This is a genomic window from Pseudomonas taiwanensis, from assembly GCF_013393345.1.
Classification (GTDB): Bacteria; Pseudomonadota; Gammaproteobacteria; order Pseudomonadales; family Pseudomonadaceae; genus Metapseudomonas; species Metapseudomonas resinovorans_C.
The window spans coordinates 1-57246 of the sequence record NZ_QJRF01000031.1; the positions used below are offsets into that span (position 1 = coordinate 1).

49 protein-coding genes and 2 pseudogenes (1 of these 51 only partly in view) are annotated in these 57246 nt (G+C 64.5%); 35 read left to right on the forward strand and 16 right to left on the reverse strand.

The window, feature by feature from the left end; all coding sequences use genetic code 11:
• From DM872_RS02730 to DM872_RS02755, 6 genes and pseudogenes are all read left to right on the forward strand, one after another.
• A partial coding sequence (locus tag DM872_RS02730; RefSeq protein WP_179058012.1) for an L-serine ammonia-lyase, iron-sulfur-dependent, subunit alpha occupies nucleotides 1-366 on the forward strand: 366 nt, incomplete at its 5' end.
• Between the two features lie 424 nt (nucleotides 367-790).
• A pseudogene (locus DM872_RS31045) lies at nucleotides 791-1138 on the forward strand (helix-turn-helix domain-containing protein); the annotation flags it as partial.
• A gap of 561 nt (nucleotides 1139-1699) precedes the next feature.
• Nucleotides 1700-2911: a M24 family metallopeptidase gene (locus DM872_RS02740; RefSeq protein ID WP_179058014.1), complete on the forward strand. Its 1212-nt coding sequence runs from the start codon at nucleotides 1700-1702 to the stop codon at nucleotides 2909-2911.
• Between the two features lie 294 nt (nucleotides 2912-3205).
• Nucleotides 3206-4549, forward strand: coding sequence for an MFS transporter (locus DM872_RS02745; protein ID WP_179058015.1), 1344 nt, complete (start codon nucleotides 3206-3208; stop codon nucleotides 4547-4549).
• Nucleotides 4550-4671: 122 nt separating this feature from the next.
• Nucleotides 4672-5454: a creatininase gene (locus tag DM872_RS02750; RefSeq protein ID WP_179058016.1), complete on the forward strand. Its 783-nt coding sequence runs from the start codon at nucleotides 4672-4674 to the stop codon at nucleotides 5452-5454.
• Nucleotides 5455-5542: 88 nt separating this feature from the next.
• A complete protein-coding gene (locus tag DM872_RS02755; RefSeq protein WP_179058017.1) occupies nucleotides 5543-6937 on the forward strand; it encodes a purine-cytosine permease family protein in 1395 nt (464 codons plus the stop codon).
• A 215-nt stretch (nucleotides 6938-7152) separates the two neighbouring features.
• Here the strand turns inward: DM872_RS02755 and DM872_RS02760 are convergent, their stop codons facing one another.
• Nucleotides 7153-8172: a GlxA family transcriptional regulator gene (locus tag DM872_RS02760; RefSeq protein WP_179058018.1), complete on the reverse strand. Its 1020-nt coding sequence runs from the start codon at nucleotides 8170-8172 to the stop codon at nucleotides 7153-7155.
• A gap of 380 nt (nucleotides 8173-8552) precedes the next feature.
• On the opposite strand from DM872_RS02760, the gene glyA reads away from it, so the two are divergent.
• From glyA to fdhA, 7 genes are all read left to right on the forward strand, one after another.
• On the forward strand, nucleotides 8553-9806 hold the full coding sequence (gene glyA, locus DM872_RS02765; protein WP_077520516.1) for a serine hydroxymethyltransferase: 1254 nt from the start codon (nucleotides 8553-8555) through the stop codon (nucleotides 9804-9806).
• Nucleotides 9807-9821: 15 nt separating this feature from the next.
• Entirely contained in the window at nucleotides 9822-11072 is a 1251-nt protein-coding gene (locus tag DM872_RS02770) for a sarcosine oxidase subunit beta (protein ID WP_077520519.1), read from the forward strand.
• A 133-nt stretch (nucleotides 11073-11205) separates the two neighbouring features.
• A complete protein-coding gene (locus tag DM872_RS02775; protein ID WP_069081714.1) occupies nucleotides 11206-11532 on the forward strand; it encodes a sarcosine oxidase subunit delta in 327 nt (108 codons plus the stop codon).
• Complete coding sequence (locus DM872_RS02780; RefSeq protein ID WP_179058019.1) at nucleotides 11529-14546, forward strand: sarcosine oxidase subunit alpha; 3018 nt, start codon at nucleotides 11529-11531, stop codon at nucleotides 14544-14546. The genes DM872_RS02775 and DM872_RS02780 overlap by 4 nt, the downstream gene beginning before the upstream one ends.
• Nucleotides 14539-15168: a sarcosine oxidase subunit gamma gene (locus tag DM872_RS02785; protein ID WP_179058020.1), complete on the forward strand. Its 630-nt coding sequence runs from the start codon at nucleotides 14539-14541 to the stop codon at nucleotides 15166-15168. Before DM872_RS02780 ends, DM872_RS02785 begins: the two co-directional genes overlap by 8 nt.
• A gap of 147 nt (nucleotides 15169-15315) precedes the next feature.
• Complete coding sequence (gene purU / locus DM872_RS02790; protein ID WP_179058021.1) at nucleotides 15316-16179, forward strand: formyltetrahydrofolate deformylase; 864 nt, start codon at nucleotides 15316-15318, stop codon at nucleotides 16177-16179.
• Between the two features lie 216 nt (nucleotides 16180-16395).
• A complete protein-coding gene (gene fdhA, locus DM872_RS02795; protein WP_108240792.1) occupies nucleotides 16396-17595 on the forward strand; it encodes a formaldehyde dehydrogenase, glutathione-independent in 1200 nt (399 codons plus the stop codon).
• A gap of 227 nt (nucleotides 17596-17822) precedes the next feature.
• Here the strand turns inward: fdhA and DM872_RS02800 are convergent, their stop codons facing one another.
• Entirely contained in the window at nucleotides 17823-19076 is a 1254-nt protein-coding gene (locus DM872_RS02800) for a flavohemoglobin expression-modulating QEGLA motif protein (RefSeq protein WP_179058022.1), read from the reverse strand.
• 257 nt (nucleotides 19077-19333) lie between these two features.
• On the opposite strand from DM872_RS02800, the gene DM872_RS02805 reads away from it, so the two are divergent.
• A complete protein-coding gene (locus DM872_RS02805; protein WP_179058023.1) occupies nucleotides 19334-20005 on the forward strand; it encodes a DUF2780 domain-containing protein in 672 nt (223 codons plus the stop codon).
• A 24-nt stretch (nucleotides 20006-20029) separates the two neighbouring features.
• Here the strand turns inward: DM872_RS02805 and DM872_RS02810 are convergent, their stop codons facing one another.
• Nucleotides 20030-20923, reverse strand: coding sequence for an acyltransferase (locus DM872_RS02810; RefSeq protein WP_179058024.1), 894 nt, complete (start codon nucleotides 20921-20923; stop codon nucleotides 20030-20032).
• 190 nt (nucleotides 20924-21113) lie between these two features.
• Between DM872_RS02810 and rloA2 the strand changes: the two genes are divergently transcribed.
• The 5 genes from rloA2 (at nucleotide 21114) to creD (ending at nucleotide 26003) form a co-directional block, all read left to right on the forward strand.
• Entirely contained in the window at nucleotides 21114-21626 is a 513-nt protein-coding gene (gene rloA2, locus DM872_RS02815) for a retropepsin-like aspartic peptidase RloA2 (RefSeq protein WP_179058025.1), read from the forward strand.
• Nucleotides 21627-21685: 59 nt separating this feature from the next.
• Nucleotides 21686-22372, forward strand: a complete 687-nt coding sequence (creB, locus tag DM872_RS02820) for a two-component system response regulator CreB (RefSeq protein WP_179058026.1) — start codon at nucleotides 21686-21688, stop codon at nucleotides 22370-22372.
• Complete coding sequence (gene creC / locus DM872_RS02825; protein ID WP_179058027.1) at nucleotides 22372-23802, forward strand: two-component system sensor histidine kinase CreC; 1431 nt, start codon at nucleotides 22372-22374, stop codon at nucleotides 23800-23802. Before creB ends, creC begins: the two co-directional genes overlap by 1 nt.
• 186 nt (nucleotides 23803-23988) lie before the next feature.
• Nucleotides 23989-24423 carry a CBS domain-containing protein gene (locus DM872_RS02830; RefSeq protein ID WP_179058028.1) on the forward strand — a complete coding sequence of 145 codons (435 nt, stop codon included), beginning with the start codon at nucleotides 23989-23991 and terminating at the stop codon, nucleotides 24421-24423.
• 230 nt (nucleotides 24424-24653) lie between these two features.
• A complete protein-coding gene (gene creD / locus DM872_RS02835) occupies nucleotides 24654-26003 on the forward strand; it encodes a cell envelope integrity protein CreD (protein WP_179058029.1) in 1350 nt (449 codons plus the stop codon).
• A gap of 304 nt (nucleotides 26004-26307) precedes the next feature.
• Here creD and DM872_RS02840 read toward each other — a convergent pair whose 3' ends face one another.
• From DM872_RS02840 to DM872_RS02855, 4 genes are all read right to left on the reverse strand, one after another.
• The gene (locus tag DM872_RS02840; RefSeq protein WP_179058030.1) at nucleotides 26308-26931 is read right to left on the reverse strand and encodes a glutathione S-transferase family protein; all 624 of its coding nucleotides are present in this window, start codon (nucleotides 26929-26931) and stop codon (nucleotides 26308-26310) included.
• Nucleotides 26932-27040: 109 nt separating this feature from the next.
• On the reverse strand, nucleotides 27041-27991 hold the full coding sequence (locus DM872_RS02845; RefSeq protein ID WP_179058031.1) for a Vgb family protein: 951 nt from the start codon (nucleotides 27989-27991) through the stop codon (nucleotides 27041-27043).
• Between the two features lie 86 nt (nucleotides 27992-28077).
• Nucleotides 28078-28782, reverse strand: a complete 705-nt coding sequence (locus DM872_RS02850; protein WP_179058032.1) for a 3'-5' exonuclease — start codon at nucleotides 28780-28782, stop codon at nucleotides 28078-28080.
• On the reverse strand, nucleotides 28779-30713 hold the full coding sequence (locus DM872_RS02855) for a putative nucleotidyltransferase substrate binding domain-containing protein (protein WP_179058033.1): 1935 nt from the start codon (nucleotides 30711-30713) through the stop codon (nucleotides 28779-28781). The genes DM872_RS02850 and DM872_RS02855 overlap by 4 nt, the downstream gene beginning before the upstream one ends.
• 253 nt (nucleotides 30714-30966) lie before the next feature.
• On the opposite strand from DM872_RS02855, the pseudogene DM872_RS02860 reads away from it, so the two are divergent.
• The 4 genes and pseudogenes from DM872_RS02860 to DM872_RS02875 all read left to right on the forward strand — a co-directional run.
• Nucleotides 30967-31398, forward strand: a pseudogene (locus tag DM872_RS02860) (response regulator); the annotation flags it as partial.
• 285 nt (nucleotides 31399-31683) lie between these two features.
• Nucleotides 31684-32115 carry a PaaI family thioesterase gene (locus DM872_RS02865; RefSeq protein ID WP_179058035.1) on the forward strand — a complete coding sequence of 144 codons (432 nt, stop codon included), beginning with the start codon at nucleotides 31684-31686 and terminating at the stop codon, nucleotides 32113-32115.
• The gene (locus DM872_RS02870; RefSeq protein ID WP_179058036.1) at nucleotides 32115-32522 is read left to right on the forward strand and encodes a PaaI family thioesterase; all 408 of its coding nucleotides are present in this window, start codon (nucleotides 32115-32117) and stop codon (nucleotides 32520-32522) included. The genes DM872_RS02865 and DM872_RS02870 overlap by 1 nt, the downstream gene beginning before the upstream one ends.
• 62 nt (nucleotides 32523-32584) lie before the next feature.
• The gene (locus tag DM872_RS02875) at nucleotides 32585-33157 is read left to right on the forward strand and encodes a TetR/AcrR family transcriptional regulator (protein ID WP_179058037.1); all 573 of its coding nucleotides are present in this window, start codon (nucleotides 32585-32587) and stop codon (nucleotides 33155-33157) included.
• A 47-nt stretch (nucleotides 33158-33204) separates the two neighbouring features.
• Here DM872_RS02875 and DM872_RS02880 read toward each other — a convergent pair whose 3' ends face one another.
• Nucleotides 33205-34725 (reverse strand): NCS1 family nucleobase:cation symporter-1, encoded by a 1521-nt coding sequence (locus tag DM872_RS02880; protein ID WP_179058038.1) that lies wholly within the window; start codon nucleotides 34723-34725, stop codon nucleotides 33205-33207.
• Between the two features lie 338 nt (nucleotides 34726-35063).
• Entirely contained in the window at nucleotides 35064-37241 is a 2178-nt protein-coding gene (locus tag DM872_RS02885; RefSeq protein ID WP_179058039.1) for a malate synthase G, read from the reverse strand.
• 319 nt (nucleotides 37242-37560) lie between these two features.
• Here DM872_RS02885 and DM872_RS02890 point away from each other — a divergent pair, with 319 nt between their 5' ends.
• Both DM872_RS02890 and DM872_RS02895 read left to right on the forward strand, forming a co-directional pair.
• On the forward strand, nucleotides 37561-38007 hold the full coding sequence (locus DM872_RS02890) for a GNAT family N-acetyltransferase (protein WP_179058040.1): 447 nt from the start codon (nucleotides 37561-37563) through the stop codon (nucleotides 38005-38007).
• Nucleotides 38008-38044: 37 nt separating this feature from the next.
• Nucleotides 38045-38563, forward strand: a complete 519-nt coding sequence (locus tag DM872_RS02895; protein ID WP_179058041.1) for a glycine cleavage system protein R — start codon at nucleotides 38045-38047, stop codon at nucleotides 38561-38563.
• A gap of 78 nt (nucleotides 38564-38641) precedes the next feature.
• On the opposite strand, the gene rarD is transcribed toward DM872_RS02895, so the two are convergent.
• The 5 genes from rarD to DM872_RS02920 form a co-directional block, all read right to left on the reverse strand.
• Nucleotides 38642-39529, reverse strand: coding sequence for an EamA family transporter RarD (rarD, locus tag DM872_RS02900; RefSeq protein WP_179058042.1), 888 nt, complete (start codon nucleotides 39527-39529; stop codon nucleotides 38642-38644).
• A gap of 264 nt (nucleotides 39530-39793) precedes the next feature.
• Nucleotides 39794-40768: a serine/threonine protein kinase gene (locus tag DM872_RS02905; RefSeq protein WP_179058043.1), complete on the reverse strand. Its 975-nt coding sequence runs from the start codon at nucleotides 40766-40768 to the stop codon at nucleotides 39794-39796.
• Nucleotides 40769-40850: 82 nt separating this feature from the next.
• A complete protein-coding gene (locus DM872_RS02910) occupies nucleotides 40851-41615 on the reverse strand; it encodes a TOBE domain-containing protein (protein WP_179058044.1) in 765 nt (254 codons plus the stop codon).
• Nucleotides 41616-41681: 66 nt separating this feature from the next.
• Entirely contained in the window at nucleotides 41682-42410 is a 729-nt protein-coding gene (locus DM872_RS02915) for a ComF family protein (RefSeq protein ID WP_179058045.1), read from the reverse strand.
• Nucleotides 42411-42434: 24 nt separating this feature from the next.
• Nucleotides 42435-42728 carry a hypothetical protein gene (locus tag DM872_RS02920; RefSeq protein ID WP_179058046.1) on the reverse strand — a complete coding sequence of 98 codons (294 nt, stop codon included), beginning with the start codon at nucleotides 42726-42728 and terminating at the stop codon, nucleotides 42435-42437.
• Between the two features lie 224 nt (nucleotides 42729-42952).
• Between DM872_RS02920 and bioB the strand changes: the two genes are divergently transcribed.
• The 10 genes from bioB to DM872_RS02970 all read left to right on the forward strand — a co-directional run bounded on the left by bioB (nucleotide 42953) and on the right by DM872_RS02970 (nucleotide 55258).
• Nucleotides 42953-44011, forward strand: a complete 1059-nt coding sequence (gene bioB / locus DM872_RS02925; protein ID WP_179058047.1) for a biotin synthase BioB — start codon at nucleotides 42953-42955, stop codon at nucleotides 44009-44011.
• 98 nt (nucleotides 44012-44109) lie between these two features.
• Nucleotides 44110-45291: an 8-amino-7-oxononanoate synthase gene (gene bioF, locus DM872_RS02930; protein WP_179058048.1), complete on the forward strand. Its 1182-nt coding sequence runs from the start codon at nucleotides 44110-44112 to the stop codon at nucleotides 45289-45291.
• Nucleotides 45284-46009, forward strand: coding sequence for an alpha/beta fold hydrolase (locus DM872_RS02935; RefSeq protein ID WP_179058049.1), 726 nt, complete (start codon nucleotides 45284-45286; stop codon nucleotides 46007-46009). The genes bioF and DM872_RS02935 overlap by 8 nt, the downstream gene beginning before the upstream one ends.
• Nucleotides 46002-46817, forward strand: coding sequence for a malonyl-ACP O-methyltransferase BioC (gene bioC, locus DM872_RS02940; protein WP_179058050.1), 816 nt, complete (start codon nucleotides 46002-46004; stop codon nucleotides 46815-46817). The genes DM872_RS02935 and bioC overlap by 8 nt, the downstream gene beginning before the upstream one ends.
• Before the next feature lies 1 nt (nucleotide 46818).
• Complete coding sequence (gene bioD, locus DM872_RS02945) at nucleotides 46819-47523, forward strand: dethiobiotin synthase (RefSeq protein ID WP_179058051.1); 705 nt, start codon at nucleotides 46819-46821, stop codon at nucleotides 47521-47523.
• A gap of 63 nt (nucleotides 47524-47586) precedes the next feature.
• A complete protein-coding gene (locus DM872_RS02950) occupies nucleotides 47587-47832 on the forward strand; it encodes a hypothetical protein (protein ID WP_077520631.1) in 246 nt (81 codons plus the stop codon).
• Nucleotides 47833-48113: 281 nt separating this feature from the next.
• Entirely contained in the window at nucleotides 48114-49919 is a 1806-nt protein-coding gene (locus tag DM872_RS02955) for a phenylacyl-CoA dehydrogenase (RefSeq protein ID WP_179058052.1), read from the forward strand.
• A 176-nt stretch (nucleotides 49920-50095) separates the two neighbouring features.
• Nucleotides 50096-51391, forward strand: coding sequence for a GGDEF domain-containing protein (locus tag DM872_RS02960; protein ID WP_179058053.1), 1296 nt, complete (start codon nucleotides 50096-50098; stop codon nucleotides 51389-51391).
• A gap of 108 nt (nucleotides 51392-51499) precedes the next feature.
• Complete coding sequence (locus DM872_RS02965; RefSeq protein WP_179058054.1) at nucleotides 51500-53293, forward strand: acyl-CoA dehydrogenase C-terminal domain-containing protein; 1794 nt, start codon at nucleotides 51500-51502, stop codon at nucleotides 53291-53293.
• A gap of 186 nt (nucleotides 53294-53479) precedes the next feature.
• Nucleotides 53480-55258 (forward strand): acyl-CoA dehydrogenase C-terminal domain-containing protein, encoded by a 1779-nt coding sequence (locus DM872_RS02970; RefSeq protein WP_179058055.1) that lies wholly within the window; start codon nucleotides 53480-53482, stop codon nucleotides 55256-55258.
• A gap of 335 nt (nucleotides 55259-55593) precedes the next feature.
• Here DM872_RS02970 and DM872_RS02975 read toward each other — a convergent pair whose 3' ends face one another.
• Together DM872_RS02975 and DM872_RS02980 are read right to left on the reverse strand one after the other, a co-directional pair.
• Nucleotides 55594-56241 carry an endonuclease I family protein gene (locus DM872_RS02975; protein WP_179058056.1) on the reverse strand — a complete coding sequence of 216 codons (648 nt, stop codon included), beginning with the start codon at nucleotides 56239-56241 and terminating at the stop codon, nucleotides 55594-55596.
• 377 nt (nucleotides 56242-56618) lie between these two features.
• A protein-coding gene (locus DM872_RS02980; protein WP_179058057.1) for a LysR family transcriptional regulator crosses the window boundary here: on the reverse strand, nucleotides 56619-57246 show its 3' portion. The gene runs 266 nt beyond the window's last position; the window shows 628 of its 894 coding nt (coding positions 267-894); the start codon falls outside the window, past its right edge; it ends in the stop codon at nucleotides 56619-56621.

Consider the following 57246-nt stretch of genomic DNA (forward strand, 5'->3'; position numbering starts at 1 on the left):
GGTGCCGAAGTCGGCTGCCAGGGCGAAGTGGGCTCGGCCTGCGCGATGGCCGCCGCTGGCCTGGCGGAAGTGCTGGGCGCGACCCCGGCGCAGCTGGAGAACGCCGCCGAGATCGGCCTGGAACACAACCTCGGGCTGACCTGCGACCCGGTGGGCGGGCTGGTGCAAGTGCCGTGCATCGAGCGCAACGCGATTGCCGCGGTGAAGGCGATCAACGCCGCGCAGATGGCCCTGCGCGGCGACGGCGAGCACTTCATCTCGCTGGACCAGGTGATCCGCACCATGCGCGACACCGGCGCCGACATGCACGACAAGTACAAGGAAACCTCACGCGGTGGCCTGGCCGTGAGTGCGGTGGAGTGCTGATGCCATGACCGCCTATCAAGCCCTGCCGCCGTCTGAACACTGCTTCCAATCCATCGGCTTCCTGCTGTTGGAGGATTTCAGCCTGATCGCCTTGGCCGGCTCTCTCGAGCCGCTGCGCCTGGCCAACCAGCAGCCCGGAGCGGGCCGTTATCGCTGGTGCATCCTGACGTTCGACGGCAACCCGGTGCGCGCCGGCAACGGCATGCAGCTGACGGCCGAAGGCAGCCTCGCCGAGGCAAGTGGGTTGGACGCCCTGATTCTCTGCGGCGGCGACGGCGCTCCGCTCGCTCACGCCGGATTGCTCGCGCAACTCCGCGACCTGGCCGCCCGCGGCGTGAAGCTGGGCGCGCTGGAGTCCGCCCGTGCACTGTTGGTCGAGGCCGGTCTGCTTCCGTGCAGCGAAAGCGTCCCGGCCTGGGCCAGCCGGATGACCCTGCGCGAAGCCCTGGCCAGCGCCCAGCCCAAGCTTCAGGAGGTGATCGCGCTGATGGAGGCGAACCTGGAGGAACCCCTCGACCTCGACGACCTGGCCAGCTTCGTCGAGCTGTCGCGTCGTCAGCTGGAAAGGCTGTTCCAGAAGTACCTGCGCTGCTCGCCATCGCGCCACTACCTGAAACTGCGCCTGCTGCGCGCCCGCCAGCTCCTGCGCCAGACCGCGCTGCCGGTGGTGCAGGTAGCCACTGGTTGCGGCTTCCTGTCCGCGCAGAACTTCTCCAAGTGCTACCGCGAGCACTTCGGCATCCCGCCCAGCAACGAACGGCTGGACAAGCCGCAGCTCTGCCGCGTCGCCATGCACTGATACCGAGTGACACCACCTTCGGGCCCGCCCGTGCCTGGCAGCATGGTTCGGGCCTGTTTTTTTGGTGGTGCGAGTACGGCGTTGGGCCTTTCCCTTGTGGGGGTGAATTCATTCGCTATGGGCAGCGCAGCTGCCCCGGCCGACCTCTTGGGCTGACCTGCGGCCTGCTTAGCGAATGAATTCGCCCCACGGTAAAAAGCGGTTTGCGCCTGCCGGCAAACCTGAGTCACCCCACCTTCCCTCACCCCAACCCTCTCCCAGAGGGAGAGGGGGCAGTCCGTGCGCGCTTGGCACGTCGCATCCAGCCTGAGTCACCCCTCTCCCTCCGGGAGAGGGGCCGGGGGTGAGGGTGCCCAATCCCCCGCTCGCAGTCATCAAAGACACCGCGGATCGCAACCAACCCACCCCAGCGGATCTGACCAATTACGGGTCGGATACGTACAAAAAATGGCGGGGACCTTCTGTTGCAATGCTTTCCAACGGCCCACCAGCCCGGTGAGTCGAGTCACTGGAAAACAACAAGGGTTCACCGCCATGCAAATGCCCAAGACGCTCCGCATCCGTAACGGCGACAAGGTCAAATCCACCTTCTCCGCCCAGGAATTCGCCAATCGCCATGCCAAGCTGCGCGCCCATCTGGCGGCGGAGAACATCGACGCTGCGATCTTCACCTCGTACCACAACATCAACTACTACTCCGACTTCCTCTACTGCTCCTTCGGCCGTCCCTACGCGCTGGTGGTGACCCAGGACGACGTCATCAGCATCAGCGCCAACATCGACGGCGGCCAGCCGTGGCGTCGCACCGTCGGCACCGACAACATCGTTTACACCGACTGGCAGCGCGATAACTACTTCGTCGCCATCCAGCAGGCCCTGCCCAAGGCCCGCCGCATCGGCATCGAACACGACCACCTGAACCTGCAGAACCGTGACAAGCTGGCTGCCCGCTACCCGGACGCCGAGCTGGTGGATGTGGCCGCTGCCTGCATGCGCATGCGCATGATCAAGTCCGCCGAAGAGCACGTGATGATCCGCCACGGCGCACGCATCGCCGACATTGGCGGCGCGGCAGTGGTGGAAGCCCTGCGTGACCAGGTGCAGGAATACGAAGTGGCGCTGCACGCCACCCAGGCCATGGTCCGCGCCATTGCCGACACCTTCGAAGACGTAGAGCTGATGGACACCTGGACCTGGTTCCAGTCCGGCATCAACACCGACGGCGCCCACAACCCGGTGACCACCCGCAAGGTGAACAAGGGCGACATCCTCAGCCTCAACTGCTTCCCGATGATCGCCGGCTACTACACCGCGCTGGAACGCACGCTGTTCCTCGACCATTGCTCGGACGACCACCTGCGCCTGTGGCAGGTCAACGTCGAGGTGCATGAAGCCGGCCTGAAGCTGATCAAGCCCGGCGCGCGCTGCAGCGACATCGCCCGCGAGCTGAACGAGATCTTCCTCAAGCACGACGTGCTGCAGTACCGCACCTTCGGCTACGGCCACTCCTTCGGCACCCTCAGTCACTACTACGGTCGCGAGGCCGGGCTGGAGCTGCGCGAGGACATCGACACGGTGCTGGAGCCGGGCATGGTGGTGTCCATGGAACCGATGATCATGCTGCCGGAAGGCCTGCCGGGCGCCGGCGGTTACCGCGAGCACGACATCCTCATCGTCAACGAGAACGGTGCCGAGAACATCACCAAGTTCCCCTACGGCCCGGAGAAAAACATCATCCGTAAATGATCCAGCCCACGCCCGCGCAGAGCCGACCTCCTGCGCGGGCCGTGGTTTCACGCATCACCACAACAAGAATCGACGCGCGGCATTCACGGGGCCAGAGCCCCGCGCACGCGCCGCCTTTTGACTACCCGCTGCCGAACTACACGACATAACAATAGAGGTACAGGCAATGGTCAGGTTTATTGCAGGAACGCTCCCCTGGGGAGCTGCCGACTCAGTGTTCTTCAACAACGGTCGGGGCGCTCCCGTCCATACTCCAGGCAACCAGGCGCAGCTCCCGTGTGAAGGGGGTGCCCAATGAGTACATCCAACCAGACCCTGGCCTACGGCCAGGCCGGCAGCCAGATGGCCAGCAGCGAGCGCAGCACCCTCCGCCGCGCGGCGACCGCCAGCTTCATCGGCAACTTCGTCGAGTGGTTCGACTACGCCGCCTACGGTTATCTGGCCGCGGTGATCGCGGTGGTGTTCTTCCCCGCCACCGACAAGACCACCGGTCTGCTGGCGGCCTTCGCGGTGTTCGCCATTTCCTTCATCATCCGCCCCATCGGGGGCATCGTCTGGGGTCATATCGGCGACCGTTACGGCCGGCGTAATGCCCTGTCCCTGTCCATCCTGATCATGTCCGGCGCCACCTTCTGCATCGCACTGCTGCCGACCTACGCCCAGGTGGGCATGTTGGCGCCGCTGCTGCTCCTGCTGATTCGCCTGGTACAGGGCTTCTCCGCCTCGGGCGAATACGCCGGCGCGGCGGCCTTCCTCGCCGAGTACGCCCCGGACAACAAGCGCGGCTTCTACACCTGCCTGGTCCCGGCGAGCACGGCGGCGGGGCTGTTGTTCGGTTCGCTGTTCGCGGCGCTGCTCTACTCGCAACTGGACACCGAGCAGCTGCACAGCTGGGGCTGGCGCATTCCGTTCCTGCTGGCAGCGCCACTGGGCCTGATCGGCCGCTACATCCGCCTGCACCTGCAGGACACGCCGAAGTTCCGTGAAATGGAGCAGGCGATGGAGCAGAAGGAAGCCGGGCACAAGGTGCCGATCCGCGAACTCATGGGTGTGCACCGCAGGAAGGTGCTGGTGGCGATCGGCGTTACCTGCCTCAACGCGGTGGCCTTCTACCTGATCCTCAGCTACATGCCGACCTACCTCTCCACCGAGATGGGCATGACCGAAACCGATTCCTTCCTGGCGTCCACCGTGTCACTGGCGACCTACATCGGTTTCATCTTCCTGATGGGCAAGCTCTCCGACCGCTTCGGCCGCAAGACCATGCTGATCGCCGCGTCCCTGCTGTTCCTCGGGCTCACGGTGCCGCTGTTCGGTCTGCTGGAGGGCAAGTCCTTCGCCTTCATCCTGCTGATCCAGATCGCCTTCGGCCTGATGCTGGCGATGAACGACGGCACCCTGCCGTGCTTCCTCGCCGAGGTCTTCCCGACGCGGGTGCGCTACAGCGGCTTCGCTTTCAGCTTCAACACCGCCAACGCCCTGTTCGGCGGCACCGCGCCCTTCATCGCCACCTGGTTCATCAGCCAGACCGGCGACAAGCTGGCGCCGGCCTGGATGCTGGTGGGTGCGGCCGCCGTGGCGCTGCTGGCGATGCTCTGCATCAGCGAGACGGCGCACAAGGCGCTGGCAGACGACTAACGGACAGACCCCGGCGATCCTGCCAACTTCGGGTCGGATTTGTACAAAAATCGTCCACGCGCTTCTGATGCAATGCTGCAAGCGGAAGTCCGTCTGGCGCCCTGAATTCCTGGAGTATTTCGATGAGCAAGAGTGTTTTCGTAGGTGAGCTGACCTGGAAGGAGTACGAAGCGCGCGTCGCAGGCGGCGATTGCGTGCTGATGCTGCCGGTCGGTGCCCTGGAGCAGCATGGCCATCACATGTGCATGAACGTCGACGTCCTGCTGCCCACGGCGGTGTGCCGGCAGGTCGCCGAACGCATTGGCGCGCTGGTGCTGCCGGGTCTGCAGTACGGCTACAAGTCCCAGCAGAAGTCCGGCGGCGGTAACCACTTCCCCGGTACCACCAGCCTGGACGGCGCCACCCTCACCGGCACGGTACAGGACATCATCCGCGAGCTGGCGCGCCACGGCGTGCGCCGTCTGGTGCTGATGAACGGCCACTACGAGAACTCGATGTTCATCGTCGAAGGCATCGACCTTGCCCTGCGTGAGCTGCGCTACGCCGGCATCCACGACTTCAAGGTGGTGGTGCTCTCCTACTGGGACTTCGTGAAGGACCCGGCGGTGATCCAGCAGCTCTATCCCGAGGGCTTCCTCGGCTGGGACATCGAGCACGGCGGTGTCTTCGAGACCTCCCTGATGCTCGCCCTGTACCCGGACCTGGTGGACCTGGAGCGCGTCGTCGATCACCCGCCCGCGACCTTCCCGCCCTACGACGTGTTCCCGGTCGATCCGGCGCGCACGCCAGCACCGGGCACCTTGTCGTCGGCGAAGACGGCCAGCCGGGAGAAGGGCGAGCTGATCCTGGAAGTCTGTGTCCAGGGCATCGCCGACGCCATCGAGCAGGAGTTCCCGAGCGCCTGACACGGCATTGCGTCAACCCGAACAGAACAAGCGACTTCAACAATTACAACAGCGGACCGCCACGCCGGTTCGCGAGGAAGTTTCAGCTATGTCGAATTCAGACGCACACAAAGAGTACGGGCTCAGCCAGATCAAGCCCGAGGAGCGCAGTTACGGGTTCGCCGATACGGTCTGGACCTGGTTTGGCTCCGGTATCAACACCGGTTCCTGGTTCTTCGGCGGCATGGCCGCCGCGCTGGGCATGGTCTTCGTCTTGCAATACAGCCTGCTCTGGCTGCCGTTGATGATGATCCCCTGGGCGGTGGTGGCGTATATCGGCTACCGCTATGGCGCCAGCACGGCGGTGGTATCGCGTCCGTCGTTGGGCACCAAGGGCTCGCGCCTGACCGGCGTCGCTCAGTTCCTGGTGCTGATCGGCTGGCCCAGCGTGAACAGCTTCATTGCGGCCATTTCCCTCAGCCATGTCTTCGGCGCGGCGTTTGGCTGGCCGACGTTCGGCCAGCCAGGGTCAACGGGACCGATGGTCCTGGGCATCCTGCTGACTGCGGTGGCCCAGGGCGTGATCACCTTCCTCGGGCATGAGGCGATCCGCTATCTGGAGCGCGTGGCAGGCATCCTTTTGCTGGTGCTGGGCGCCTGGGTGACCTACGTGGTGCTGTCGCAGTGGGAGCTGAAGCAGATCATGGAGTTCAAGGTGGCGGCGCCAACCCACAGCGTGGCCTTCTTCATCGACCTGGCCTTCGGCTTCTCCTGGACCTGGGCGCAGGTCGCGGATTTCTCGCGCTTTTCCAAGACCGGGACGGCGGCCAGTGTCGGCAGCTGGCTGGGGCTGAACATCGGCCAGGGCTGGTTCATGGTGATAGGCGCCGTCGGTGCCATCGGCGTGGCGTTGCAGAGCGGCTTCGTCGACCCGAACAACTCCGATCCCAGTTCCACGCTGGCAACCCTCGGCCTGGGCATGGTGTCGTTCCTGGTATTGATCTTCGCCACCGTGAGCACCAACGTGACCGTGCTCTACGGCTCGGGCATGGGCCTGCTCGGTGCCTTCAAGGGCCTCACGCCGAAGAAGGCGCTGGCGATCATCGTCGTGCTGCAACTGGTGCTGTGCTTCGTGCCCATGGCCTTCGACTCCTTCCTGCATTACTTCGAAGCCTTCCTCGGGGTGATCGGCGGCATCTTCATTCCGCTCTGGACCATCATCCTGGTGGATTACTTCTGCGTGCGCGGCAAGCGCCTGTCCGACCGCGACCTGTTCGCCGAAGCCGGCGGCGCCTACTACGGCAGCAATGGCTGGAATATGGCAGGCATCGCGTCGCTGGTAGTGGGCTTCGGCGTCTACTTCGTCCTGGCCCATGTGTTCAAGGATGTCGCCGAGCAGATCACTGCGAGCTTCCCGGCGATCCTGGTATCCGGCGTCGTTTACTGGCTGCTGGCGAAGAAGCCGGTGGTGGCGCTCAGCGGAGGTGTTGAGCGGGACGCCTGATTCAGCAGGTCGTGAAAAGAAAACGCCGCCCCCGAGAGGAGGGCGGCGTTTTTGTTTCCGGCGAGCGGGTTCCGTTTTCTTGTGGGGGCGAATTCATTCGCTATGGGCAGCGCAGCTGCCCCCGCAAGATTGATGGCAGGACTGCGTCCTGCTTAGCGAATGAATTCGCCCCCACAGAAGAGCGGTCCCACTGGAAAGCGATGTCGGTGGAGGCCTCAGACGTGCAACGGACTCTGCTTGCGCTCCCCGCGCGGCGAATGGCCGAAGAAGCGGCTGTAGCACTTGGAGAAGTGCGCCGGCGAGGCAAAGCCGCAGGCCAGGGCGATGTCGCGGACCTGGGACTCGCTGCGCAGCAGCAGGTCGCGGGCGCGGTTCAGGCGCAGTTCCAGGTAGTACTGGCTGGGAGTGCGGTCCAGGTACTTGTGGAACAGCCGTTCCAGCTGGCGCACCGATACCTCGTTGAGTTGCGCCAGTTCTTCCAGCTCCAGCGGCTCCTCCAGGTTGGCTTCCATGATCGCGACGATCTGGCTCAGCTTCGGCTGGGCGTGGCCGAGCTTCTGTCGCAGCGGAACGCGTTGCTGTTCGCGGGCGCCGCGCATGCGGTCGCAGAGCAGCAGTTCGGCGGCGCGGGTGGCGATTTCCACGCCGCCCGGCTCGCGGGCGATCAGTTGCAGGGTCATGTCCATGGATGCGGTGCCGCCGGAGCAGGTGTAGCGGTCGCGATCCAGTTCGAACAGCTGGTTGGAAATGACGATGCCGGGGAACTTGTCCTTGACCTGCTCGATGTCCTCCCAATGCACCGTGCAGCGATAGCCCTTGAGCAATTCGGCGCTGGCCAGCAGGTGGCTGCCGGTGCAGATGCCGCCCAGCGCCACGTCGTGCTGGGACAGCTTGCGCACCCAGTTGAGCAGGCGGCGGTCGTAGCGGGTCGGCATGGGGTTGGAGCCGACGACGAACAGGGCGTCCAGTGCGGGAGCGTCCTCGAAGCTGTGGTCGGGGACCACGCGCATGCCATTGCTGGCTTGCACCGGCTCGTGGTCGGCGGCGATCAGCAGGGTACGGAACAGGGTGCGCTTGGCGGCCAGGTTGGCCATGCGCAGGGTCTCGATCGCCGAAGCGAAGCCGATGGTGGTGAAGTTGGGGATCAGCAGGAAACCGAAGGTCTTCACTGCGTCAGGCCGGGACTGGGCCTGGATTTCGTCGACGGACGGCGGCGCAAGATTCGCAACAGCCATGGGTTCTTCCTCCACTGCATCGACTGTCGTTTTTGGGTATTGGCGGGTGAGGCAGGAGTCGAAGTGCAGTTCTGTCTTTTTATTGTTCTGAGGCGCGGGAGCGAGCCTGCGCCGGGGTCCAGCTTACACCCATTCCAGCCCTGCATCAGCGGCGTTCCTGCGCGATATCCGGGGGCTGGCGGAGAGGTCTTCGGTAATCGAACGGTTTTACTTCGCTGCCAGGGTAGGTTTGGGCATTTACACGTCGCAAACAGGCAAACGGGGTGTCGGACTAACTCGCACAATCGGCCGCAACAGGCTGGCACCGACCGTATTGCAGCGGTAGGCGCCAAGCCCCCAAAACAACAGAGACGACAGCGGGTTGTCGCAGGAGATCATCGATGTTCAGCAAGCAAGACCAGATCCAGGGTTACGACGACGAACTGTTCAGCGCGATTCAGGAAGAAGAGCAGCGTCAGGAAGACCACATCGAGCTGATCGCCTCGGAAAACTACACCAGCAAGCGCGTGATGGAAGCCCAGGGCAGCGGCCTGACCAACAAGTACGCCGAAGGCTACCCGGGCAAGCGCTACTACGGTGGCTGCGAGTTCGTCGACAAGGTCGAACAGCTGGCCATCGACCGTGCCAAGCAGCTGTTCGGCGCCGATTACGCCAACGTCCAGCCGCACTCCGGCTCGCAAGCCAACAGCGCCGTCTACCTGGCCCTGCTGAACGCCGGTGACACCATCCTCGGCATGAGCCTGGCCCACGGCGGCCACCTGACCCACGGCGCCAAGGTCTCCTCCTCCGGCAAGCTGTACAACGCCGTGCAGTACGGCCTGGACACCGCCACCGGCCTGATCGATTACGACGAAGTCGAGCGCCTGGCCGTCGAGCATAAGCCGAAGATGATCGTTGCCGGCTTCTCCGCCTACTCCAAGACCCTCGACTTCCCGCGCTTCCGCGCCATCGCCGACAAGGTGGGTGCGCTGCTGTTCGTCGACATGGCCCACGTCGCCGGCCTGGTTGCCGCTGGCCTGTACCCGAACCCGCTGCCCTACGCCGATGTGGTCACCACCACCACCCACAAGACCCTGCGCGGTCCGCGTGGCGGCCTGATCCTGGCCAAGTCCAACGAAGAGATCGAGAAGAAGCTGAACTCCGCTGTCTTCCCCGGCGCCCAGGGTGGCCCGCTGATGCACGTGATCGCCGCCAAGGCCGTGTGCTTCAAGGAAGCGCTGGAGCCCGGCTTCAAGGAGTACCAGGCCCAGGTGATCCAGAACGCCCAGGCCATGGCCAAGGTGTTCATCGACCGTGGCTACGACGTGGTCTCCGGCGGCACCGACAACCACCTGTTCCTGGTTAGCCTGATCAAGCAAGGCAAGACCGGCAAGGAAGCTGACGCCGCCCTTGGCCGCGCTGGCATCACCGTGAACAAGAACGCCGTACCGAACGACCCGCAGTCGCCCTTCGTGACTTCCGGCGTGCGCATCGGTACCCCGGCCATCACCAGCCGTGGCTTCAAGGAAGCCCAGAGCATCGAGCTGGCCGGCTGGATCTGCGACATCCTCGACCACCTCGGCGATGCCGACGTCGAAGCCCAGGTGGCCAAGCAGGTCGCCGGCCTCTGCGCCGACTTCCCTGTCTACCGCTAATCCAGGAGTCCGAACATGCAACGTTATTCCGGCTTCGGTCTGTTCAAGCACTCCCTGAGCCACCACGAAAACTGGCAACGCATGTGGCGCAACCCGACGCCGAAGCCGGTCTATGACGTGATCATCGTCGGCGGTGGCGGCCACGGCCTGGCCACTGCCTACTACCTGGCCAAGGAGTTCGGCGTGAAGAACGTCGCGGTGGTGGAGAAGGGCTGGCTGGGCGGCGGCAACACTGCGCGCAACACCACCATCGTCCGCTCCAACTACCTGTGGGACGAGGCGGCGCAGCTGTACGAACACGCCATGAAACTGTGGGAAGGCCTGTCCCAGGACCTGAACTACAACGTGATGTTCTCCCAGCGTGGCGTCTACAACCTCTGCCACACCCTGCAGGACATGCGTGACTCGGCTCGCCGGGTCAACGCCAACCGCCTCAACGGCGTCGACGGCGAACTGCTGGACGCCCGCCAGGTAGCCGAGGAGATTCCTTTCCTCGACTGCAGCAAGAGCACCCGTTACCCGATCATGGGTTCCACCGTTCAGCGTCGTGGGGGCGTGGCCCGCCATGACGCCGTGGCCTGGGGCTACGCCCGTGCCGCCGACGCCCTGGGTGTCGACCTGCTGCAGAACACCGAGGTGCTCGGTTTCCGCAAGCAGGATGGCGCGGTGATCGGTGTCGAAACCAATCGCGGCTTCATCGGCGCCAAGCGAGTCGGCGTGGTCACCGCTGGTAACTCCGGTCATATGGCCAAGCAGGCCGGCTTCCGTCTGCCGCTGGAATCCCACCCGCTGCAGGCCCTGGTGTCCGAGCCGATCAAGCCGATCATCCACAGCGTGATCATGTCCAACGCCGTGCATGGCTACATCAGCCAGTCGGACAAGGGCGACCTGGTCATCGGTGCCGGTATCGACGGCTACAACGGCTACGGCCAACGCGGCTCCTACGGGACCATCGAGCACACCCTGCAGGCCATCGTGGAGATGTTCCCGATCCTCTCCCGCGTGCGCATGAACCGTCAGTGGGGCGGCATCGTGGATACGACTCCGGACGCCTGCCCGATCATCTCCAAGACCCCGGTGAAGAACCTGTTCTTCAACTGCGGCTGGGGCACCGGCGGCTTCAAGGCCACCCCGGGCTCGGGCCATGTCTTCGCGGCGAGCCTGGCGCGCGGCGAAATGCACCCGCTGGCCAAGCCCTTCTCCATCGACCGTTTCCACACCGGCGCACTGATCGATGAACACGGGGCTGCCGCGGTAGCGCACTGATCAAGCTCCCTCTCCCTTGGGGAGAGGGCTGGGGTGAGGGGACCGGCTACCGCGCCAAGGCCGACATCCCTCACCCCCGGCCCCTCTCCCAAGGGGAGAGGGGAGATAAAGAGATTCACCGGAGACCACCACCATGCTGCACATCTTCTGCCCCTACTGCGGGGAGCTGCGCTCCGAAGAGGAATTCCACGCCAAGGGCCAGGCGCACATCCCGCGCCCCCTGGATCCGAACGCCTGCACCGACGAGGAGTGGGGCGACTACATCTTCTTCCGCGACAACCCGCGCGGCATCCACCACGAGCTGTGGGTGCACGCCGCTGGCTGCCGCAAGTACTTCAACGCCACGCGCCACACCGTGAGCTACGAAATCCTCGAAACCTACAAGATCGGTGAGAAGCCCACTGTCACCGAGGCCAACGTCGGCGAGAAGAAAGCCGCGACCGCAGGAGTAACGGCATGAGCCAGGTCAATCGCCTCCCCAAGGGTGGCCGCGTCGATCGCAGTCAACCGCTGACCTTCACCTTCAACGGCCAGAACTATCAGGGCTTCGCGGGTGACACCCTGGCTGCCGCCCTGCTGGCCAACGGCGTCGACATCGTCGGCCGCAGCTTCAAGTACTCCCGTCCGCGCGGCATCGTCGCCGCCGGTGCGGAAGAGCCCAACGCCGTGCTGCAGATCGGTTCCACCGAGAGCTCCCAGGTGCCGAACGTGCGCGCCACCCAGCAGGCCCTCTACGCAGGCCTGGTGGCGACCAGCACCAACGGCTGGCCGAACGTGAACAACGACGTCATGGGCATCCTCGGCAAGGTCGGCGGCTCCATGATGCCGCCCGGGTTCTACTACAAGACCTTCATGTACCCGCAGAACCTGTGGCTGACCTACGAGAAGTACATCCGCAAGGCCGCTGGCCTCGGTCGTGCCCCTCTGGAAGTCGACCCGGACATCTACGACCACATGAACCAGTACTGCGACGTGCTGGTGGTTGGCGCCGGCCCTGCCGGTATCGCCGCCGCCCTGGCCGCCGGCCGCAGTGGCGCCCGTGTGATCCTGGCTGACGAGCAGGAAGAATTCGGTGGCAGTCTGCTGGACACCCGCGAAACCCTGGACGGCAAGCCCGCTTCGGAGTGGGTGACCAAGGCCATCGCCGAACTGGCCAAGCTGCCGGAAGTGACCCTGCTGCCGCGCGCCACGGTGAACGGCTATCACGACCACAACTTCCTCACCATCCACCAGCGCCTGACTGACCACCTGGGCGAGGTCGCGCCCCATGGCCAGGCCCGTCACCGCGTCCACCGCGTCCGCGCCAAGCGCGTGGTGCTGGCCGCCGGCGCCCACGAGCGTCCGCTGGTGTATTCGAACAACGACGTGCCGGGCAACATGCTCGCCGGCGCCGTCTCCACCTACGTGAACCGCTATGGCGTGGCCCCGGGCCGCCAGCTGGTGCTGTCCACCAACAACGACTACGCCTACCGCGTCGCGCTGGACTGGCTGGATGCCGGCCAGAAAGTAGTGGCTGTGGCCGATGCCCGCAGCAACCCGCGCGGCGCCTGGGTCGAAGAAGCCCGCGCTCGTGGCGTGCGCATCCTCACCGGCAGCGCCGTGGTCGAGGCTCGTGGTAGCAAGCGCGTCACCGGTGCCCGCATCTGCGCCATCGACCTGAAGAGCCACAAGGTCACCAGCCCCGGTGAAGTGGTGGATTGCGACCTGATCGCCAGCTCCGGCGGCTACAGCCCGGTGGTACACCTGGCGTCGCACCTGGGCGGCAAGCCGACCTGGCGTGAAGACATCCTCGCCTTCGTGCCCGGTGAAGGCTTCCAGAAGCGCATCTGCGCCGGTGCCGTGAATGGCGTGTTCGGTCTGGGCGATGCCCTGGCGGACGGTTTCGAGGCCGGTGCCAAGGCTGCGGCCGAAGCCGGCTTCAAGCTGGTCGAAGGCACCGTACCGAAGACCGAGAAGCGCAAGGAAGAAGCGACCGTGGGCCTGTTCCAGGTGCCGCACGACAAGTCCACCTCCCGTGCGCCGAAGCAGTTCGTCGACCTGCAGAACGACGTCACCTCCGCCGGTATCGAACTGGCCACCCGTGAAGGCTTCGAGTCGGTCGAGCACGTCAAGCGCTACACCGCGCTGGGCTTCGGTACCGACCAGGGCAAGCTGGGCAACATCAACGGCCTGGCCATCGCCGCTCGCTCGATGGGTATCTCCATCGCCGAGATGGGCACCACCATGTTCCGCCCGAACTACACCCCGGTGACCTTCGGCGCTGTCGCCGGTCGTCACTGCGGCCACCTGTTCGAGCCCAAGCGTTACACCGCGATGCACCGCTGGCACCTGGAGCAGGGCGCCGAGTTCGAGGACGTCGGCCAGTGGAAGCGCCCGTGGTTCTTCCCCAAGCGCGGCGAAGACATGCACGCTGCGGTCGCCCGCGAGTGCAAGGCCGTGCGTGACAGCGTGGGCATCCTCGATGCGTCCACCCTCGGCAAGATCGACATCCAGGGCCCGGATGCCCGCGAGTTCCTCAACCGCGTGTACACCAACGCCTGGACCAAGCTGGACGTGGGCAAGGCCCGCTACGGCCTGATGTGCAAGGAAGACGGCATGGTCTTCGACGACGGCGTGACCGCCTGCGTCGCCGAGAACCACTTCATCATGACCACCACCACCGGCGGTGCCGCCCGGGTGATGGAATGGCTGGAGATCTACCACCAGACCGAATGGCCGGAGCTGAAGGTGTACTTCACCTCGGTCACCGACCACTGGGCCACCATGACCCTGTCCGGCCCCAACAGCCGCAAGCTGCTGGCCGAAGTCACCGACATCGACCTGGACAAGGACGCCTTCCCCTTCATGAGCTGGAAGGAAGGCCTGGTAGGTGGTGTGCCGGCTCGTGTGTTCCGCATCTCCTTCACCGGTGAGCTGAGCTACGAAGTGAACGTGCAGGCCGACTACGCCCTGGGCGTGTGGGAAAAAATCGTCGAGGCCGGCAAGAAGTACAACCTGACCCCGTACGGCACTGAAACCATGCACGTACTGCGGGCCGAGAAGGGCTTCATCATCGTCGGCCAGGACACCGATGGCTCGGTGACCCCGGACGACCTGAACATGGGCTGGTGCGTGGGTCGCAACAAGGCGTTCTCGTGGATCGGCTGGCGCGGCATGAACCGCGAAGACAGCCTGCGCGAAGACCGCAAGCAACTGGTAGGCCTCAAGCCCATCGACCCGAACAAGGTGCTGCCGGAAGGCGCCCAGCTGGTGTTCGATCCGAAGCAGTCCATCCCGATGAAGATGGTCGGCCACGTCACCTCCAGCTACATGAGTTCGACCATGGGTTATTCCTTCGCCATGGCCGTGGTCAAGGGTGGCCTCAAGCGTATGGGCGAGCGTGTCTTCGCGCCGCTGGCCGATGGCAGCGTGATCGAAGCCGAAATCTGCAGCTCCGTGTTCTATGACCCGAAAGGGGACCGCCAGAATGTCTAACGTGAACGTCTACAAACAGCGTCCTGATGCCGCCCACGCCGAATCGCCGCTGTTCCATGCCGGCCTCGACGAGCTGGCGCGCAAAGGCAAGAGCAGCGCAGGTGTGGTCCTGCGCGAGAAGAAGCTCCTCGGTCACCTGGTGATCCGTGGCGACGCCAAGGATCCGGCCTTCGCCGGTGGCGTGCACAGCGCCCTGGGCCTGGAGCTGCCGGTCGCGCTGACCCTGGTGGCCAGCGGCGACACCTCGCTGCAGTGGCTGGGCCCGGACGAGTGGCTGCTGATCGTGCCGAGTGGCCAGGAGTTCGAGACCGAACAGCGCCTGCGCAAGGCACTGGATGGCCAGCACATCTCCGTGGTCAACGTCAGCGGCGGCCAGACCATCCTCGAGCTCTCCGGACCCAAGGTCCGCGAGGTGCTGATGAAGTCGACCCCCTATGACGTGCACCCGAGCAACTTCCCGGTGGGCAAGGCCGTCGGCAGCACCTTCGCCAAGGCCTCGCTGGTGATTCGCCATACCGGCGAAGACACCTGGGAACTGCTGATCCGTCGCAGCTTCTCCGACTACTTCTGGCTCTGGCTGCAAGACGCCAGCGCGGAGTTCGGACTGGCGGTGAAGGCCTGATCGGCACGGGGCGTTCCGTAGGTTGGGCCAAGCGCAGCGCGGCCCAACGAGCGGAGCCCCGGATGGACTTCAGGGAGCGCTGCGCGCTCCTTGTTGGGCTTCGCAAGCTCAGCACCAACCTACGTCGTTGCGCCGTTGGAGATCGAGATGAGCCGCACCCCCGATACCTGGATTCTCACCGCCCAATGCCCGAGCGTGCTCGGCACCGTGGATGCGGTGACGCGCTTTCTCTTCGAGCAGCGTTGCTACGTCACCGAACACCATTCCTTCGATGACCGGCTGTCTTCGCGCTTCTTCATTCGTGTCGAATTCCGCCAGCCGGACGACTTCGACGAGCAAGCCTTCCGCGCTGGCCTCGATGAGCGCCTGGCGCCGTTCGACATGCAGCTGGAACTGACACCGCCGGGCTATCGCGCCAAGGTGGTGTTGATGGTCTCCAAGGCCGACCACTGCTTGAACGACCTGCTCTACCGCCAGCGCATCGGCCAACTGGCCATGGACGTGGTGGCAGTGGTGTCCAACCACCCGGACCTGGAACCGCTCGCCCGTTGGCACGGGATTCCCTATCACCACTTCCCCCTCGACCCGAACGACAAGCCGTCGCAGGAGCGCAAGGTGCTGCAGGTGATCGAGCAGTCCGGCGCCGAACTGGTGGTGCTCGCGCGCTACATGCAGGTGCTGTCGCCCGAGCTGTGCAAGAAGCTCGATGGCTGGGCGATCAATATCCACCACTCGCTGCTGCCCGGCTTCAAGGGCGCCAAGCCTTACCACCAGGCCTACCAGAAGGGCGTGAAGCTGGTGGGTGCCACGGCGCATTACATCAATAACGACCTCGACGAAGGCCCGATCATCGCCCAGGGCGTCGAAGCGGTGGATCACGCGCACTACCCCGAGGACCTGATCGCCAAGGGCCGCGACATCGAGTGCCTGACCCTGGCCAAGGCTGTCGGCTACCACATCGAACGCCGCGTGTTCCTCAACGCCAACCGCACGGTGGTGCTCAACGCATAAGGCTTTTCTCCCTCTCCCTTCAGGGAGAGGGCCGGGGAGAGGGTGCGTCCTCTTCTTGGTGGGCTGAAGCGGAACGCCGCCCGGCCCACCCTACTTGAGGAACTCGCCTCTGCCAGGTTTCACCGGCGGGTTCCGGCAACAGATGCAAGCTCCAGTGCAAGGCCGCGTGGCCGTCGGTCGCGCCTTTGTGTTCACAACAACAACGGAGAATTACGCATGTCTGGTAATCGTGGTGTCGTTTATCTCGGTTCGGGCAAGGTCGAAGTCCAGAAGATCGACTACCCCAAAATGCAGGACCCTCGCGGCAAGAAGATCGAACACGGGGTCATCCTCAAAGTCGTCTCCACCAACATCTGCGGCTCGGACCAGCACATGGTGCGCGGCCGTACGACCGCACAGGTCGGCCTGGTGCTCGGCCACGAGATCACCGGCGAGGTGATCGAGAAGGGTAGCGACGTGGAGAACCTGAAGATCGGCGACCTGGTTTCCGTGCCCTTCAACGTGGCCTGCGGCCGCTGCCGTTCCTGCAAGGAAATGCACACCGGCGTGTGCCTGACCGTCAACCCGGCCCGTGCCGGCGGCGCCTACGGCTATGTCGACATGGGCGACTGGACCGGCGGCCAGGCCGAATACGTGCTGGTTCCCTACGCCGACTTCAACCTGCTGAAGCTGCCGGATCGCGACAAGGCCATGGAGAAGATCCGTGACCTGACCTGCCTCTCCGACATCCTGCCCACCGGCTACCACGGCGCGGTCACTGCCGGAGTTGGTCCGGGCAGCACCGTATACGTTGCCGGCGCAGGTCCGGTTGGCCTCGCCGCTGCCGCCTCCGCCCGTCTGCTGGGCGCTGCCGTGGTCATCGTCGGCGACCTCAACCCCGCCCGCCTGGCCCACGCCAAGGCACAAGGCTTCGAGATCGCCGACCTGTCGCTGGACACCCCGCTGCACGAGCAGATCGCCGCGCTGCTGGGCGAGCCGGAAGTGGATTGCGCAGTGGATGCGGTGGGCTTCGAAGCTCGCGGCCACGGCCATGAAGGCGCCAAGCACGAAGCTCCGGCCACCGTGCTCAACTCGCTGATGCAGGTCACCCGCGTGGCCGGCAAGATCGGTATCCCCGGCCTCTACGTGACCGAAGACCCGGGTGCGGTGGATGCAGCCGCCAAGATCGGCGCCCTGAGTATTCGCTTCGGCCTCGGCTGGGCGAAATCCCACAGCTTCCACACCGGCCAGACCCCGGTGATGAAGTACAACCGCGCGCTCATGCAAGCGATCATGTGGGACCGCATCAACATCGCCGAAGTGGTGGGCGTGCAGGTCATCAGCCTGGACGACGCCCCGCGCGGCTACGGCGAGTTCGATGCTGGCGTACCGAAGAAATTCGTCATCGACCCGCACAAGACCTTCAGCGCGGCCTGATCGACTGCAAGACCCCGACGCCGTGATGTGACAGCCATGGCGTCTGTCCCTCAAGGGGCCCTTCGGGGCTCCTTTTTTTATTCGTCCGGTGGGAATGGAATCCCTGTGGGGGCGAATTCATTCGCTAAGCAGGACACAGTCCTGCCATTGGTTTGTATAGGGCAGCTGCGCTGCCATTAGCGAATGAATTCGCCCCCACAAAGAGCGGCCCAAAACGAAGCGGGTGGTTACTCGTCCTCCAACTCCACGAACCGCTCCAGCTCGATCACCTCCAGATTGATTCGCCCGACGAAGGCGGAGAAAGCCAGGGTCGCGGCCAGGCGGCGCAGGTCGGCCGCCCAGGGTGGAACGTAGCGCGGTTGCTCCAGCCAGCCGGATTCGAACAGCGGCGCCAGGCGCACCACGTCGCCTGCGGTCATCCGCCCGGCGAACAGCTGGCGCAGCAGTTCCGGACGGTTGTCGCGCACCGCCACCCGCAACAGGGTGTGCACGCCGAGCATCCCGATCACGTAGCAGGCGTCCTTGGTGAAAGCATTGCCACCGCGCACATCGGCCCCGCGGAACACGCGCTGAGTGGAGCGGAACGACTCTTCTTCGGACTGTCCGGCCTCCAGGAAGCCCTTGAACACCTCGATGAAGTCAGCTCCGTCGAGTGCCTGCTGCACCGCCACCACCCGCAGGGCGATGCGGCGCAGGCGCTGGATGTCGATGCTGCCAGTGAGCAACTCGGCGAGCATGGCGATGCCTTCCTGGGTCAGGGTGGTGCGCGGTGCGCCAAGGCCCAGGCTGGTCAGGCGTTTCTGCGCCCGGCCGTTCAGTGCGGTGCCGGCATGGACGAACGCTTCGTGTTGCAGCAGCTGGGCCTTGTCCAGCTCGGAAAAAAGTGCCGAAGCCCGCAGGCGGATACGCGTGGCGCCGGCAATGGCTTTGGAAGCGAGGTCCGGGTCCACCACGACGCGAACCTGGTCGGGGCCGAAGAAAGCGTCCACTTCGGTGCGCATCCAGGCGGCGAAATCCTCGGCAGGGATGCAGGCATCGGTGGCCGGAATGCAGCGGCTGTCGAGCAGCGCGTCGGTGGTATCGAGGAAGAAACGCGCCGCATCCAGGGGCGTCATTTTCTGCCGTTCGTAGTAGTGGTCGGGACGCTGGTAGAGGCGCGCGGAGAAGTCGCTGAAGGCCGGTGTACCGATGGCGCCGAGCATGCGCCCAGTGCAGGCATAGCTGCCGGCGGTGGCGGCGAGGAAAGCACCCGCCGGGTGGCCCGTGTCGCAGCGGCTGGCGAGGTGTTCCAGGGCTTCAATCTCGGCAGTGTGATCGCGGGGCTGCAGCGACACCTCTGGAAGCCGAGGCCGCCCGGCGCGCCAGTCGGTGAGGAAACGCTCTTCGACGCCATCGGGCCAGGCGATGGCCTCCAGCACGCGGATCTTGCGGGCAAGGCGGGGGAGGGCGGCATCGAGTTCGGCGATCAGGGATTCGTTCATGGCGGATGCCCGGGAGGGTGATCTTTCAAGGCTAGTCCAGCACCAGTCCCGCGTAGGATGGGTAGAGCCTGCGAAACCCATCGATTCGAAGTGATGGGTTTCGCTGCGCTCTAGCGGAACGCCGCCCGCCACATCCTACGGACCTGACCGACGGGAGGCGGGGAACACCCGGCCGGTCGCCGCTGTCACAGCCTCGAGTTTCCGCTCACAGTCCGGTACGTAGTGTTCCGGCGCGGACTTTTCCTTGAGGTCGACCTATGCACATTCCCCGAAGCCTGACCCTGGCAGCCCTGCTGAGCCTGGCGGCCAGCCCGGTATTCGCCGTCACCCTGGGCGATGTCATTTCCGCCGCTGCAACCAGTGGAGCGGGCAGTCAGGAGGACAACGCACCGGGCGTCGCACCGGCGGAGTCGGCGGCCTTGTTGGGGCAATTGGGTAACCAGTTGAACATCACCCCGGAGCAAGCCATTGGTGGCCTCACCGCGATGTTCGGCCTGGCGCGCAACAACCTGCCGGCCGATCAGTTCGCCCAACTGGACCAGGCGGTACCGGGCGTGGGCATGCTCACCGATCCCAATACCCAGGGCTTGCTCAGCAGCATCGGTGGCCTGCTTGGCCAGCAGTCGGGCAATGCGTTGGGCGGCCAGCCCGGCGTGCTCGCCGGCCAGCAGATGAACAACATGACAGACGTGGGCCAGGCCTTTGGCTCGCTGGGGATGGACACCGGCCTGATCGGCCAGTTCGCCCCGTTGATCCTGTCCTTCCTTGGTCAGCAGGGTCTGGCCGAATCGCTGCTGCAGAACCTGGGCAACCTGTGGAAATGGACGGTGCCGCCGGTCACCCCCGGCTTGCAGCAGGCGCCGGCCCAGCAGACGCCGGTCCAGCAAATGCCCGTACAACCGGCTCCGGTACACGGGCTGTCGACCTGAGGTGACCGAGGGTAGGCCGCGTGCCTACCCTTGTATTTGCGTGCGGAGTTCGTTGATCCGCGCATCCTTCTCCTGCCAGAGCTGGCTGACCCAGGCCTGCACGTACTGGCGGAATTTTCCGTCGTTCTCGTAATCGCCCTGCCACAAGGCGGGGTCCAGCGGACGCGTCTGGATGTCCACGATTACCTTCGGTACCCGCCCGGACAGCAATGCCCAGAAACCCGGTACGCCGTCACCGGGGTAGACCAGGGTGACGTCGAGAATCGCATCCAGCTGCTCGCCCAGCGCCGCCAGGACGAAGGCGACGCCGCCGGCCTTGGGCTTGAGCAGGTGCTGGTAGGGGGAGTCCTGGTTGGCGTGTTTCACCGGGGTGAAACGGGTGCCTTCGAGGTAGTTCACCACCGTCACCGGCATGCGCTTGAACTTCTCGCAGGCGGCCTTGGTGATCTCCAGATCCTTGCCCTTCATCTCCGGGTGCTTGTCCAGGAAGGCCTTGCTGTAGCGCTTCATGAAGGGGTAGTCCAGGGCCCAGAAGGCCAGGCCGAGAAAGGGCACCCAGATCAGCTCCTTCTTCAGGAAGAACTTGAAGTAGGGCGCCTTGCGGTTGAAGGCCTGGACCAGCGCGGGGATATCCACCCAGGACTGATGGTTGCTGATGACCAGGTAGGACGTGTCGTTGCGCAGCCCTTCGCCACCGCGGATGTCCCAGCGGGTCGGGGTGAACGCGGCGAACACACGCTTGCAGTTTTCCGCCCAGGCCTCGGCGACCCACATCACGCCGCGGGAGCAGGCGTCGCGCAGGGCCTGGCCGGGCAGGATGAGCTTGAGCAGGGCAATGGCCAGCATCGGGCCGATCAGGATCAGGGTGTTGAGCAACAGCAGCAGGGTGGTGGCGATTCCGGTCAGCAACGGCCGCATGGGTCCTCGGCTCCTCGTCCTCTGGTGTGCGCGCCATGATACCCAGTCGCTGCCGACGCGACGAGCGGTTGGGAGCCTTGCTACCCGCAAGGGGGCGAGTATGCTGCGGGCACTCGCTGAACCCGCCGTGACGAACCATTGGCCGTCGCGCCAGTCCCAGAACCGTACCCCTCAACCAGGAGATGCTGCGTTGAAACCCCTGATTGCCCTGCTTGCCCTGGCGGCCCTGCCTGCTGTCGCTGCCGAGGAACCCACCCTGTATGGCCGCTACGAATACGTGCGCCTGCCGGAGATCGGCCAGACCATGAAGGCGAAGATGGACACCGGTGCCCTCACCGCTTCCCTCTCAGCCAAGGACATCGAACGCTTCAAGCGCGATGGCGAGGAATGGGTACGGTTCCGCCTTGCCACCAAGGGCGCCGATGACACGGTGTTCGAACATCGCTTGTCGCGCATCAGCAAGATCAAGAACCGCGCCGACGAACTCGGCGAGGAAGACGAGGCGCCCTCGGCGGAGATTTCCAAGCGACCGGTGGTGGACATGGAAATGTGCCTGGGTGGCGTCAAGCGCACGGTGGAGGTCAACCTCACCGACCGTTCCAGCTTCAACTACCCGCTGCTGATCGGCGCCAAGGCCCTGCGCGAGTTCAAGGCTGCGGTCTACGCCGGACGCAAGTTCACCGCCGGCAAGCCGCAGTGCTGATTGACGGGGAGAGGGCCGTGCGGCACTTTCCCCTGTCACCTCCATGAGCCGGGACGCCCATGCCGCACATCCTCATCGTCGAAGATGAATCGTCCATCGCCGACACGCTGGTCTATGCCCTCGAGGCCGACGGCAACGTCACCACCTGGCTGAGCCTCGGCGGTCCGGCGCTGGAGCTGCTGCGCCAGCAACCGGTGGACCTGGTGATCCTCGACGTGGGCCTGCCGGACACCAGTGGCTTCGAGCTGTGCAAGGCATTGCGGCGTTTCTCCGAAGTGCCGGTGCTGTTCCTCACCGCGCGCAACGCCGAGATTGACCGCGTGGTCGGCCTGGAGATCGGCGCCGACGATTACGTGGTGAAACCCTTCAGCCCTCGCGAAGTGGCGGCGCGCGTGCGCGTCATCCTCAAGCGCACGGCCCCCCGTGAAGCGCCCCCGGCGGCCACTGCCGGCGGACCATTCCAGGTGGACGGCGAGCGCGTGCGCATCCACTACCACGGCCAGCTCCTGGGGCTGACCCGCCATGAGTTCCGCCTGCTCCAGGCCCTGCTGGCGCAGCCCGAGCGGGTGTTCAGTCGCGAGCAGTTGCTGGATGCCCTGGGCGTCGCCGCCGACGCCGGCTACGAGCGCAACATCGATAGCCACATCAAGAGCCTGCGCGCCAAGCTGCGCCAGGTGGCGCCCAATGCGGAACCCATCCAGACCCATCGCGGCCTGGGCTATAGCTACTCGCCGGATCACGCCTGATGCCGCTGGGCATTCGCATCTTCCTGGCCTATTTCCTCTTCGTCGGGCTGGCCGGCTGGTTCGTGCTCAGCACGGTGATGGATGAAATCCGCCCCGGCGTTCGCCAGTCCACCGAAGAAACCCTGGTGGACACCGCCAACCTGCTGGCGGAAATACTTCGCGACGACGTGCGCGCCGGCACCCTCGACCAGGGCCGCTTGCCCGAGCTGCTGCGCGCCTACGGCAAGCGCCAGCCAGGGGCGGATATCTGGGGCGTACGCAAGATGCAGGTGAACCACCGCATCTATGTCACCGACGCGCACGGCGTGGTGCTGCTGGACTCCAGCGGCGCGGCGGTGGGGCAGGATTATTCGCGCTGGAATGACGTCTACCTGACCCTGCGCGGCCAGTACGGCGCCCGTTCCAGCCGGGAAGACCCGAATGACCCGGACTCCTCGGTGATGTACGTCGCCGCACCGATACGCGATGGCGAGCGGATCATTGGTGTCGTTTCTGTTTCCAAACCCAACGCTTCGCTGCAGCCCTACATCGAGCGCTCGCAGCGGCGCCTGGCCTGGCTTGGAGCAGGGCTCATCGGCCTCGGCCTGCTGGTGGGCGGACTGCTTTCCTGGTGGCTGAGCCGCTCGCTCCGTCGCCTGCGCAACTATGCCCAGACGGTGAGCGAGGGCGCGCGCGCGGAGCTGCCGGCCATGAGCGGCGGCGAACTGCGACAACTGGCGACTGCGGTGGAGCGCATGCGTACCCAGCTGGAAGGCAAGGCCTACGTCGAGCGCTACGTGCACACCCTGACCCACGAGCTGAAGAGCCCGTTGGCGGCCATCCGTGGCGCCGCCGAATTGCTGGAGGGCGAGATGCCGGCCGAGCAGCGGCAGCGCTTCGTGGCCAACATCGGCAATGAGGGCGCGCGCCTGCAGCAACTGGTCGAGCGCCTGCTCAACCTGGCCCAGGTGGAGCAGCGGCAGGGGCTGGAGGAGCGGGTGCCGGTGCCACTTCGCGAACTGGCCGAAGAGCTGTTGCACGCCCAGGCGGCGCGAATCGAAACGGCGGGCCTGAAGGTGGAGAACCGAATCGCACCAGGACTGTGCGCGACCGGCGAGCGCTTCCTGCTCCGTCAGGCGCTCGCGAACCTCCTGGACAACGCCCTGGATTTCACCGGGGCCGGCGGCCTTCTCCGGCTGGATGCGGCGCTACAGGACGACTGGCTCGAACTGCGTGTGTTCAACCAGGGCGAATCCATCCCCGGATTCGCACTTTCGCGCCTCACCGAGCGCTTCTATTCCCTGCCGCGCCCTGCAACGGGGCGCAAGAGCACCGGACTCGGCCTCAATTTCGTGCAGGAAGTGGCGGGGCTCCATGGCGGCGACCTTTGCGTGGCGAATGCCGAAGGCGGCGTCGAAGCCTGCTTGCGACTACCTGCCGTCGCGAATTGATATGCGACTGCCGCCCGGCGACTTCGGCCGCATCCCGCATCGACTATAAATTGACCAGGACAACGCCCTGACTTTCGGCGGGTGTCGCCACCCTGTAACCAGGTTTTGGCTTGATTCTTGATTCGGTCGTATTGCACAGCATCGAGCTTCGACTACAAGAACCACAGGCCCTTCAGGAGCTGCCGGATGAAAACCGTCGCCGAGATACTCAGAGCCAAGCCCCATACCCACATCTTCAACGTCGAGCCGACCACGACCGTACTGGAAGCCGCCCTGCTGATGGCCGACAAGGACATCGGCGCGCTGGTGGTGATCCAGGGTGGCGAACTGGTGGGCATCGTCACCGAGCGCGACTTCGTGCGTCGCGTCGCTGCACTGGAGCGTTCGGCTTACGCCACCACTATCGAAGAAGTGATGACCTCCAACCTCTTCGTGGTGACCCCGCGCGACAGCAACCAGTACTGCATGCAGCTGATGACCGAAAAGAACCTGCGCCACCTGCCGGTACTGCAGGACGGCAAGCTGGTGGGCCTGCTCTCCATCCGCGACCTGGTCCGCGACATCACCGCCGAACAGGAAAGCCTGATCCAGCATCTGGAGCAGTACATTCGCGGGGCGTAACGCCCCCTGTAGGTCGACGGAAACCTTGTGGGGGCGAATTCATTCGCTAAAGGGCAGCGCAGCTGCCCCCTGCAAGATCGATGGCAGGACTGCGTCCTGCTTAGCGAATGAATTCGCCCCCACAGGAAAAGCGACCACCACCCAATCCCCACACAGTCTCCACACACTCCCCATAACCCCACCACGGACGCTCCCCAGACTCTCCTCATCCCGACACAAGGAGAGTCGCCATGACCCGAACCCTCGGATTCAAGCTGGGCACCATTGCCCTGTTGATGCTGTTGTTGATGATCCCGCTGATACTGATCGACGGCCTGATTGGCGAGCGCCAGACCGCGCGTGATGGCGTGCTGGCCAACATTGCCCAGAGTTCCAGCTACAGCCAGCGGATCACCGGGCCGATCCTGGTGGTGCCTTACAAGCGCACGGTGCGCGAGTGGAAGACCTACGAGCAGACCGGCCAGCGCCATCTGGAAGAACGCGAGGTGAGCAGCCGGCTGTACTTCCTCCCGGAGCGCTTCAACCTGACCGGCAGCGTCGACACCGAGCTGCGTGCGCGGGGCATCTACAAGGCACGGCTGTACAAGAGCGACAGCCAGATCAGCGGGCAGATTCTCGTTCCGGCCAACTACGGCATCGACGAAGACCTCGCGGACTACCGCTTCGAACAGCCATTCCTTGCGGTCGGGATCAGTGATATCCGCGGCATCGGCAATGCGCTGAAGCTTCGCTTGAATGGCCAGTCCCTGGACTTCCAACCCGGCAGCGGCGACCGCTTGCTGAACGGGGGCGTGCATGTGCCGTTGGCGCCGTTGCAGGCCGGGGTCGTGCAGAGCCTCGATTTCGCTTTCGACCTCAAGTTGCAGGGCACGTCCAGCCTGAGCGTGACGCCTGTGGGCCGCGATTCGCGGGTGGAATTGAGTTCGACCTGGCCGCATCCGAGCTTCATCGGCGAGTTCCTGCCCAGCGAGCGCAGCATCGATGCCAAGGGCTTCAGCGCGACCTGGCAAACCAGCTTCTTCGCCACGAACCTGCAGGAAGCGCTGGCCCAGTGCACCGGTGGGGAGCAGTGCGACGCGTTCTACTCGCGGGACTTTGGCGTGAGCTTCGTCGACCCGGTGGACCAGTACCTGAAGACCGACCGCGCCATCAAATACGCGCTGCTGTTCGTGGCCCTGACCTTCGCCGGATTCTTCCTGGTGGAAGTGCTCAAGCGCCTGGCGGTGCACCCGGTGCAGTACGGTCTTGTGGGGCTGGCGCTGGCGTTCTTCTACCTGTTGCTGCTGTCGCTGTCCGAACACCTGGAGTTCGCCGTCGCCTATGTCATCTCGGCGTCCGCCTGTGTGGCGCTGGTGGGGTTCTACGTCAGCCATGTGTTGCACAGCTGGATGCGGGGCGGCGGTTTCACCCTGGGACTCGCGGCACTCTACGGGATGCTTTACGGCCTGCTGAGCGCCGAGGACTACGCCCTGCTGATGGGCTCGCTGCTGGTGTTCGGCCTGCTCGCCTGTGTGATGGTGCTGACCCGCAAGCTCGACTGGTACGGCGTCGGTCGTGCCCAGCCGGCCAGTGGCAACTGAAGTGAAACGCCGGAGGTGAGCAATGAGCTGGTTGGGATTGCGTGAGGACCAGGCGAATGGAGCCGAACTGGCCGCAAGGATCGCAAGGTTGTTTCCCCGCCCGTGGTTTCAACGCCAACTGCTGATGGACCGAGCTCGCGTGGTGGTGGATGGAAAAGCGCCATCCACCCTACATGGGAGATCCGGAAGTGGGAGGTGAGCCTTTGTAGGGTGGAAGTCGCTCTTCACTTCCACCAGCGGAGCCGTGATTGCGCTCGTAATGTTGGATGGAAAAAGCGCCATCCAACCTACGGAGCGCAGGACGTCAGGGCGCCGGGGCGGTGGCTTTGAGGGAGGGGCGCTGGCTGGTCGTGGCGTACCAGGCGGCCAGCTGCGGGCAGTCGCGGCGCCAGTTGAGGTCGGGCATGCGGAAGTCCAGGTAGCCCAGGGCGCAGGCGGCGCTGATGGCGGCGACGTCGAAGCGCTCGTCCAGTTCGCCAGCGGATTTCTCGAAGCTTTCCAGGGCGCGGTCGATCTTGCTGCACTGGCCCAGCACCCAGTCGTCCCAGCGCTTGTCCTCGGGACGCAGGAAGGTTTCGTAGCGCACCAGGATGGCCGCATCCGTTACCGCGTCCGCAAGGGAGGCCAGGGTCAGGCGCCGCCAGCGCTCGGGTCCATCACGTGGGATCAGCGGCTGACCGCCGTGCTGGTGATCGAAGTAGTCGAGGATCACGCGGCTGTCGTGCAGCACGCTGCCGTCGGCCAGCTGCAGGGCGGGAATCTTGCCGGCCGGGTTGTGCTCGTTCACGTCGGCGCTGGGGTTGACCGGCGTGAGCGTCACGCCATGCAGCGTCACCGTATCCAGCTGACCGGTTTCGTGGAGCAGCACCATGACCTTGCGGACGTAGGGGGACGTGGGGGAGAAGAACAGGATCTGGCTGGCGCTCATGCGGATTCCTCGGCGTCTGCAGCGGTCAATGGCGCAGTTATACCGCATTGGATTGCCGCAGGGCATGCGAGGTCCGCGGTCGCACGCTTGTAGGAACACTGTCCGCTGATCAGTACCGGATCATCACCAGGCGATCCTGGGCCGACTCGGCCCCCCAGACTTCGCCGGTGCGGCCGGAGAGGTGAGTCACGCGAGCGGCGGGGCGGTCGCTGGGGAAGCTGGCGAAGATACGGCTGAACGGGTTGAAGCGCAGGATCGCATTGGCGCGATAGTCGCTTAGCCATACCCGCTCCTGCTCATCGACGTAGAGCGCATGGGCGTCGGCGTTGTTGCCCGGAATGTCCCAGCTGCTCCAGGTCTCTCCCAGCGGATCGAAGCGGCTCAAGCGTCCACTGCCGGCCTCGCCGACCCAGAGCGTACCGCGCGAGTCACTCCATATCAGACGTGGGCCGGCACTTTCTTCAGGTACATCCACCAGGGTCGGGGTCCCGGATTCGGGGTCGATCCGGCCGATGTGCCGGGCCGTTTCATTGGCGTACCAGACTTCGCCATTGGGCGTTACGGTGATGCCGTTGGGACCGGGGCCACCCGGCGCTGGCCAGATTTGCAGGCTGTCGCTGGCCGGTCTGAAGCGCCCGAAAAACCCCTTCTGTCCGGTGAACCAGAGGTTGCCGTTGCGATCCATCGCCAGGCCTTCGAGGCCGATGCCAGTGGTGCTGCCCTTGAGGGGAAACGTGCGCACGGAGCGGTCTAGCGGGTCGACCCGTACCAGGGCATCCAGGCCGGCGTCGGTGATCCAGGCGGCACCGTCCTGGTCCACCACCAGGGCGCGGGGCGAGGAGCCCACGCCCAGGGTAATCAGCTGGGTTTCGCCAGTCAGCGGATCGAGGAGCCCGACCGAGCCCAGGCGTTGGGCGGTGAACCACACACGTCCGTCCGTGGCGGGGGCTACATCGCGCGGGCCGGTGCCCGTCGGAACCGGATAGTAGGTGACCTCCGCCGCTGTGGCTGTTGCGCAAAACAGCGCGGCGCACAGGGCGAGCACGTATGGACGGATCATTGGGAAGACCTCCGCTTCCGGGGGTGGTCTTCAGTCGACGCCGGATCAGCGGCGAGGGTTCGAAGAAATCGACCGGGCGGTGCGTCTCAGAGGGCGGGGGCGTGCTGCCGACGCTGCCAGCGCGCGAGGGCGGAGGCCAATGCTGCCGGGGTTTCCAGACCCTGGCGCCGGGCTCGGCTGAAGAGGATCAGGGCGATCTCGGCGGTCACCAGGGCATCGGCGCTGGCGTTGTGGCGCTGCTGCACATGCAGGCCGAAATGCTCCACCCACTGGTCCAGACCGCCATTGCGGATGCCGGATTCCGGGCAGAGCATGGGCGCCAGTTCAGCGATGTCGAGGAAGCAGTGGCGCAACCTGTGGTCGAGGTCCTGCTTGAGGGCGCGGCTCAGCATGCGCTGGTCGAAGGTGGCGTGGAAGGCCAGTAGTGGGCTGTCGCCGACGAACTCCATGAAGCCCAGCAGGGCCTCGGCGGGTTCGACGCCGGCTGCCAGCTCGCTCGGCGCAATGCCATGAATCAGCACGCTGGCGCTGAGCTTGCCGGTCTCGCGTTGCAGGGTGCATTCGAACTGGTTGCCGAGATCAATGGCGCCGTCCTCGATGCTCACTGCGCCGATGGACAGTACGAGGTCCCGGCTCATGTTCAGGCCGCTGGTTTCCAGGTCCAGGACCACGAAGCGCTGCTGACGCAGAGGGCGTTCGTCGAGTGCCTGCGGGTCGGGCAGGGCGTCGCGACGGGCTGCGAGGTCCGGGGCCAGCGGCGTGCGACGGGAGAACCAGGGGAAACCATTCATAGCTGGTAGCGTAGCGCCAGACTGGATTGCAGGCGCTGGGCCTGTCGGAAGGACTCGCGCAGGATGCGCCGGTCCAGGTGATTGAGGGTGTCCGGGTCGAGCCGGTTGGAGTAGGGCAGGCCTTGCCGCGCCTGATGCTGGTGCTGCTGCATGCGGGTCTGCTGGATGAAGTGGTACGCCTCTTCGTAAGCCGCGCCGTCCAACGCATCCACCACCTCACGGGCCACCAGCTGACGCAGGCGCTCCAGGGTGCCGCTGGCGCTGATACCGTTGGCCAGCGCCAGCAGCCGGGCGCCGTCGACGAAGGGGGTGAGACCCTGCACCTTGAGGTCGAGGGTGTCTTTTTCAGCGCCCTTGCGCGCGACCACGAAATCACGGAATCGGCCCACTGGCGGACGCTGGCGCAGGGCATTGTCGGCCAGCATGCGCTGGAACAGGCTGTTGTCGGCCACCAGCACCAGCAGTTCCCGTTGCAGCGCGGCGCATCCTTCGCCAGGGCCCCAGACCGCACGCAGGTCGAAGTAGATGGAGGAGCCCAGCAGATTCTCCGGCGTCGCCTCGCGGACGAAGCTGGCGAAACGACGACTCCACTCGTTGCGGGACAGGCAGAGCTCAGGGTTGCCGGCCATGATCCCGCCCTTGCACAGCTCGAATCCGCATTGTGCGAGGGATTGATTGATGCGCTCGGCAAGCGGCAGCAGCCGGCCGCGAATGGCGGCAGCCTCCACTGCATCGGCTGCTTCGAAGAGGATGCCGTTGTCCTGGTCGGTATGCAGGGTCTGTTCGCAGCGGCCTTCACTACCGAAGCAGAGCCAGGTGAAAGGAATGCCCGGGTCGCCCATTTCTTCCAGGGTCAGCTCGATGACCCGGCACACGGTGTGGTCGTTGAGCAGGGTGATGATGCGGGTGATCTGGGTGGAACTGGCGCCGTGGGCGAGCATGTTGTCCACCAGGCGCTGGATTTCTCCACGCAGGGCGGCCAGGGTTTCGACCCGTCCGGCATGGCGGATGGTCCGCGCCAGGTGCACCAGGTCGACCCGTTGCAGGGAGAACAGGTCGCGCTCGGATACCACTCCCAGCAGGCGGTTGTCGCTGACCACGCAAACGTGGGCGATGTGCCGCTCGGTCATGGCCAGGGCGGCGTCGAAGGCGCTGGCCTCCGGTGGCAGGTGGAACGGCGCCTGGGTCATGACTTCGGCGATGGGCTGGGCCAGGTCGGCGCTGGCATCGGCGATCACCCGGCGCAGGTCGCGCAGGGTGAAGATGCCCAGCGGCCGCTGCCTGGCATCGACGATCACGATGCTGCCCACCTGTTGTTCGTGCATCAGCCGCACCGCGTCGCGCAGGGGCAGCTCCGGCAGGCAGGCGATGGGGTGACGCACCGCCAGTTCACCCAGACGGGTGTCCAGGGAGTATTGGGCGCCAAGGGTTTCCGTGGCGCGCAACTGGACCTGCTGGTTGACCTGGTCGAGCAGGCTGCTGACGCCACGCAGGGCGAAGTCGCGGAACGGGTTGGACAGGGCGAACAGTTTGATGAAGGCGGCTTTGCCCAGCAGCAGGCAGAAGGTGTCTTCGCCAGCCAGGTGTTCCGTGCGCGTCGCGCGCTCGCCGAGCAGGGCGGCCAGCGGGAAGCATTCGCCGCTGGCGATCTCGAATGTGGTTTCGGTGCCGCGCCTGGCCGAGTGCGGGCGTTCGCCCACCACACGGCCCTGTTTGACGATGTAGAAGTGCTCCACCGGCCCGTCCTGGGGCTTGATGATGGATTCGCCGGCCGCATAGAAGCGCAGCAGGCAATGCTCGACGAGGAAGGCGAGGTGGGCGCTTTCCATCTGATTGAAGGGCGGGTACTTCTGCAGGAACTCCATGGTGCCATGGACGTTCTGCAGCACCGCTTGTTTGCCGGCCTGGGCGAAGGCGTCTGCCTTGGTCATCTTGCTGCCCGTCGTTTCTTCTTGTCAGGAGAGCCATGCTGCGCGTGACGGCAGGGGACACAAATTGGACGTAAGTCTAAGGGATGGGACGCAGATCGTCGGAAATCCCGATAGGCCACTACCGTTCGGCGGATGCTGCAATCTGCATGGGAACTTGCGTGCATTTTGCCTATCCGACCTGCGTACCCCGTGCTACAGCTTAGTAGTGAGGGGAGTTGGGCCTGCTAGGGAAGGCCCCTTCGAGGACGACCCCATGAGTTATGGTGACCTGCTGAGCGACGCCGAGCTGCAAGCGCTTGATGAAATCATGCGCGTACCCAGCGCGCCGCCCAGTGTTCTGCTGGTGGATGACGACGAGTCCGGGCGCGATGCCCTGGCCGATGCCCTGGTTGCCCAGGGAATTCCGTGCATCACTGCCGACAGTGGCGAACAGGCGCTGGCGCTGCTGGTTACCCGCCCCTCCATCGGTCTGATGATCACCGAGCTGCACATGCAATGCGGCAGTGGCCTCGAACTGGTGCGTCAGGTGCGCCAGTCGGCACGGGCGACCCTCCCGGTCATCATCGTTTCCGGCGACGCCGACGTGCAGGACGCCATCGAGGCGATGCACATGAAAGTGGTCGACTTCATGCTCAAACCGGTGGACATGAGCCGTCTCACCAATCTGGTACGCAACGAGATTGGCACCCCGCCAGAACCCAAGGCACCGCCACCCGAGGTGCGGCCCAGGCCGGCGAAAGCGAAAGCCAAAGCGAAGGTCATCGCGCTGAAAAGCGCCTGAAAAAACCGCCACGGACAGGCGGTTTTTTTATGCCTGCGCGGCGATCGGAGTGCTGACTACCCGTCCATTCACAATCCCTATTCAGCCTCGAAGTCCATTGTGTTTGGTTGGTTTCTGATCAAAGTATTTAGACCGGTCTATATAAAATGACCGGAAAGATCACTCTCCGCCAACAGAAGGATTCCAGCAATGGCACACGATCAACGCATGCAGGAACGGCTTGAGGCCGTAATAAACGTCACCCCGTTCGCGCGAGTGATGGGCGCGCGGGTCACTTCGATCGGGGGCGGCGCCGTCGAGTTCGAGATCGACGTGAAGCCCGAACTGATGCACCAGCACCATGGCTTCGTGCATGGCGCTGTAGTCGGTTTCATGGCCGACAGCGCCTGCGCCTGGGCGGCGGCCTCGGTGGCGGGGGATGTGGTGACCTCCGAGTACAAGCTGAACCTGCTGGCGCCGGCCGTGGGCGAGCGGTTGCTGGCGAAGGGACGGGTGGTGAAGTCTTCGGGACGGTTGCTCGTCGCTCTGGCGGAAATCTTCGCGCTGCGGGATGGCGAGCAGACGCTGGTCGCCATGGCACTGGCGAGCGTGGCCAAAGTGGGCGGCGAGGGTGGCCGCTGATGGAAAGCACGCTTCCTGCGGGCTATGCACCGCTGTTTCGCAGCAGCCCCTTTCTGGATCTGCTCGGATCGCTGTACTACCGCCGCGATGAAGAGGCGGGGATGGTCATTGCCCTGCGGGTCAAGCAGCAACACTGTAACCAGCGAGGCACCGCCCATGGCGGGCTGCTCTGCAGCCTGGCCGATGCAGCCCTCGGCTATTCCACGGCCTTTTCCCAGGAGCCTCCGCTGCCCATGGCAACGGTCAATCTCCGCGTGGATTTCTGCGGTGCGGCCCGTCTGGGGGATCTACTAGAAGTGCGTACGCGCATCGAAAAGATCGGCCAACGCCTGGCCTTCGCCAGCGCGGCGATCGACGTGGGTGAACAGCCGGTAGCCCGCGCCAGCGCCGTGTTTCATATTCCCTGACGCTGGGGCATCCTTGGCGCGCGCCGGCCAGGCGGCGCGCCGTTCCCGGATGGAGAGATGTCTTGCCGAAGAAATCCAACGCCGCCGACCGCGTCGTTCGTGCCACCGCCTCATTGCTGGCCAGCCGCGGCTATTTCGGTACCGGCCTGGGCGACATCATCGCCCGCTCGGAGACGCCCAAAGGCTCGCTCTACCATTACTTTCCTGAAGGCAAGCCGGCGATCGTCAGTGCCGCTGTCGATTTCGTCGCCGACGAGGTGCTGCAGCACCTCGACCATGCCGGCGAAAAGGCCCCTCACGCCCGCAATGCCCTGCGTCGCTTTACGGCGACCCTGCGAGGCTGGTTGGAGGCTTCGGCTTTCGCCGAGTCCTGCCCGATTTTCGCCACGACCCTGAGCATTGACGACGAGTTGCAACAGGTCCACCTGCGTTGCCGCAGGGCCTTGCAGGCATGGCAGGGGAGTTTCGAGCGGTCACTGTGTGCCGATGGCCTGGACAGCGTCTCGGCCCATAGTCGGGCCTGGCTGATCATCGCGGCTCTGGAAGGGGCACTGGGGATTGCCAAGGCAGAGCGATCGCTGGTCGCGCTGAATCTGGTCGAGGAAGAGCTGCTCGGTCTGCTGCCGGACCAGTAATGCAGGACTGACAAGGGGCAAGCGCTCCGGCACTTGCCCCTCATACCTCAGTGGTGCGCGCTATCCACCGCGATCTCTTCGCCGGACACATCCAAATGCTCGGTGCGGCGGTCGGCGATGGTGTAGTGGATCAGTGCCCCAAGGCCCGCGCCGAAGAACCACGAGAACTGCGACAGCGATTCGAACGCCGGCACCAGGGCCAGCACGATGGCGATCGCCGCCGAGGGAATGAACGCTGCTACCGCGCGCAGGTTGATGCCACGGCGATAGTGGTAGGCGGCTTCGCTGCTTTCGCTGTAGAGCTCCGGCAGGTTCACCCGGCCACGGCGCACCAGGTAGTAATCGGTGACGATGATGCCGTACAGCGGGCCGAGCAGGGCGCCGAGGCCGCCGAGGAAGTACAGGATCACCGTCGGGCTGTTGTACAGGTGCCAGGGCAGGATGAGCACGGCGATGGTGGCGCTGAGCAGGCCGGCGCGGCGGAAGTTCAGCAGCTTCGGCGCCAGGTTGGTGAGCACATAGGCCGGGGCGACGAAGTTGGCCATGATGTTCACCGCCACGGTGACGATCAGGAAGGCCAGGCAGGCCAGCACCAGGCCTACGGTGTTGGGGATGCTGGCGACGATCTCGGTCGGGCTCTGCACCAGCTTGCCGTCGATGCTGAATTGCGCGCCGGCGAGTACCACCGCGATCACCGCGAAGCCCAGCATGTTTACCGGCAACCCCCAGAAGTTACCCACGCTGATGGTGCGGCGGTCCGGGCAGTTACGGGTGAAATCGCAGAAGTTGAGGATCATGGTGCCGTACAGCGATACCCAGAGTGCAGCGGCGCCCAGCACCTTCAACCACATCGTCGAGCCCGTGAAACCTTCACCGGTGGACCAAGTGATGGAGAAGCCGCTGCGCTGATACATCCAGTAGGCCAGGGCGGCGAAGGTCACCAGAATCACCGGACCGGCGAAGGATTCGTAGCGGCGCACCATCTCCATTCCATAGGCGAAGATCGCCAGCTGCACCAACCAGATGCCGAGGAAGGTGATCCAGCCGAGCGTCGACAGGCCGAGAATCGAATCCTGGTCGAACTCGCGCAGGCCCGGCGCCACGGCGGCCAGCAATACGCGCAGGACGACCGAGGCTAGATAGGTCTGGATGCCGAACCAGGCGATGGCGATGACCGCGCGGATCAGCGCCGGAATCTGTGCGCCGTGGATGCCGAAGCTGATCCGGCACATCACCGGGTAGGGCAGGCCGGTCTTCTGGCCCATGTAGCCGGACAGGTTCATCAGCCCATAGATCACCAGCGCGCCGAGGGCGAAGGCGGCGAGGATCTGCGCGCCGCTCATGCCCAGGGCGAAGAGGCCTATGGCGAAGGAATAGTTGGCAATGTTGTGCACATCGTTGGTCCACAGCGCGAACAGGCTGTAGCGGCCCCAACTGCGGTTTGCCGCGCGGGTCGGCGCGAGGTCGGCGCTGTACAGGCGTGGACTCAAGGTCACCGCACCGGGAGCGACCGAATCGGCGGCTGGGGAGTCGAGCTGGGTAACAGCGGAAACGGGAGTGGGCGCCATGGGGCCTCCGTAAACTTGTGTGCACTGTTTTTGTGTTTTTTGTATGCAAGCCAGTTTCGTGCCATCCAGAGGCGTCGCTTATCCTTGCCTTGAGATTGGCCCTTTCGTGCACCACTAGAGGTCATCGCAAGCCCAGCTCTGGCGCCCGTTGCGCCCGCCCATCGGAAAATTGTCTTTATATTTCATTGACTTGAAAGTCAGCTTTGCTTGGGCTGGCGGAGCTCAGGGAATGGGGGTTTTGTACACAAGTTTTGTATGCAAGCGTAACGTCGATGCCCGCCCGACTTTTCTGCAGGCAATAAAAAACCGCCCCGAAGGGCGGTTTTCATGAGCAGGTCTTAAAGACCGTTCTTCGCCTTGAACTCGCGGCGACGACGGTGCAGGACCGGTTCGGTGTAGCCGTTGGGCTGCTTGGTGCCTTCAACTACCAGTTCCAGTGCGGCCTGGAAGGCCACGTTGTCGGCGAAGTTCGGCGCCATCGGGCGGTACAGCGGGTCGTTGGCGTTCTGACGGTCCACCACCGAGGCCATGCGCTCCAGGCTCTCGACGATCTGGGCCTGGCTGACGATGCCGTGGCGCAGCCAGTTGGCCAGCAGCTGGCTGGAGATACGCAGGGTGGCGCGGTCTTCCATCAGGCCGACATCGTTGATGTCCGGCACCTTGGAGCAGCCGACGCCCTGGTCGATCCAGCGGACCACGTAACCGAGGATGCCCTGGGCGTTGTTGTCCAGTTCGTTCTGGATTTCTTCGCGGGTCCAGTCGGTGTTCGGCGCCAGCGGGATGGTCAGGATGTCATCCACCGAGGCGGCGGCACGCTTGGCCAGCTCAGCCTGACGGGCGAACACGTCGACCTTGTGGTAGTGCAGGGCGTGCAGGGTGGCGGCGGTCGGCGACGGTACCCAGGCGGTGTTGGCGCCGGCCAGCGGGTGGCCGATCTTCTGCTCGAGCATGGCGGCCATCAGGTCCGGCATGGCCCACATGCCCTTGCCGATCTGCGCTTTGCCCTGCAGGCCAGTGGCCAGGCCGACGTCGACGTTGTTGTTCTCGTAGGAACCGATCCACTTCTCGGACTTCATGGCGCCCTTGCGCACCATGGCGCCGGCTTCCATCGAGGTGTGGATTTCGTCACCGGTGCGGTCGAGGAAGCCGGTGTTGATGAACACCACGCGCTCGGCAGCGGCCTGGATGCAGGCCTTGAGGTTGACGGTGGTGCGGCGCTCCTCGTCCATGATGCCGACCTTCAGGGTGTTGCGCGGCAGGCCCAGGACGTCTTCGACGCGGCCGAAGATTTCGGTGGCGAAGGCCACTTCTTCCGGGCCGTGCATCTTCGGCTTCACGATGTACATCGAGCCGGTGCGGGTGTTCTTGCGGCTGGTGTTGCCCTTCAGGTTGTGCAGGGCGATCAGGCCGGTGAACAGGCCGTCCTGGATACCTTCCGGTACTTCGTTGCCAGCGGCATCGAGGATGGCCGGGTTGGTCATCAGGTGACCGACGTTGCGCACGAACAGCAGGGAGCGGCCGTGCAGGGTCAGCTCGGAACCGTCGGCCTTGGTGTAGACGCGGTCCGGGTTCATGGTGCGGGTGAAGGTCTGGCCGCCCTTGCTGACGGATTCAGCCAGGTCGCCCTTCATCAGGCCGAGCCAGTTGCGGTAGACCACGACCTTGTCGTCGGCATCGACGGCGGCGACGGAGTCTTCGCAGTCCATGATGGTGGTCAGCGCGGATTCCATCAGCACGTCTTTCACGCCGGCGGCGTCGGTCTGGCCGATGGGACTGGTCGGGTCGATCTGGATCTCGAAGTGCAGGCCGTTGTTCTTCAGCAGCACGGCGGCCGGCTTGGCGGCGTCGCCCTGCAAGGCGATGAACTGGGCGGCGTTTTTCAGGCCGACTTCGCTGCCGTTCTTCAGGGTCACGGCCAGGCGGCCGTTCTTCACGGTGTAGGCGGTGGCGTCGACGTGGGAAGCACCTTCCAGCGGCGCGGCTTCGTCGAGGAAGGCGCGGGCGAAGGCGATCACCTTGTCACCACGGACCTTGTTGTAGCCCTTGCCCTTCTCGGCGCCGCCTTCTTCGCTGATGGCGTCAGTGCCGTAGAGGGCGTCGTAGAGCGAACCCCAACGGGCGTTGGCGGCGTTCAGGGCGAAGCGCGCATTCATCACCGGCACAACCAGCTGCGGGCCGGCCATGGTGGCGATTTCTTCGTCGACATTCTGGGTAGTGGCCTGGAAGTCTGCCGGTTCCGGCAGCAGGTAGCCGATCTCCTGGAGGAACGCTTTGTAGGCCACTGCGTCGTGGGCCTGGCCGGCACGTGCCTGGTGCCAGGCATCGATCTTGGCCTGCAGTTCATCGCGTTTGGCGAGGAGGGCTTTGTTCTTCGGAGCCAGGTCATTGATGACGGCTTCCACACCGGCCCAGAACTGCTCGGCCGCAATGCCGGTTCCGGGGATGGCTTCGTTGTTCACGAAGTCGAACAGGACTCTGGCGACCTGAAGGCCACCGACTTGAACGCGCTCAGTCATTGCTTGCCTCACTCTGCTCAATATCCGCTCGGACCGGGGGTTTCCCTTCTTGTAGTCCGAAGCGCGGCATACTACATGAAGCCGTTGTGAAAATCAGTGGGGTCGCGTCGCTATGCGACTAAAAGCTGCTTTACGGTCACAACGGCGGGCAGAATGTTCGCAAAAAAATGGCGCTTTGTTCCAGTTAAATCTGAAAAATGTACACGATTTATTTTTCGGAGGAACTGCGACAGGCCGTCGCACGGGATTCCGCACGGGATTCCGCGCGGGTTTTCCGGCGCTTTCCTATACTCCAGCGAATTCGTCCCGGAGCCTTTCCATGCCTGTAAATGCTGCCACTTTCAGCGATCTTGATGATCTCTCCAGACTTTTCGCCGGTTACCTCGAGTTCTATCAGGTGCCAAGACCCCAATCGGACATCCGTGCGTTCCTCGAACAGCGGCTGGATCGCGGCGACTCCACGCTGTTCATTGCTCGTGGTGAGGATGGCGCGCCCCTCGGGTTCACCCAGCTCTATCCCTTTCTCTCGTCGCTGGCGCTGGCACCGGCCTGGTTGTTGAGCGATCTTTATGTAGTGCCCGCCGCCCGGCGCCAGGGCGTCGGCGAAGACCTGATGAACGCTGCCCGCGCCCATGCCGAACGCACCGGCGCTTGCGGCATCCAGCTGGAAACCGCGAAGACCAATCTTGCCGGCCAGGCGCTTTATGAACGACTCGGCTATGTGCGGGACGAGATTTACTTCACCTACTGGCTGAGCCTGGCCTGAGGCCGGGTGCCGGTTCCCTACCAATAAGGAGTCGAGCGTGGATCATCTGGTACTTACCGTTATCGCGGCGGACCAGCCCGGACTGGTGGAGCGCGTCGCGCAGTGCATCGCCGCCCATGGCGGCAACTGGCTGGAGAGCCGCATGTCGCGCATGGCCGGGCAGTTCGCCGGGATATTGCGCGTAGCGGTCCCGGCCGAAGGCTACGACGAGCTGGTGGAGGGATTGCAGGGCCTCAGCGCCCACGGCATCCGCGTGATGCTGGCGCAGAGTGGCATCGAACCGGCCTGCACCTGGAAGCCGATCCTGCTGGACCTGGTGGGCAACGACCGGCCGGGCATCGTCCGAGACATCACGCGCCTGCTGGCGGAGCTGGGGGTGAACCTGGAAAGCCTGATCACCGAGGTGATGCCGGCGCCCATGAGCAGCGAACCGTTGTTCCACGCCGAAGCGGTGCTGGCAGTGCCGCTGACGCTGTCGCTGGACGTTTTGCAGGCCAAGCTGGAAACCCTGGCCGATGACCTGATGGTGGAGCTGAACCTGCATCAGGAGAAGTGAGCTTTCTCGGCGTGTTACGAAGCCCAGCGTGCGCACTACAAGGGCGTCCGTTTGGCTTCGCTGCGCTACGGGAGTAGGTCAGGAATTACGGCGGAGGGTGAGCCAGGCGTCGACGCTGTAGATGGCCAGGCCCGCCCAGATGAAGCAGAAGGCCAGCAGCTTGCTCGGGTCGAAGTGCTCGCCGAACAGGAAGATCGCCTGCAGCATCACCAGGGTCGGCGCCAGGTACTGGAGGAAGCCCAGCGTCGTGTAGGGCAGGTGGCGCGCAGCCGCGTTGAAGCACACCAGCGGCACGAGCGTGATGGGGCCGGCGGCGACCAGCCAGAGCGCCTCGGAACTGGTCCAGAAGCTTGTCTGCGTGGACGCTGCCTCCGGGCTCAGCAGCAGCCAGCCCACTGCCAGCGGTAACAGCAACCAGGTTTCCACGACGAGGCCGGGTAGGGCGGCTACCGGTGCCTGCTTGCGGATCAGCCCATAGAAACCGAAGGTCAGTGCCAGGGTCAGGGATACCCAGGGCAGCGCACCCACTTGCCAGATCTGCTGTGCCACGCCGACGGCGGCAAGCAGCACGGCGACCCACTGCAGGCGACGCAGGCGCTCACCGAGGATCAGCATCCCCAGCAGCACATTCACCAGCGGGTTGATGTAGTAACCGAGGCTCGCTTCCAGCATGCGCCCGTTGTTCACCGCCCAGACGTACACCAGCCAGTTGCCGGCGATCAGCATGCCGCTGGCGGCCAGCACGCCGAAGCGCTTGGGATTTTCCCGCAGCTCGCGGAACCAGCCGGGGTGCTTCCACACCAGCAACAGTGCCGCGCCGAACAGGGCGGACCACAGCGCACGATGGACAATGATCTCCAGCGCCGGAACGTTCTGGATGACTTTGAAGTAGAGCGGAAAGAGTCCCCAGATGATGTAGGCGGAGAGCCCCAGGATGTACCCGCGACGCGGGTCGGCGGTGGCCATGGAATGTCCTTGCTTAGGCAGCTATCGAGTGGTGCGACATTCTAGTTGTCGCCATCACGACTTGTCTGTGCGCTCAGGTTTTTCAGCAGGGCCGTGCAAGCGAAACGCGTAAGGGGTTCTTTACGCCTGTTCTCGAGACGCGCTCTCTGCTCTTTTGTGGGGGCGATTTCAATCGCTGAGCGGACCGTAGGTTCGCCCTGCGAGGTTTGGGGCTGCTGCGCAGCCTATAGCGAATGAATTCGCCTCCACAGAGGACTCGACCGCTCAGAAGAGTTTCAACGGCTCTTCATCCAGCGCCGAGAGTTGCTCGCGCAGGGTAAGGATCTGGTCGCCCCAGTAGCGTTCGCTGCCGAACCAGGAGAAGTGCATGGGGAAAGCCGGATCGTCCCAGCGGCGGGCAATCCAGGCGCTGTGGTGCATCAGGCGCAGGGCGCGCAAGCCCTCGATCAGCGGCAGCTCGCGCGGGTCGAAGTCGTGGAATTCCTGGTAGCCATCCATCAACTCGGATAGCTGGCCGAGGCGTTCGTGACGTTCGCCGGCCAGCATCATCCAGAGGTCCTGGACTGCCGGGCCCATGCGGCAGTCGTCGAGGTCGACCATGTGGTAGACGTCGTCGCGGCATAGCAGGTTGCCGGGATGGCAATCGCCGTGCAGCCGGATCGGCTGGTAGCGCACGTCGGCGAACAGCTTGTCCAGGCGCTTGAGCAGGTCGCGGGCTACCGACTCATAGGCTGGCAGCAGGCTGCGGGGGACGAAGTTGCCTTCCAGGAGAGTGGCCAGCGATTGGTGACCGAAGTTCTCTACCGCCAGGGTTTCGCGGTGTTCGAACGGGCGTGTGGAACCAACTGCATGTAGACGACCAAGCAGCTGGCCGAGGCGGTAGAGCTGGTCCAGATTGCCCGGCTCCGGTGCACGGCCGCCGCGGCGAGGGAAGAGGGCGAAGCGAAAGCCGGCGTGTTCGAACAGGCTTTCACCGTCGCGTTGCAGCGGCGCCACCACCGGTACTTCGCACTCCGCGAGTTCGGCGCTGAAGCTGTGCTCCTCGTGTATCGCCGCGTCGCTCCAGCGTTGCGGGCGGTAGAACTTGGCGATCAGCGGCTCGGCGTCCTCGATGCCCACCTGGTAGACGCGGTTCTCGTAGCTGTTCAGCGCGAGGATGCGCATGTCGCTGAGGAAGCCAAGGCTTTCCACTGCGTCGAGTACGAGGTCGGGGGTAAGGTCATCGAAGGGGTGGGACATGGGAGACTCCGGCAGCAAGGCGCCCAGTCTATCCCCGGAAACGATTTGCTGCTCTCTAGCTCGCGAAATCGCCTGCTGAGCTTCAGAGCGCTGTGCCGAGCAGCACCTGGCCGGCGGCGAACTGAGCGCGCACCGCGTGGCCGGCCTTCAGGCCAAGCGCGGCCAGCCGCTCGGGCTCGACCAGGGCGCAGAGGGTCTGGCCGCTGGCGAGGGCGATGCGCACTTCGCTGGGGCCATCGTCGGCGTCGAAGATCTCCTCGATCCGGCCCTGCAACTGGTTCAGGGTTTCGTCCGCCTGTTCGGAGATCGTTTGCAGGCGCAACCAACCAGCCTTGATCAGGGCAACCACGCTGCGACCCGGGGCCAGTTCCAGCTTCTCGGTACTGTCGTGGGTGATCTGGGCCGAGAGTCGGATACCACCCGGCAGTTCGACGCGCACCAGGTCGTTGCGCCCCCTGGATTCGATGTCGAGCACGCGGCCGCTCAGCTGATTGCGTGCGCTGGTGCGCAGCATCAGGCGGCCGAGCAGTTCCAGGTCCCGCTCGCTTTCAGCGCTTTCCAGCAGGCGCGCTTGCAGGCTTTCCAAGCGCTTGTAGAGTGCCAGCAGGCGTTCCCCTTCGGCCGACAATCGCGCGCCACCGCCGCCCTTACCGCCCACCGAGCGTTCCACCAAGGGGCGTTCGGCGAGGTTGTTCAATTCGTCGATGGCGTCCCAGGCAGCCTTGTAGCTCAGCCCCGCAGCCTTGGCGGCGCGGGTGATGGAGCCTTGCACGGCGATCTGTTCCAGCAGGGCCAGGCGCTGCGGGCGGCGGGTGAGTTGCTGGGTGAGGGCGCTGGTCAGGCTCATGGGCGGATGGGTTCCTCCGGGCTTCTGGCGCGCAGGCTGCTCCCACGGGTGCGCCACGTCAAGACTTCAACGGTCGCCGGGACGGGGCGTGCGTGCGAGGCAGTAGACGTCCACCCGCAAGGCTCCCGCTCGCTTCAGCAGGCGGGCGAGGAAATGCGCGGTGGTGCCGGTGGTCAGCACGTCGTCCACCAGGGCCAGATGCTGGTCTTTCACGTCGGCGAGAACGTCCAGGGCGAACGCACGTCGCAGGTTGCGGCGCCGTTCTGCCGCGTCCAGCCCCTGCTGGGGCGGGCCATCCTCTATCCGTTGCAGCCACCCCTCCTGCAACGGGATATGCAGTTCCTCGCTCAGCCAGCGCCCCAGCATCTGTGCCTGGTTGAAGCCGCGTCGACGCAATCGGGGCGCTGCCAGTGGTACGGGCAGGAGCGCCCGTGGCCGGGGCAGGCCCTCGTTGAACGCATGGGCGAGATGACGCGCCAGCAACTCCCCCAGCAAGCGACCCTGGGGCCAGTTGCCCTGGTGCTTGAAGCGGGTAATCAGGCTGTCTACCGGAAAGCCATAGCGCCATGGCGCCTCGACCCGGGTAAAGGGCGGTGGGCGCTTCAGGCAATCGCCGCAGGGCAGCCCATGGGTGGGCAGGGGCAGGGCGCAAATGGAGCAATGTCCACTGAGCCAGGGCAGCTCCGCTTCACAGCCGCTGCAAATCGGCAGGACGTCGCCCGGCGCGTGGCAGAGCAGGCAGGCGGGTGTGTGGCGAAGCCAGGCCGGCCGTAGCCGGACGAGCAGTGCGAACATGGTCCCCTCCGTGGGACATGGGGTTCAGACGATCAGCCAGCTCATCACCACCAGGCCAAGGAAGGTGAGCACCAGGCCGCCAATGATGGACTTGCGAATGAAGGCGCGTATCCCGCTGTAGAGCAGGAGCAGGCCGATAACCAGCAGGAACAGGCTGAAGAACGACACATCCATGCCGATGGCCCGCGCCAGGCCGTTGAAAAAATCGTCGATGGCTTGGCCAATGCCGCCGAGCACGCCTGAAAGCAGGTCGACGACGAAGCGAATGACGGTGCCGATGATCCGGCCGAGCCATTCGAAAAATCCTTCCGTACGCATTGCAGTGTGATGCTCCTTCAGCAGCGGGCTGCCCTGGATTTGAGCCTCGCTGGTGATTCTGGTTCATTGGTCGATGTGATTAATAAGTGATCAGATGTCAACCTGTGTCGCAAATCTGGTTGACAGCGTCATAGCTCCACATATGATGCCCTAAGCCTGAATTCCCGGACTGCCGGTCCGGGTATCCCTGACAAAGGCGCCCTACAGCGTCGAAGGAAACCTACATGAGCGCAACCGCATCCATCGCTACCCGCCACGACTGGTCCCTCGCTGAGGTGAAGGCGCTGTTCGAACAGCCGTTCAACGACCTGCTGTTCCAGGCCCAAATCGCTCACCGGGCACACTTCGATCCGAATCGGGTACAGGTTTCCACCCTGCTGTCGATCAAGACCGGCGCCTGCCCGGAAGACTGCAAATATTGCCCGCAGTCCGGCCACTACAACACCGGCCTGGACAAGGAAAAGCTGATGGAAGTGCAGAAGGTCCTCGAGGCCGCTGCCGAAGCCAAGGCCATCGGCTCCACCCGTTTCTGCATGGGCGCCGCCTGGAAGCACCCGTCCGCCAAGGACATGCCCTACGTCCTGGAAATGGTCAAAGGCGTGAAGAAGCTCGGCCTGGAAACCTGCATGACCCTTGGTCGCCTGGACCAGGAGCAGACCAAGGCCCTCGCCGACGCCGGCCTGGACTACTACAACCACAACCTGGATACCTCGCCGGAGTTCTACGGCAACATCATCACCACCCGCACCTACAGCGAGCGTCTGCAGACCCTCGCCTACGTGCGCGAGGCGGGGATGAAGATCTGCTCCGGCGGTATCCTCGGCATGGGCGAGTCGGTGGACGACCGCGCCGGCCTGCTGATCCAGCTGGCCAACCTGCCCGAGCACCCGGAGTCGGTGCCGATCAACATGCTGGTGAAAGTGAAGGGCACTCCCCTCGCGGAAGAGAAGGACGTCGATCCGTTCGACTTCATCCGCACCCTGGCGGTCGCCCGGATCATGATGCCGAAGTCCCACGTGCGCCTGTCCGCCGGCCGCGAGCAGATGAACGAGCAGATGCAGGCCCTGGCCTTCATGGCGGGCGCCAACTCGATCTTCTACGGCGAAAAACTGCTGACCACCAAGAACCCGCAGGCCGACAAGGACATGCAGCTGTTCGCGCGCCTCGGCATCAAGCCGGAAGAGCGCGAAGAGCATGCCGACGAAGTGCACCAGGCTGCCATCGAGCAGGCCCTGGTCGAGCAGCGCGATTCGCAGATGTTCTACAACGCCGCGTCTGCCTGATACCGCGTTATCGAACCCTGTAGGAGCGAGCTTGCTCGCGAAGGGCGGCTCCTGCAGGTTCGCCAGCAAGCTGGCTCCTACGAAAAACCGAACCGCCCATGCCTTTTGATCTCGCCTCGCGCCTTGCCGCCCGCCATGCGGACAACCTCTATCGCCAGCGCCCATTACTGGAAAGCCCCCAGGGGCCGGAGGTGGTGGTGGACGGCCGCCCCATGCTGGCCTTCTGTTCCAACGACTACCTTGGCCTGGCCGCCCATCCTGAGGTGAAGGCTGCCTTGCAGTCCGGCGTGGAGCGCTGGGGGGCCGGAGGTGGCGCTTCGCATCTGGTGATAGGCCATAGCGGACCGCATCACGATCTCGAACTGGCCCTGGCCGAGTTCACCGGCAGGCCTCGCGCACTGCTGTTCTCCACCGGCTACATGGCCAACCTGGGCGCAGTCACCGCGCTGCTGGCCAAGGGCGATACCGTGCTGGAGGACCGTCTCAATCACGCATCTCTGCTGGATGCCGGACTGCTCTCCGGCGCGCGTTTTTCGCGCTATCTGCACAACGACGTGGACAGCCTGTCCAGCCGTCTTGAAAAGGCGGAAGGCAATACCCTGGTGGTGACCGATGGCGTGTTCAGCATGGACGGTGACCTCGCGGAGCTGCCGGCCATCTGCGCCGCCGCGAAAGCCCGTGGCGCTTGGGTGATGGTGGATGATGCCCACGGTTTCGGTCCGCTGGGCGCCACTGGTGGCGGCATCGTCGAACACTTCGGTCTGAGCCAGGACGATGTGCCCGTGCTGGTGGGCACCCTCGGCAAGGCCTTCGGTACCGCTGGTGCATTTGTCGCCGGTAGCGAAGAACTCATCGAGACCTTGATCCAGTTCGCTCGTCCCTATATCTACACCACCAGCCAACCCCCGGCGGTGGCCTGCGCCACGCTGAAGAGCCTGGAGTTGCTGCAGCATGAAAGCTGGCGCCGGGACCATCTGAACGCGCTGATTCGCCGCTTCCGCGAGGGCGCAGCCGAGATCGGCCTGACGCTGATGGACAGCCCGACGCCGATTCAGCCGATCCTGATCGGAGACAGCGCCCGCGCCATGAAGCTGTCCGCCATGCTGCGCGAGCGCGGCATCCTGGTCGGCGCCATTCGCCCGCCCACCGTGCCGGCTGGCAGCGCGCGACTGCGTGTCACTTTCTCCGCCGCTCACAGTGAAGAGCAGCTTGAATCCTTGCTGAGTGCCCTGGCGGAATGCTGGGAGAAACTGGCGAAGGAGGATGCCCCCAATGCGTGAGCGCCTGATTTTGCTGCCGGGCTGGGCCATTGGCCCCGCCGCCCTCGAACCCTTGCGCGAAGCTCTGCTGGAGCGCGCGCCGCACCTGGTGATTGAGGTCGCGCCGCTGCCTGCCCTGGAACAGGCCGGTGCCTGGCTCGATGAGCTGGATTCCCGCCTCGCCACCGACAGCTGGCTGGCCGGCTGGTCGCTGGGCGGCATGCTCGCCGCGCAACTGGCCGCGCGCCGGGGCGGTGCCTGCCGTGGCCTGATCGGCCTGTGCAGCAACATGAGTTTCCATGACCGCGACGACTGGCCCTGCGCCATGTCCCAGGAAGTCTTCGCGGCTTTCCACGAGGCTTGCCGTCTCGATCCGGCGCAGACCCTCAAGCGCTTCACCATGTTGGTGGCCCAGGGTGCTCGGGACGCCCGCACCCTGGCGCGACAGCTGCAGGTCACCCAGGTGCCCACCGACCCCAAGGTGCTGGATGCTGGCCTGCGCTTGCTGGATGTGCTGGATATCCGTGCGGCTATCCAGGGTTACGGCGGACCGCAACTGCATCTGTTCGCCGGGCGCGATGCGCTGGTGCCAGCGACCGCCGCCGATGCGCTGCTGGAATGGCTGCCGGATGTGGAGGTGCAGGTATTTGCCGACGCGAGTCACGGCCTGCCGCTGGAGCGGCCGGACGAAGTCGCCGCCGCCATCCTCGGGTTCATGCGTGAGGGTGATGATGTCTGATGCTCGAAACGCTGCCGATGCCGAGGGCCATCTGCCGGACAAGCGCCAGGTGGCGGCATCCTTCTCCCGCGCGGCAGACAGCTATGACAGTGTCGCGGCCCTGCAGCGGACGGTTGGCAACGAACTGCTGCGCCGGCTGCCGGAAGGCTTCACGCCGGATAACTGGGTGGACATGGGCTGCGGTACCGGCTACTTCTCCCGCGCGCTGGCCGAGCGTTTCCCACACAGCGACGGCCTGGCGCTGGACATCGCCGAAGGCATGTTGCGCCACGCCCGTCCGCAGGGTGGCGCCAAGCGATTCGTCGCCGGCGATGCCGAGCACCTGCCGCTGGCCAGCGGCACCCAGCAACTGATCTTCTCCAGCCTGGCCGTGCAGTGGTGCGCCGACTTCGCCGCCGTACTTGCCGAGGCTCGCCGCGTGCTGCAGCCGGGTGGCGTATTCGCCTTCAGCAGCCTATGCGTCGGCACCCTGCAGGAGTTGCGTGACAGCTGGCAGGCAGTGGACGGCTTCGTCCACGTCAATCGCTTCCGTCGCCTGGAGGACTACCAGGACCTCTGCGCCGCCAGTGGATTGCTTCCACTGGATCTGGGCAGCGAACCGCAGGTGCTGCACTACGCCGATCTGCGCACCCTGACTCACGAACTCAAGGCCCTCGGCGCGCACAACCTCAATCCGGGTCGACCAGGCGGGCTCACCGGGCGGGCGCGTATCCTCGCGTTGGTGGAGGCTTATGAACGCTTCCGCCAGCCCCAAGGCCTGCCAGCCACCTATCAGGTGGTCTATGGCGTCATGAAAAAGGAAGACTGACATGGCTGTGGCCTACTTCGTCACCGGAACCGACACCGAGATCGGCAAGACCACCATCGCCGCAGGCCTGCTCCATTGCGCCCGGTCCCGGGGACTGTCCACGGCGGCGGCGAAGCCGGTGGCGTCAGGTTGCGAAGAAACCGCCGAAGGCCTGCGCAACAGCGATGCTCTGGCGCTGTTGGGCGAATGCTCATTGCCCCTGACGTACGACGAGGTCAATCCGCTGGCTTTCGCGCCGGCCATTGCACCTCACCTCGCCGCCCGGGAAGCGGGCGTCCAGCTGGACGTGGATGCGCTCGCCGCTCCGGTACGGCGTGTGCTGGCCATGGGTGCCGACTTCAGCCTGGTCGAGGGCGCTGGCGGCTGGCGCGTGCCGCTGGCGGGGCAGGCCAATCTGTCTGATCTGCCCATCGCCCTCGGCTTGCCGGTGATCCTGGTGGTCGGTGTGCGTCTGGGTTGCATCAATCACGCCGTCCTCACCGCCGAGGCCATCCAGCGTGACGGCCTGACCCTGGCCGGTTGGGTGGCCAATGTGGTCGACCCGAACACTTCTCGCCTGGACGAGAATCTCGCGACCCTGACCGAGCGCCTTCCAGCACCCTGCCTGGGGCGTATTCCTCGCCTGGACGAGGCGACTCCGGACGCTGTGGCGCGTCATCTCGATCTCTCTCCATTGCTGCGGATTGCCGGGTACGTCCGGGCCTGATTGCGCGGCGCGGGTTCAGCTGCTTCAATTGCCGGCATTGTCCATCGAGCTTCGGTATCCGACATGGAAATCCAGGGAAGTGGCTTCAGCGCAGGACTCGGCGCCATCCAGTCCGGCCAGCGTATGATCCAGCAGGCAGCCGGTGAAATAGCCAGCAAGACTGTCAGCGGCGAGGGGGCTCAACAACCAGCCGACCTCACCAGCATCCTGCTCGCCCTGGAGGCCGGCAAGGTCCAGGCCGAGGCCGGCAGCATGGTCGCCAAGGCCACTGACCAGATGATCGGCAGTCTCATCGATACCTTTGCCTGATCCCCTCAAGGGCCGCTCAACGCGGCCCTTTTCGCATCCTCTCCTTCCTGCCTCGTTCTGGCACTGTCGCGCTGTTTCTTGATCTTTACTGTCATCAGGCAGGGCCTTCGGCTGCCTGCCAGGGAGATGACCGGTCGGTCGGGCGCAGCGCTTGACAGGGCATTGGCGTAAACGTATGTTTCAAACGCCTGTTTGATTGTTCGTACAATCTCCACAAAATGCCGTTAGCGACCGGCGCTCCGGTCAGCTGAACCAGGAACCCACTGCAGAGGTTTACCGCTATGCCTGATTACAAGGCCCCCTTGCGTGATATTCGCTTCGTTCGTGACGAACTGCTCGGCTACGAAGCGCACTATCAGAGCCTGCCTGGCTGCCAGGACGCTACCCCGGACATGGTCGACGCCATCCTTGAAGAGGGTGCCAAGTTTTGTGAGCAGGTGATCGCTCCGCTGAACCGTGTGGGTGACATCGAAGGCTGCACCTGGAGCGAGTCCGGCGTTAAGACCCCGACCGGCTTCAAGGAAGCCTACAAGCAGTTCGTCGAAGGCGGCTGGCCGAGCCTGGCCCACGACGTCGACCACGGCGGTCAAGGTCTGCCGGAATCCCTGGGCCTGGCCATCAGCGAGATGGTCGGCTCCGCAAACTGGTCCTGGGGCATGTACCCCGGCCTGTCCCATGGCGCGATGAACACCCTGTCCGCCCACGGCACCGACGACCAGAAGCACACCTACCTGACCAAGCTGGTATCCGGCGAGTGGACCGGCACCATGTGCCTGACCGAACCGCACTGCGGTACCGACCTGGGCATGCTGCGCACCAAGGCCGAGCCCCAGGCTGATGGTTCCTACAAAGTCTCCGGCACCAAGATCTTCATCTCTGCCGGTGAACACGACATGGCCGACAACATCGTCCATATCGTCCTGGCTCGCCTGCCCGACGCTCCGGCCGGCACCAAGGGTATCTCCCTGTTCATCGTTCCGAAGTTCCTGCCGAACGCCGAAGGCGGCGTAGGCGAGCGCAACGCCGTTTCCTGCGGCTCCATCGAGCACAAGATGGGTATCCACGGCAACGCCACCTGCGTGATGAACTTCGACGGCGCCACCGGCTACCTGATCGGCCCGGCGAACAAAGGCCTGAACTGCATGTTCACCTTCATGAACACCGCTCGCCTGGGTACCGCGCTGCAAGGCCTGGCCCACGCCGAGATCGGTTTCCAGGGTGGCATCAAATACGCTCGCGAGCGTCTGCAGATGCGTTCCCTGACCGGCCCGAAAGCGCCGGACAAGGCTGCCGACCCGATCATCGTCCACCCGGACGTGCGTCGCATGCTGCTGACCATGAAGGCGTTCGCCGAAGGCAACCGCGCCATGGTCTACTTCACCGCCAAACAGGTGGACATCGTCCAGCACAGCCAGGACGAAGAGCAGAAGAAAGCCGCTGACTCCCTGCTGGCCTTCCTGACTCCGATCGCCAAGGCCTTCATGACCGAAGTAGGCTTCGAGTCCGCTTCCCACGGCATGCAGATCTACGGTGGCCACGGCTTCATCAGCGAGTGGGGCATGGAGCAGAACCTGCGTGACTGCCGCATCTCCATGATGTACGAAGGCACCACCGGCGTTCAGGCTCTCGACCTGCTGGGTCGCAAGATCCTGATGACCCAAGGTGAAGCGCTGAAGGGCTTCACCAAGATCGTGCACAAGTTCTGCCAGGCCAACGAAGGCAACGAAGCCGTCAAGGAATTCGTCGAGCCGCTGGCCAAGCTGAACAAGGAGTGGGGCGACCTGACCATGAAGGTCGGCATGGCTGCCATGAAGGATCGCGAGGAAGTGGGTGCCGCTTCGGTGGATTACCTGATGTACTCCGGTTACGCCTGCCTGGCCTACTTCTGGGCCGACATGGCTCGCCTGGCTGCCGAGAAACTGGCTGCTGGCGACGGCGATGCCGCCTTCTACAAGGCCAAGCTGCAGACCGCGCGCTTCTACTTCAAGCGCATCCTGCCGCGTACCCGCACCCACGCTGAAACCATGCTGTCCGGTGCCAACAACCTGATGGACCTGGCCGAAGAAGATTTCGCCCTGGGTTACTAAGGTTCGGTGCTACACGAAAAGCCCGCCATCTGGCGGGCTTTTTCGTTGTACGAACCGTCTTCACGTCGGGATGTGGAGAAGTTCGCATTGGGACCTCGTGCTTTGTGATTCGCGCCTGTGCAATCATATCGCCACCTCGATTTTTCCCCGTCTTTCGAATCCCAGGATCAGACCCCGTGCGGCCTCGTGCGTCCTATCGCGTCAGCCATTTCCTGCCTCCCTTGTCGCTGGTGGTCGGGGGCGGAGTGGTGGGCTCGCTGTCGGGAATGAACGAGTTTTTCACCTCCCTGTTCAACGTCCTTCCCACCCTGCTCCTGTTGCTGGGCGGCGCCTTCTGCTCGGCGTATGGCCGGGTGCGCCAGGTGGCGCTGCTGCTGGTGGTCTACCTGGCCTACTACCAGCTTGATACCCAGGTCGATTACTACCAGGCCGAGCGGGTGGTTCGGGAGGACGCCGGGCTGGTCTTCCATCTCGCCAGCCTGCTGCTGCCCACGCTCTACGGCCTGTATGGCTGCTGGGAGGAACGCACGCACCTGCTGCAGGATTTTGTCGCCCGTGGTGCGGTGCTGGTGGCCGTGCTCGGCGTGACAGTGGCACTGGGCAGCAACTACCCGGACGCGCTGCTGGGCTTCATCGGGCAGATCCACTGGCCCCTGCTCCACGGAAGCTGGATGACCCTGGTGCAGCTGGCCTACCTGGCGTTCGTCGTTGCCCTGGTGGCGTTACTGATCACCTACCTGCGCCAGCCGCGGCCGCAGCATGCGGCTCAATTGCTCGGACTGGTCGGCCTGCTGTGGATGTTGCCCAAGACCTTCCTGCTGCCCCACGCGCTCCACGTAATGAGCAGCCTGGTGATGCTTGCGCTCACCGCGTCCGTGGCCCAGGAGGCCTACCAGATGGCTTTCCGCGACGAACTCACCGGCCTGCCCGGACGCCGCGCGCTGAGCGAGCGTCTGCGGCGCCTCGGGCGCAACTACGTGCTGGCGATGACCGACGTTGACCACTTCAAGAAATTCAACGACACCTACGGCCACGATGTGGGCGACCAGGTGCTGCGCCTAGTGGCCAGCCGCCTGCGCAAGGTGGGCGGCGGTGGCAAGGCCTACCGCTATGGTGGCGAGGAATTCACCATCCTCTTCCCCGGCAAGTCGGTGGAGGAGTGCATGCCTCACCTGGAAGCCGTGCGCCAGGCCATCGAGCAGTACCAGATGCACCTGCGCGACCAGGACAGCCGGCCGAAGAGTGACGACACCGGCCGCGCCAAGCGTGGGGCCGCCAGCGGGCAGACCGTGTCGGTGACCATCAGCATCGGGGTGGCCGAGCGGGATGCCGAACAGCGCACCCCGGAAGAAGTCATCAAGGCTGCCGACCAGGCGCTCTACAGCGCCAAGAGCGCCGGGCGTAACCGGGTCTTCCGCCACGGCGAGAATCGCCGGGGGGCGGTGCGGGTGAAAAAGACCGTCAGTAGCTGAGGCGGCTGGTTATGACGCTCCATTCAGCAGCGGTAGCGTCGTTGTAGGGGAGGTGGGTGCAAAGTAGGGTCGGACGATCGAGTGCTGCCCTCACAAGGAGAATCTGCCATGCCCGAATACAAGGCCCCGCTTCGCGACATCCGTTTCCTCATCGACGAAGTCTTCGACTACCCGGCCAGCTACGCGGCACTGGGCGCCAGTGATGCCACCCCGGACATGGTTGCCGCCATCCTCGAGGAAGGCGCCAAGTTCTGCGAGCAGGTGCTCTCGCCCATCAACCGCTCCGGGGATGAAGAAGAGTGCCAGTGGCGCGACGGCGTGGTGACCACCCCCAAGGGCTTCAAGGAAGCCTTCGCCCAGTACGTCGAAGGCGGCTGGAACGGCCTGGCGGCGGACCCGGCCTATGGCGGCCAGGGCCTGCCCCATTCTCTCGGCCTGATCATCAGTGAGATGGTCGCCTCGGCCAACCAGTCCTGGGCCATGTACCCGGGCCTGACCCACGGCGCCATGTCGGCCATTCATGCGCACGGCACCGAAGAGCAGAAGCAGACCTACCTGACCCGCCTCACCGAAGGCCGTTGGACCGGCACCATGTGCCTCACCGAGCCCCATTGCGGCACCGACCTCGGCATCATCAAGACCCGCGCCGTACCCCAGGCCGACGGCAGCTATGCGATCTCCGGCACCAAGATCTTCATCTCTGCCGGCGAACACGACATGAGCGAGAACATCATCCACCTCGTGCTGGCCAAACTCCCCGATGCACCGGCGGGCACCAAGGGCATTTCGCTGTTCATCGTGCCCAAGTTCCTCCCGTCCGGTGAGGGCATCGGCGAACGCAATGCCGTGTCCTGCGGCTCCATCGAACACAAGATGGGCATCAAGGCCTCGGCCACCTGCGTGATGAACTTCGACGGCGCCACGGGCTTCCTCATTGGAGAGGCCAACAAGGGCCTGAACTGCATGTTCACCATGATGAACCATGCGCGCCTGGGCACCGGCATGCAGGGCCTTTGCCTCGGTGAAGCCAGCTACCAGGGCGCCGTGCGGTACGCCAACGACCGCCTGCAGATGCGCGCTCTCACTGGACCCAAGGCGCCGGACAAAGCGGCCGACCCGATCATCGTGCACCCCGACGTGCGCCGCATGCTGCTGACGATGAAGGCCTTCAACGAAGGCAACCGCGCCCTGGCCTACTTCACCGCCCAGCAACTGGACATCGCCCATCGCAGCGACAGCGCCGAGCAGCGCGAAGAAGCCGAGAACCTGCTCGCCTTCCTCACCCCGATCTGCAAGGCCTTCATGACCGATTCCGGTCTCGAAGCCACCAACCTCGGCATGCAGGTGTTCGGCGGCCACGGCTACATCCGCGAATGGGGCATGGAACAGCTGGTGCGCGATTGCCGCATTGCCCCCATCTACGAAGGCACCAACGGCATCCAGGCGCTCGACCTGCTAGGCCGCAAGGTACTGGGCAGCCAGGGCAAGCTGCTGCGCGGCTTCACCAAATTGATTCACAAGCTCTGCCAGGCCCAGGCCGAGCACCCGCGATTCAAAGCGCAGGTAGCCGAGCTGGCGCGTCTCAATCAGCAGTGGGGCGAGCTGACCCAGAAGGTCGGCATGGCCGCGATGAAGAACCCGGACGAAGTGGGTGCCGCCGCCCTCGACTACCTCATGTACTCCGGCTACATCACCCTGGCGTGGCTATGGCTGCGCATGGCCCTGGTGGCCGAAGCCAAGTTGCAGGCGGGCGAGAGCGACAGCGCCTACTATCAGACCAAGCTGGCGACCTGCGATTTCTACTTCAAGCGCCTGCTGCCGCGCACCGAGGCCCACCGGGCGGCGGTGGAGGCAGGCAGCGATTGCCTGATGCAGTTGCCGGCAGAGAACTTCTCGCTCTGACCCCGCCGATGGACGGTCGAAGGCCCGCCTGGAGCGGGCCTTTTACTTTCTGCCGGGGTGCGTGACTGACTGAGACTGTGCGGTCACTAAGTGACACTATGTCTCTAAAAAGTTGTTCATGTACACTCCGGGTCTATCCGTGAAACCGGCCCCACTGGCCACCTGTGAGTGATTACGAGGTTTGCAATGGCTGACTACAAAGCGCCCCTGCGCGATATGCGCTTCGTCCTCAATGAAGTCTTCGAGGTTGCCAAGCTCTGGGCTGAGCTGCCTGCCCTGGCCGAAGTGGTCGACGCCGAAACCGCCTCCGCCATCCTGGAAGAAGCTGGCAAGGTCACCGGCGGCGTGATCGCCCCGCTGAACCGCAGCGGCGACGAAGAAGGCTGCCAGTGGAAAGATGGCGCCGTGAGCACCCCGGCCGGTTTCCCTGCGGCCTACCAGACCTACGCCGAAGGTGGCTGGGTCGGTGTGGGCGGTGACCCCGTCTTCGGCGGCATGGGCATGCCCAAGGTGATCTCCGCCCAGGTGGAGGAGATGGTCAACGCGGCCAACCTGTCCTTCGGCCTGTACCCGATGCTGACCGCCGGCGCCTGCCTGTCGATCAACGCCCACGCCAGCGAAGAGCTCAAGGAAAAGTACCTGCCGAACATGTACGCGGGTGTCTGGTCCGGCTCCATGTGCCTGACCGAACCGCACGCCGGCACCGACCTCGGCATCATCCGCACCAAGGCCGAACCCCAGGCTGACGGCAGCTACAAGATCACCGGCACCAAGATCTTCATCACCGGTGGCGAGCACGACCTCACCGAGAACATCATCCACCTGGTACTGGCCAAGCTGCCGGACGCCCCGGCTGGTCCGAAAGGCATCTCCCTGTTCCTGGTGCCCAAGGTGATGGTCAACGCCGATGGCTCCCTGGGCGAGCAGAACGCCGTGTCCTGCGGCTCCATCGAACACAAGATGGGCATCAAGGGTTCGGCCACCTGCGTGATGAACTTCGACGGCGCCACCGGCTACATCGTCGATGCCCCGAACAAGGGCCTGGCCGCCATGTTCACCATGATGAACTACGAGCGTCTGGGCGTGGGTATCCAGGGCCTGGCCTCCGGCGAGCGTTCCTACCAGAGCGCCGTGGAATACGCCCGCGAGCGTATCCAGAGCCGCGCGCCGACCGGCCCGGTCGCCAAGGAAAAGGCCGCTGACCCGATCATCGTCCACCCGGACGTGCGTCGCATGCTGCTGACCATGAAGGCAGCCAACGAAGGCGGCCGTGCCTTCTCCAGCTACGTCGCCATGCAGCTGGACACCGCCAAGTTCAGCGAAGACCCCGTCGTGCGCAAGCGCGCCGAAGAAATGGTCGCCCTGCTGACTCCGGTGGCCAAGGCCTTCCTCACCGACCTCGGTCTGGAAACCACTGTCCACGGCCAGCAGGTCTTCGGCGGCCACGGCTTCATCCGCGAGTGGGGCCAGGAGCAACTGGTGCGTGACGTGCGCATCACCCAGATCTACGAAGGCACCAACGGCATCCAGGCCCTCGACCTGGTGGGCCGCAAGATCGTCGGCAGCGGCGGCGCGTTCTACAAGCAGTTCGCCGACGAGATCAAAGCCTTCGTGGGCGGCGCTTCCGCCGACCTGGCCGAGTTCACCGAGCCGCTGAAAGCCGCTGTCGCCAACCTCGACGAGCTGACCGCCTGGGTCCTGGATAGCGCGAAGAACAACCCCAACGAAATCGGTGCCGCCTCGGTGGAGTACCTCCACGTGTTCGGCTACACCGCCTACGCCTACATGTGGGCCCTGATGGCACGCGCCGCCCTCGGCAAGGAAGGTCAGGACGACTTCTACGCCAGCAAGCTCGGCACCGCGCGCTTCTACTTCGCCCGCCTGCTGCCGCGCATCCACTCCCTGACCGCCTCCGTGAAGGCCGGCAGCGAGTCGCTCTACCTGCTGGACGCCGAGCAGTTCTGATCGGCACCCCGCAATGACAAGGCCCCGCACTCGCGGGCTTTGTTTTTTCAGGGGATGCCTTTCTGTATGGGCGAATTCATTTAAACGTGGAAAACCACGTCCTTTGGACGTGGCCATGAGTCATCGGCTCTGCCCGTGACGATCGAAATGCTCCGATTGGCAGGTGAAGTCGGATTTACTGTAGGAGCGAGCTTGCTCGCGAAAGGATCCCGCCCCGGCTGTTCGCGAGCAAGCTCGCTCCTACACGTTCTACGAACGTGGATGTTTACTCGCCATGGGCGGCGTAGCTGCCCCTCGGGGCTGACCTGCGGTCCGCTTGGCGATTGAAATCGCCCCTACAAAAACGAATCCGCCAGCGTCGGGTCGTCGATAAAACGATTGCGGTTGCCCTGAAGGGCCTCGATGCGGCTGTTGCGAGCGCGTTCTTCGTCATCCACCGGGTCCAGGCGGTTCCACTGTTGGAACATCTGCACCTGCCCGACGATGGGGAGGCCGTACTCCGTATGCATGTAGAAGATCGCCCGTGCCACGTTGCCCTTGGCGGCGTCGCGGGGCTCTACCAGTTGGTACGCGGATTTGAAGTCGCAGTCGGCCAGCGTGCTCTGACCGCCTTCGCCCACAGTGCCGAACAGCGCGTTGCGCCGCGCCAGTTCGATGCGTGACTGGTCCGGGTAGAGGTTGTGCAGGTCGGAAAGCATGTAGGGGTACTGCGGATTAGCAGCCTGGCATTGGCTGTCGGTGACGCAGCGCAGCGCGCTCTTGATCTGCTTGGTGCTGTACACCGGGCTCGCGCTGAGCAGGCCGCCCGGAGCGCTGAAGGCCTTGGCGCAATAAAGCGTGACACCGCCGTCAGCGTAGAGCTGCTTCCAAAAGGCCTGCTCGACCGCAGCCTTGGGATCGGCCAGGCGGTCCTGGCCACCGGCGAATGCATGGCTGGCGACTACGGCCGCCAGGCAAAAGAGGGCAGTAACAACTGGGCGCATGGTCAGACCCTGAGACCGCCGTGTCGGGGGTCTGTAGTTCTTGTAGGACAAAACGAGTCTAACAATACAGCCCTGGCCAAACCAAGACCAACCGATCGCTTGCTTGGTTGCACCTTTGGGTTGCAATAAGACTGGCTCAGATAATTCCGAAATCGTGTAAGCATTGGCTTACACGCGCTGGTGGCTATAGCTCCTTTCCGACCCTCAGGCCGGGTATTAATCTTCAAACCATTGGACGTCGCGCAGGAAGCGCATTGCAAAACAGGGATACGCCGGATTTCCGCCAGGATGGCGGTCAGATCAGGGATGTCGGGACACAGTCTGCAAAACCTCGCTTCGGCGAGGTTTTTCTTTTTCTGCGTACGGAAATCTCCAAGTCAGAATTCCTTCGGCCCCACGACGCCTTCCAGCATCGAGCGCAGCAGCTCCAGGGTCGCCTGCTGGCGCTGGGCATCGCGGAACACCAATCCCACCTTCAACGGCACCCGTGGCTCGCTCAGCGGTTTCCACAGCAGGCCCTGATTGGCGTGCATCTGCCGTGCGCGGCCGGGCAACACCGTGGCCAACAGGGTGTGCGGCAGGCTGTCGAGGATGCCCGCCATATGGTTCAACTCCGCCTGCACGTGGGGGCGGCGGCCTAGCATGGCAAGCTGTTCCTGCCAGATCTGCCGGATACGGAACTCCTCACCGAGCAGCAGCATCGGCAGTTCAGCCGCCTGGGCGAGGGAAACCTTCTTGAATTCCTTCAGCGGGTGCTCCGTGGGAATCACCAGCTGTAACTCATCTTCGTAGAGCAACTGGCTGTGCAGTCCCGGCTGGCGCGGCGGCAGGAAACCGATGCCAATGTCCAGGTTGCCGGTCAGCAGGCGACGCTCGATATCCAGCCCCGACAGCTCGTAGATCTGCACCACCAGCTGCGGCTGTGCTTCACGCAGGCGTTCCAGCAGCAGGGGGACCAGCGCCGCATTCACTGTTTGCAGCACGCCGATGGCCAGGCTGCGCGGC

Coding starts and splice junctions, on each gene's coding strand:
- DM872_RS02740 (WP_179058014.1), top strand. CDS start 1,700: ATGCAAATGCCCAAGACGCTCCGCATCCGTAACGGCGACAAGGTCAAA.
- DM872_RS02745 (WP_179058015.1), top strand. CDS start 3,206: ATGAGTACATCCAACCAGACCCTGGCCTACGGCCAGGCCGGCAGCCAG.
- DM872_RS02750 (WP_179058016.1), top strand. CDS start 4,672: ATGAGCAAGAGTGTTTTCGTAGGTGAGCTGACCTGGAAGGAGTACGAA.
- DM872_RS02755 (WP_179058017.1), top strand. CDS start 5,543: ATGTCGAATTCAGACGCACACAAAGAGTACGGGCTCAGCCAGATCAAG.
- DM872_RS02760 (WP_179058018.1), bottom strand. CDS start 8,172: ATGGCTGTTGCGAATCTTGCGCCGCCGTCCGTCGACGAAATCCAGGCC.
- glyA (WP_077520516.1), top strand. CDS start 8,553: ATGTTCAGCAAGCAAGACCAGATCCAGGGTTACGACGACGAACTGTTC.
- DM872_RS02770 (WP_077520519.1), top strand. CDS start 9,822: ATGCAACGTTATTCCGGCTTCGGTCTGTTCAAGCACTCCCTGAGCCAC.
- DM872_RS02775 (WP_069081714.1), top strand. CDS start 11,206: ATGCTGCACATCTTCTGCCCCTACTGCGGGGAGCTGCGCTCCGAAGAG.
- DM872_RS02780 (WP_179058019.1), top strand. CDS start 11,529: ATGAGCCAGGTCAATCGCCTCCCCAAGGGTGGCCGCGTCGATCGCAGT.
- DM872_RS02785 (WP_179058020.1), top strand. CDS start 14,539: ATGTCTAACGTGAACGTCTACAAACAGCGTCCTGATGCCGCCCACGCC.
- purU (WP_179058021.1), top strand. CDS start 15,316: ATGAGCCGCACCCCCGATACCTGGATTCTCACCGCCCAATGCCCGAGC.
- fdhA (WP_108240792.1), top strand. CDS start 16,396: ATGTCTGGTAATCGTGGTGTCGTTTATCTCGGTTCGGGCAAGGTCGAA.
- DM872_RS02800 (WP_179058022.1), bottom strand. CDS start 19,076: ATGAACGAATCCCTGATCGCCGAACTCGATGCCGCCCTCCCCCGCCTT.
- DM872_RS02805 (WP_179058023.1), top strand. CDS start 19,334: ATGCACATTCCCCGAAGCCTGACCCTGGCAGCCCTGCTGAGCCTGGCG.
- DM872_RS02810 (WP_179058024.1), bottom strand. CDS start 20,923: ATGCGGCCGTTGCTGACCGGAATCGCCACCACCCTGCTGCTGTTGCTC.
- creB (WP_179058026.1), top strand. CDS start 21,686: ATGCCGCACATCCTCATCGTCGAAGATGAATCGTCCATCGCCGACACG.
- creC (WP_179058027.1), top strand. CDS start 22,372: ATGCCGCTGGGCATTCGCATCTTCCTGGCCTATTTCCTCTTCGTCGGG.
- DM872_RS02830 (WP_179058028.1), top strand. CDS start 23,989: ATGAAAACCGTCGCCGAGATACTCAGAGCCAAGCCCCATACCCACATC.
- creD (WP_179058029.1), top strand. CDS start 24,654: ATGACCCGAACCCTCGGATTCAAGCTGGGCACCATTGCCCTGTTGATG.
- DM872_RS02840 (WP_179058030.1), bottom strand. CDS start 26,931: ATGAGCGCCAGCCAGATCCTGTTCTTCTCCCCCACGTCCCCCTACGTC.
- DM872_RS02845 (WP_179058031.1), bottom strand. CDS start 27,991: ATGATCCGTCCATACGTGCTCGCCCTGTGCGCCGCGCTGTTTTGCGCA.
- DM872_RS02850 (WP_179058032.1), bottom strand. CDS start 28,782: ATGAATGGTTTCCCCTGGTTCTCCCGTCGCACGCCGCTGGCCCCGGAC.
- DM872_RS02855 (WP_179058033.1), bottom strand. CDS start 30,713: ATGACCAAGGCAGACGCCTTCGCCCAGGCCGGCAAACAAGCGGTGCTG.
- DM872_RS02865 (WP_179058035.1), top strand. CDS start 31,684: ATGGCACACGATCAACGCATGCAGGAACGGCTTGAGGCCGTAATAAAC.
- DM872_RS02870 (WP_179058036.1), top strand. CDS start 32,115: ATGGAAAGCACGCTTCCTGCGGGCTATGCACCGCTGTTTCGCAGCAGC.
- DM872_RS02880 (WP_179058038.1), bottom strand. CDS start 34,725: ATGGCGCCCACTCCCGTTTCCGCTGTTACCCAGCTCGACTCCCCAGCC.
- DM872_RS02885 (WP_179058039.1), bottom strand. CDS start 37,241: ATGACTGAGCGCGTTCAAGTCGGTGGCCTTCAGGTCGCCAGAGTCCTG.
- DM872_RS02890 (WP_179058040.1), top strand. CDS start 37,561: ATGCCTGTAAATGCTGCCACTTTCAGCGATCTTGATGATCTCTCCAGA.
- rarD (WP_179058042.1), bottom strand. CDS start 39,529: ATGGCCACCGCCGACCCGCGTCGCGGGTACATCCTGGGGCTCTCCGCC.
- DM872_RS02905 (WP_179058043.1), bottom strand. CDS start 40,768: ATGTCCCACCCCTTCGATGACCTTACCCCCGACCTCGTACTCGACGCA.
- DM872_RS02910 (WP_179058044.1), bottom strand. CDS start 41,615: ATGAGCCTGACCAGCGCCCTCACCCAGCAACTCACCCGCCGCCCGCAG.
- DM872_RS02915 (WP_179058045.1), bottom strand. CDS start 42,410: ATGTTCGCACTGCTCGTCCGGCTACGGCCGGCCTGGCTTCGCCACACA.
- DM872_RS02920 (WP_179058046.1), bottom strand. CDS start 42,728: ATGCGTACGGAAGGATTTTTCGAATGGCTCGGCCGGATCATCGGCACC.
- bioB (WP_179058047.1), top strand. CDS start 42,953: ATGAGCGCAACCGCATCCATCGCTACCCGCCACGACTGGTCCCTCGCT.
- bioF (WP_179058048.1), top strand. CDS start 44,110: ATGCCTTTTGATCTCGCCTCGCGCCTTGCCGCCCGCCATGCGGACAAC.
- DM872_RS02935 (WP_179058049.1), top strand. CDS start 45,284: ATGCGTGAGCGCCTGATTTTGCTGCCGGGCTGGGCCATTGGCCCCGCC.
- bioC (WP_179058050.1), top strand. CDS start 46,002: ATGTCTGATGCTCGAAACGCTGCCGATGCCGAGGGCCATCTGCCGGAC.
- bioD (WP_179058051.1), top strand. CDS start 46,819: ATGGCTGTGGCCTACTTCGTCACCGGAACCGACACCGAGATCGGCAAG.
- DM872_RS02950 (WP_077520631.1), top strand. CDS start 47,587: ATGGAAATCCAGGGAAGTGGCTTCAGCGCAGGACTCGGCGCCATCCAG.
- DM872_RS02955 (WP_179058052.1), top strand. CDS start 48,114: ATGCCTGATTACAAGGCCCCCTTGCGTGATATTCGCTTCGTTCGTGAC.
- DM872_RS02965 (WP_179058054.1), top strand. CDS start 51,500: ATGCCCGAATACAAGGCCCCGCTTCGCGACATCCGTTTCCTCATCGAC.
- DM872_RS02970 (WP_179058055.1), top strand. CDS start 53,480: ATGGCTGACTACAAAGCGCCCCTGCGCGATATGCGCTTCGTCCTCAAT.
- DM872_RS02975 (WP_179058056.1), bottom strand. CDS start 56,241: ATGCGCCCAGTTGTTACTGCCCTCTTTTGCCTGGCGGCCGTAGTCGCC.